Annotated in this window: 42 protein-coding genes, 1 riboswitch and 1 other annotated feature (2 of these 44 only partly in view); of the genes, 14 read left to right on the forward strand and 28 right to left on the reverse strand. The window is 36.5% G+C overall.

Annotated features, from left to right (window positions below; translation table 11 throughout):
* Nucleotides 1-769, reverse strand: the beginning of a protein-coding gene (locus tag NAG76_03770) for an S-layer homology domain-containing protein (protein URN95391.1). Its footprint begins 3,770 nt before the window's first position; 769 of the gene's 4,539 nt are visible here — the first part of the coding sequence; it begins with the start codon at nucleotides 767-769; its stop codon lies off the left edge, out of view.
* 409 nt (nucleotides 770-1,178) lie between these two features.
* Between NAG76_03770 and NAG76_03775 the strand changes: the two genes are divergently transcribed.
* Both NAG76_03775 and NAG76_03780 read left to right on the forward strand, forming a co-directional pair.
* Nucleotides 1,179-2,237, forward strand: a complete 1,059-nt coding sequence (locus NAG76_03775; protein ID URN95392.1) for a M42 family metallopeptidase — start codon at nucleotides 1,179-1,181, stop codon at nucleotides 2,235-2,237.
* A 443-nt stretch (nucleotides 2,238-2,680) separates the two neighbouring features.
* Nucleotides 2,681-3,133: a GNAT family N-acetyltransferase gene (locus NAG76_03780; GenBank protein URN96754.1), complete on the forward strand. Its 453-nt coding sequence runs from the start codon at nucleotides 2,681-2,683 to the stop codon at nucleotides 3,131-3,133.
* Nucleotides 3,134-3,417: 284 nt separating this feature from the next.
* Here NAG76_03780 and NAG76_03785 read toward each other — a convergent pair whose 3' ends face one another.
* The 4 genes from NAG76_03785 to NAG76_03800 form a co-directional block, all read right to left on the reverse strand.
* Nucleotides 3,418-5,835 carry a hypothetical protein gene (locus NAG76_03785; GenBank protein ID URN95393.1) on the reverse strand — a complete coding sequence of 806 codons (2,418 nt, stop codon included), beginning with the start codon at nucleotides 5,833-5,835 and terminating at the stop codon, nucleotides 3,418-3,420.
* Nucleotides 5,836-6,029: 194 nt separating this feature from the next.
* Nucleotides 6,030-6,899, reverse strand: coding sequence for a hypothetical protein (locus NAG76_03790; protein URN95394.1), 870 nt, complete (start codon nucleotides 6,897-6,899; stop codon nucleotides 6,030-6,032).
* Nucleotides 6,900-7,141: 242 nt separating this feature from the next.
* Nucleotides 7,142-7,345, reverse strand: a complete 204-nt coding sequence (locus NAG76_03795; protein ID URN95395.1) for a DUF378 domain-containing protein — start codon at nucleotides 7,343-7,345, stop codon at nucleotides 7,142-7,144.
* Between the two features lie 113 nt (nucleotides 7,346-7,458).
* Nucleotides 7,459-8,079, reverse strand: coding sequence for an SDR family oxidoreductase (locus NAG76_03800; protein URN95396.1), 621 nt, complete (start codon nucleotides 8,077-8,079; stop codon nucleotides 7,459-7,461).
* A gap of 229 nt (nucleotides 8,080-8,308) precedes the next feature.
* Between NAG76_03800 and NAG76_03805 the strand changes: the two genes are divergently transcribed.
* Genes NAG76_03805 through NAG76_03815 form a run of 3 tightly spaced genes read left to right on the forward strand, consistent with a single transcriptional unit; the run spans nucleotide 8,309 to nucleotide 11,843 of the window.
* Nucleotides 8,309-10,135, forward strand: a complete 1,827-nt coding sequence (locus NAG76_03805; GenBank protein ID URN95397.1) for a DegV family EDD domain-containing protein — start codon at nucleotides 8,309-8,311, stop codon at nucleotides 10,133-10,135.
* A 3-nt stretch (nucleotides 10,136-10,138) separates the two neighbouring features.
* On the forward strand, nucleotides 10,139-10,912 hold the full coding sequence (locus NAG76_03810) for a DUF1295 domain-containing protein (GenBank protein ID URN95398.1): 774 nt from the start codon (nucleotides 10,139-10,141) through the stop codon (nucleotides 10,910-10,912).
* Between the two features lie 22 nt (nucleotides 10,913-10,934).
* Nucleotides 10,935-11,843, forward strand: a complete 909-nt coding sequence (locus NAG76_03815; GenBank protein ID URN95399.1) for a MerR family transcriptional regulator — start codon at nucleotides 10,935-10,937, stop codon at nucleotides 11,841-11,843.
* A 138-nt stretch (nucleotides 11,844-11,981) separates the two neighbouring features.
* Here NAG76_03815 and NAG76_03820 read toward each other — a convergent pair whose 3' ends face one another.
* Nucleotides 11,982-12,632, reverse strand: coding sequence for an alpha/beta hydrolase-fold protein (locus NAG76_03820; GenBank protein ID URN95400.1), 651 nt, complete (start codon nucleotides 12,630-12,632; stop codon nucleotides 11,982-11,984).
* Nucleotides 12,633-12,655: 23 nt separating this feature from the next.
* Nucleotides 12,656-13,060, reverse strand: coding sequence for a DoxX family protein (locus NAG76_03825; GenBank protein URN96755.1), 405 nt, complete (start codon nucleotides 13,058-13,060; stop codon nucleotides 12,656-12,658).
* A 210-nt stretch (nucleotides 13,061-13,270) separates the two neighbouring features.
* Between NAG76_03825 and NAG76_03830 the strand changes: the two genes are divergently transcribed.
* Nucleotides 13,271-13,801, forward strand: coding sequence for an XRE family transcriptional regulator (locus tag NAG76_03830; protein ID URN95401.1), 531 nt, complete (start codon nucleotides 13,271-13,273; stop codon nucleotides 13,799-13,801).
* A 109-nt stretch (nucleotides 13,802-13,910) separates the two neighbouring features.
* On the opposite strand, the gene NAG76_03835 is transcribed toward NAG76_03830, so the two are convergent.
* Complete coding sequence (locus NAG76_03835; GenBank protein ID URN96756.1) at nucleotides 13,911-15,446, reverse strand: BCCT family transporter; 1,536 nt, start codon at nucleotides 15,444-15,446, stop codon at nucleotides 13,911-13,913.
* 264 nt (nucleotides 15,447-15,710) lie between these two features.
* Between NAG76_03835 and NAG76_03840 the strand changes: the two genes are divergently transcribed.
* Both NAG76_03840 and NAG76_03845 read left to right on the forward strand, forming a co-directional pair.
* A complete protein-coding gene (locus NAG76_03840; GenBank protein URN95402.1) occupies nucleotides 15,711-15,899 on the forward strand; it encodes a hypothetical protein in 189 nt (62 codons plus the stop codon).
* Nucleotides 15,900-16,806: 907 nt separating this feature from the next.
* Nucleotides 16,807-20,232 (forward strand): endo-1,4-beta-xylanase, encoded by a 3,426-nt coding sequence (locus NAG76_03845; protein URN96757.1) that lies wholly within the window; start codon nucleotides 16,807-16,809, stop codon nucleotides 20,230-20,232.
* 180 nt (nucleotides 20,233-20,412) lie between these two features.
* Here the strand turns inward: NAG76_03845 and NAG76_03850 are convergent, their stop codons facing one another.
* Both NAG76_03850 and tyrS read right to left on the reverse strand, forming a co-directional pair.
* Nucleotides 20,413-20,652, reverse strand: a complete 240-nt coding sequence (locus tag NAG76_03850) for a DNA-binding protein (protein ID URN95403.1) — start codon at nucleotides 20,650-20,652, stop codon at nucleotides 20,413-20,415.
* 738 nt (nucleotides 20,653-21,390) lie between these two features.
* Nucleotides 21,391-22,650, reverse strand: coding sequence for a tyrosine--tRNA ligase (gene tyrS / locus NAG76_03855; protein ID URN95404.1), 1,260 nt, complete (start codon nucleotides 22,648-22,650; stop codon nucleotides 21,391-21,393).
* Nucleotides 22,651-22,765: 115 nt separating this feature from the next.
* Nucleotides 22,766-22,989: a binding site (T-box leader), on the reverse strand.
* A 173-nt stretch (nucleotides 22,990-23,162) separates the two neighbouring features.
* On the opposite strand from tyrS, the gene NAG76_03860 reads away from it, so the two are divergent.
* The 3 genes from NAG76_03860 (at nucleotide 23,163) to NAG76_03870 (ending at nucleotide 25,839) form a co-directional block, all read left to right on the forward strand.
* On the forward strand, nucleotides 23,163-23,918 hold the full coding sequence (locus NAG76_03860) for a YheC/YheD family protein (GenBank protein URN95405.1): 756 nt from the start codon (nucleotides 23,163-23,165) through the stop codon (nucleotides 23,916-23,918).
* A 297-nt stretch (nucleotides 23,919-24,215) separates the two neighbouring features.
* Nucleotides 24,216-25,184, forward strand: coding sequence for a beta-lactamase family protein (locus tag NAG76_03865; GenBank protein ID URN95406.1), 969 nt, complete (start codon nucleotides 24,216-24,218; stop codon nucleotides 25,182-25,184).
* Between the two features lie 175 nt (nucleotides 25,185-25,359).
* A complete protein-coding gene (locus NAG76_03870) occupies nucleotides 25,360-25,839 on the forward strand; it encodes a MarR family transcriptional regulator (protein ID URN95407.1) in 480 nt (159 codons plus the stop codon).
* Nucleotides 25,840-25,905: 66 nt separating this feature from the next.
* Here NAG76_03870 and NAG76_03875 read toward each other — a convergent pair whose 3' ends face one another.
* The 4 genes from NAG76_03875 to NAG76_03890 form a co-directional block, all read right to left on the reverse strand.
* Nucleotides 25,906-26,331 carry a universal stress protein gene (locus NAG76_03875; GenBank protein URN95408.1) on the reverse strand — a complete coding sequence of 142 codons (426 nt, stop codon included), beginning with the start codon at nucleotides 26,329-26,331 and terminating at the stop codon, nucleotides 25,906-25,908.
* A gap of 199 nt (nucleotides 26,332-26,530) precedes the next feature.
* Entirely contained in the window at nucleotides 26,531-28,357 is a 1,827-nt protein-coding gene (locus NAG76_03880; protein ID URN95409.1) for an APC family permease, read from the reverse strand.
* Between the two features lie 128 nt (nucleotides 28,358-28,485).
* Nucleotides 28,486-28,661: riboswitch (cyclic di-AMP (ydaO/yuaA leader) on the reverse strand.
* 276 nt (nucleotides 28,662-28,937) lie between these two features.
* Nucleotides 28,938-29,537, reverse strand: a complete 600-nt coding sequence (locus tag NAG76_03885) for a hypothetical protein (protein ID URN95410.1) — start codon at nucleotides 29,535-29,537, stop codon at nucleotides 28,938-28,940.
* Nucleotides 29,538-29,553: 16 nt separating this feature from the next.
* Nucleotides 29,554-30,171 (reverse strand): hypothetical protein, encoded by a 618-nt coding sequence (locus NAG76_03890; GenBank protein ID URN95411.1) that lies wholly within the window; start codon nucleotides 30,169-30,171, stop codon nucleotides 29,554-29,556.
* A 275-nt stretch (nucleotides 30,172-30,446) separates the two neighbouring features.
* Between NAG76_03890 and NAG76_03895 the strand changes: the two genes are divergently transcribed.
* Nucleotides 30,447-31,082 carry an HD domain-containing protein gene (locus NAG76_03895; GenBank protein URN95412.1) on the forward strand — a complete coding sequence of 212 codons (636 nt, stop codon included), beginning with the start codon at nucleotides 30,447-30,449 and terminating at the stop codon, nucleotides 31,080-31,082.
* 78 nt (nucleotides 31,083-31,160) lie between these two features.
* Here the strand turns inward: NAG76_03895 and NAG76_03900 are convergent, their stop codons facing one another.
* The 4 genes from NAG76_03900 to NAG76_03915 form a co-directional block, all read right to left on the reverse strand.
* Nucleotides 31,161-31,745: a HAMP domain-containing histidine kinase gene (locus NAG76_03900; GenBank protein ID URN95413.1), complete on the reverse strand. Its 585-nt coding sequence runs from the start codon at nucleotides 31,743-31,745 to the stop codon at nucleotides 31,161-31,163.
* On the reverse strand, nucleotides 31,696-32,286 hold the full coding sequence (locus NAG76_03905; GenBank protein ID URN95414.1) for a hypothetical protein: 591 nt from the start codon (nucleotides 32,284-32,286) through the stop codon (nucleotides 31,696-31,698). Before NAG76_03905 ends, NAG76_03900 begins: the two co-directional genes overlap by 50 nt.
* A gap of 330 nt (nucleotides 32,287-32,616) precedes the next feature.
* Complete coding sequence (locus NAG76_03910; protein URN95415.1) at nucleotides 32,617-34,041, reverse strand: hypothetical protein; 1,425 nt, start codon at nucleotides 34,039-34,041, stop codon at nucleotides 32,617-32,619.
* 180 nt (nucleotides 34,042-34,221) lie between these two features.
* Nucleotides 34,222-41,796, reverse strand: a complete 7,575-nt coding sequence (locus NAG76_03915; protein ID URN95416.1) for an S-layer homology domain-containing protein — start codon at nucleotides 41,794-41,796, stop codon at nucleotides 34,222-34,224.
* Nucleotides 41,797-42,126: 330 nt separating this feature from the next.
* Between NAG76_03915 and NAG76_03920 the strand changes: the two genes are divergently transcribed.
* Entirely contained in the window at nucleotides 42,127-45,084 is a 2,958-nt protein-coding gene (locus NAG76_03920; GenBank protein ID URN95417.1) for a histidine kinase, read from the forward strand.
* Nucleotides 45,062-45,832 carry a response regulator gene (locus NAG76_03925; GenBank protein ID URN95418.1) on the forward strand — a complete coding sequence of 257 codons (771 nt, stop codon included), beginning with the start codon at nucleotides 45,062-45,064 and terminating at the stop codon, nucleotides 45,830-45,832. Before NAG76_03920 ends, NAG76_03925 begins: the two co-directional genes overlap by 23 nt.
* 160 nt (nucleotides 45,833-45,992) lie before the next feature.
* On the opposite strand, the gene NAG76_03930 is transcribed toward NAG76_03925, so the two are convergent.
* The 10 genes from NAG76_03930 to NAG76_03975 all read right to left on the reverse strand — a co-directional run.
* Entirely contained in the window at nucleotides 45,993-46,541 is a 549-nt protein-coding gene (locus tag NAG76_03930; GenBank protein ID URN95419.1) for a DUF1697 domain-containing protein, read from the reverse strand.
* Between the two features lie 185 nt (nucleotides 46,542-46,726).
* Nucleotides 46,727-47,650, reverse strand: coding sequence for a DUF2167 domain-containing protein (locus NAG76_03935; GenBank protein URN95420.1), 924 nt, complete (start codon nucleotides 47,648-47,650; stop codon nucleotides 46,727-46,729).
* 390 nt (nucleotides 47,651-48,040) lie between these two features.
* Nucleotides 48,041-49,057: a glycosyltransferase gene (locus NAG76_03940; GenBank protein URN95421.1), complete on the reverse strand. Its 1,017-nt coding sequence runs from the start codon at nucleotides 49,055-49,057 to the stop codon at nucleotides 48,041-48,043.
* Nucleotides 49,047-50,453 (reverse strand): undecaprenyl-phosphate glucose phosphotransferase, encoded by a 1,407-nt coding sequence (locus tag NAG76_03945; GenBank protein ID URN95422.1) that lies wholly within the window; start codon nucleotides 50,451-50,453, stop codon nucleotides 49,047-49,049. The genes NAG76_03940 and NAG76_03945 overlap by 11 nt, the downstream gene beginning before the upstream one ends.
* 81 nt (nucleotides 50,454-50,534) lie before the next feature.
* Nucleotides 50,535-51,479, reverse strand: coding sequence for a glycosyltransferase family 2 protein (locus NAG76_03950; protein ID URN95423.1), 945 nt, complete (start codon nucleotides 51,477-51,479; stop codon nucleotides 50,535-50,537).
* Nucleotides 51,480-51,512: 33 nt separating this feature from the next.
* A complete protein-coding gene (locus tag NAG76_03955) occupies nucleotides 51,513-53,051 on the reverse strand; it encodes a hypothetical protein (protein URN95424.1) in 1,539 nt (512 codons plus the stop codon).
* Nucleotides 53,052-53,062: 11 nt separating this feature from the next.
* A complete protein-coding gene (locus tag NAG76_03960) occupies nucleotides 53,063-54,478 on the reverse strand; it encodes an MBOAT family protein (protein URN95425.1) in 1,416 nt (471 codons plus the stop codon).
* A gap of 33 nt (nucleotides 54,479-54,511) precedes the next feature.
* Entirely contained in the window at nucleotides 54,512-56,398 is a 1,887-nt protein-coding gene (locus NAG76_03965) for a rhamnan synthesis F family protein (protein URN95426.1), read from the reverse strand.
* A 60-nt stretch (nucleotides 56,399-56,458) separates the two neighbouring features.
* Nucleotides 56,459-57,316 (reverse strand): NAD(P)-dependent oxidoreductase, encoded by an 858-nt coding sequence (locus NAG76_03970; GenBank protein URN95427.1) that lies wholly within the window; start codon nucleotides 57,314-57,316, stop codon nucleotides 56,459-56,461.
* 33 nt (nucleotides 57,317-57,349) lie between these two features.
* Nucleotides 57,350-57,671: the end of an ABC transporter ATP-binding protein gene (locus tag NAG76_03975; GenBank protein ID URN95428.1), read on the reverse strand. It continues 422 nt past the right edge of the window; 322 of the gene's 744 nt are visible here — the last part of the coding sequence; its start codon lies beyond the right edge, outside the window; its stop codon occupies nucleotides 57,350-57,352.

The following is a 57,671-nucleotide window of genomic DNA, read 5'->3' on the forward strand; positions in this document are numbered from 1 at the left end:
TATTGTCTGCATCATTAGGATCTGCTGTTACCACTTGAATTGGGTTTAGTCCCACATCCAATTCAACTGGCTCTGATGCCACACCACTAGTTACAGACTTGCCATTAACTAAAGCAATTGCGGAGCTTCCAGCCAGAATAGGCGTTAGTGTAATTGTTGATGTCTCATTACCCACATTGATATCAAATATCGTTTGATCAGCATTGAATCCTCCGATTATGCTAGATACGCTAGGAATAATATTATTCATCGCTTGATCCGCCGGAAGCACTCTACGCTTATGTACCTCTATCTCAAAGATACTAATAAATGTAGCTGAAGAACTAAATTCACTATTCACTAGCTTAACGTAACGGGCATTGATTGAATTAAACTTATGCTTCTTCAAGCCGTTTGACGTATTGTTTATCGTTGCAACCGTCTGCCAAGTTGCTTTGTCAGTAGAAACTTGCAAGTTATAGTTTTTCCCGTAAGCGCCTTCCCAATTAATTGTAATCTCGTTGAAATCAAACGTGCTACCAAGATCAATGGTAACTGTTCCCTTATCATTGTCCTTAGATTTCCAGCGTGTATTGGCATTGCCGTCAGTAATATTACTTGCTATTAGTGTCGGTTCATCAGTTGATGTAGTTGATACTACAACCGTCTTTCCTAGAGCAAGATTGACATCGTATTCTACCTGTTCAGCGGCAAACGAATTCATTGGTATCATGCTCAAGATCATAGCGATAATGATACCAATTGAAATAAAGCGCTTTCCTTTTTTCAAAAAAATAACCCCCCATTTTAAAATAATATACAACGAGTTGATTGCGCTTACATTATTGTCAACTGACAACAATGCACTTCAGCTACGTCGTATATTATTAGAATAAGGAAGATTAAGTTTCCCAACAATGAACTGCGTACGGTTTTTATACGAATATATTACTCATATATCTATTACTTCATTGTTATATTCACAAGGAACATTATCAACAGTAATATAATCTAATATATCGATTAATACTGTGCAATTTGTTTTGTACTCTCAAAACGTTTACTATGTCCTATGTATAGACTTACTTATAAGAATTTATTAACTTGAGCATCATAACCTGAGCATTATACAATATCGATGAAAGTATTGAACGTAGAATATATTTAGTTAATGATATATTCACATAAAGGAGAACATTATGAACACGAATACGCAGAAGCTCAACCGAGATTATATATTAAAATGGCTTGAACAATTATTGAACACACCAAGTCCTAGTGGTTACTGTATGAACATTATCAATTTAATTAAACAAGAAGTAGAGCATATGAAATTTCAGATCGAAATAACCCCTAAAGGAAACGCGATTATTACTATTCCTGGTCAAGATAACGATCATGTCCTTGCTCTATCCGGTCATGTTGATACATTAGGAGCGATGGTCAGATCAATAAAACCGAATGGGATGTTACGCTTTACTCCGATTGGTGGATATGCGATGCAAACGGTAGAAGGTGAATACTGCCATATTCATACGAGAGACGGAAGAATATATGAAGGAACTGTACTATCTACTAAGCCCTCTGTTCACGTATATTCCGATGCTCGTGATTGGAAGCGTGAAGAAGCTAATATGGAAGTACGAATTGATGAACTCGTTGAGAGCAAAGAAGATACTGAGAAATTAGGCATTAGTGTAGGAGATTTCATCTCATGGGATGCACGTGCGAGGTTACTACCTAATGGATGGGTTAAGTCACGACATCTGGATGATAAAGCTAGTGTCGCAGCTCTACTTGGCATTCTAGAATGGATCCATCGTAATCATATTACACCGACACGTACAGTTAAGATCATACTATCTACATATGAAGAGGTAGGACATGGAACTGCTCATATTCCAGCTGATATTACCGAAATGATTGCTGTTGATATGGGAGCACTTGGCGATGATCTATCTGCTACAGAACGTGATGTATCGATATGTGCGAAGGACTCATCTGGTCCATATGATTATAATATGACAACTCGTCTTATTGAACTAGCAAAACGAGAGCAACTTGCTTATGCAGTAGATATTTACCCTCATTATGGCTCAGATGCCTCTGCTGCACTTCGAGGCGGTAATAATATCCGAGCAGCACTAATCGGTCCTGGTGTGCATGCTTCACATGGTATGGAACGCACACATGCAGATGCTATTGTGAATACAGCTGCACTGTTAGTAGCTTATATGATGGAACCTTGGACAGCATAATCCAATATGTTGCGATATGGAGGGGAATTTTACCCTTCATTTGCTCTGTTTTAGCGTATAACGCCATTTGGAGGGGAGTTTTACTCTTCATTTACTCATTTTTAACATATAACGCCAACTGAAAGGGAGTTTAACCCTTCATTTGCTCTGTTTTAGCGTATAGCGTCATTTGGAGGGGAATTTTACCCTTCATTTGCTCTGTTTTAGCGTATAGCGCCATTTGGAGGGGATAATTACCCTTCATTTGCTCTGTTTTAGCGTATAGCGCCATTTGGAGGGGATAATTACCCTTCATTCCCTCATTTTCAACATATATTGTCATTTGGAGGGGGGTTTTACTCTTCATTCGCTCGTTATTAGTGTATAGCGCGATATGGAGGGGAATGAACATTAAAGTTTGGATTTGTAGCTCTGGATACTTAAAAAAATAGAGGTGAATATTAATTATTATTAGAAAATTATTAGCGACTGACCAGTCTCCGATGGAATTATTACTTCTTGCTGATCCTTCTGAAAGTCTCGTCAAAGAGTATCTCACTAGAGGTGAAAGTTATGTATTAGTCGATAATGATGATGTAATCGGCATCTATGTTCTACTCCCTACTAGACCAGACACTTGTGAACTTGTAAATGTAGCTGTTGCTGAATCTTTCCAAGGTAGAGGATACGGAAAACAATTAATTGTTCATGCCATTCAAGTGGCTAGGGAACAAGGATACACTATTATAGAAGTAGGAACAGGCAACTCCAGCATTAATCAGATTGCTCTGTATCAGAAATGCGGTTTTAGAATGTCATATATAGATCGTAATTTCTTCATAAGAAACTACGACCATCCTATATTTGAGAATGGGTTGTTGTGTATAGACATGGTGAGATTCTCATTAGATTTATAATAATAGTTAGTTCAAAAAGTGGACTTTTATAACGAAGTGACAGGAAGCTTAATCGACATCGAATATGAAGCGAAATTGGGAAGTCTAGCGTAAGCTTACGATGTATGTTTCTTAAAGAAACATTGTAGGTACGCGTGTACCAATAACGTACACTTACGTTTCCTCCTTCCACAAGTAGCGCTCCATCTTCTCGGTTCTTAAAGCCCACTTTTTGAACTTTCACTTATAATCAATTCAATCTAAACATTCAACTAAACCAATAGATAGTCGCCGTTCCGAACTACCTATTCGTTGTAACGAAATAGTTGGATAGTAGGTTGCTCTGATTGATCTGGTCGATCGGCACTTAATTCCAAGCGATCTACATATCCGCTAATTAGGAAACGTTCTGCATCATGTGAATTCAAATCTAACTGGACTAATTCGGTGTACTGGCTATACTCCATTTCTTCAAGCGTGCGCAGTGGTTGAAATTTATCTTCATAATTACTATGAAGGATGAAATATATCGTATTACCGTAGCGACTAATAGATCCTATATCACTGTAGTTTTGTTGAAATACCATACTCACTATACTAGTATTCAAATCGATACGAATGATTCTATATCCTTGTACTAGATATATTACTCCCTCAACTTGATCTAAAATATACGAATTTTCACCCTCTGGGCTGGAAACATATATACCATCAGGCTCAGTACGTGGATAATCAATAACACCTAGCCATTGTCCTTCTCGATTAAAGCGTTCTAAGCGAGTATCTAACATCACTAAAATCTCATCCCCATAAGGAATAATCTGTTCTGTCCCTCTAGCATTGATATTATTACCCATATAAAAAGTACGATACTGTTGCTTCTGTTTATTATATTGATACAGATATCCATGAAGAAAATACCACGTCAACCCACTTTCTTTGTCTTTCACATACTGACTAGGACGAAAAAATTCAACTTCCACCCAATTTTTATCTGTCGAAGACTCGTATTCAATGGCCCTCTTATCATTAAGATTAAAATCCTTATCTACAGTGTACTTCCATGTCGGTGATGTGACATGCAGTAAATCACCTTGAAGCGATAAATGATTTGGCAGATGCACAGCTAATTCTTGCTCAATTTCTAATTTATCATTTACCATAATAATTCTAGAAGCTTCCGTATCAGTGAAAATCCACTTACCATTCATCCTCAAGAAATCTTTAACTCCATATCCTTCGAACCCTTCACCAATGCGCATCTTCATCGTAATAGGCAATATCCCAATTTCCACTAATGCACCATTATTATATTGATAAAATTTATCATCTACGATGACATACCAGACGTCATCAATCTTACGATACGTTTTCACAAAGGAATAATCTACTTCCTCATATATGGCATCAATCGCTCTGTCTAGCTCTTCCGGAATTTCCTCATTCGTATTTACTACGCTTGAATCCATTTCAAGTATAGGTTGAGTTTCATATACAACATCCTTTGAAAATCTATCTACACTGTCTATCTTATAATCAGTTAACGGTGTGGTTAGTAGCGATTGAAAATCTGCATTATGCGTATGAACTAGATCATAAAGTGAAAGATATCGTGTTTCACCTTCTACTTCGTATCGAGCAAGCGATCCCTCTGAACCAATTAACGTCGCTCCTTTGGTTGAAAACTGCTTATATTGTGGTTCATTATCAATAAGATCATAACCATTATTGTACATAACGATCTCAATTTGATGATCTGTGATCAGAGCGAACGTACTATAATTAAGCGCGATCCATTCTCCAATAAACAACCGAGTTTCTACTGGAAGATTCGATGAAGAACCATCATTCAATAATGATAACAGTTCGTCTCCCGCTTCATTCCGAAAATGTCCTAATACTAATTCCGTCCCATCTACAAAACCCATTAATGTTGCATCGATCATATCATATCCAACATATCTCTTAACTAGTTCAAATGGCTGCTCTGTATATACGATGCTACCTATATCATCTATAAACACATAAGCTTTCACATCATTTCCCATGTCAATGATCTCTTCACTAATAAATGGCTGAAATTTGTTAGATAAATCCTGCCTGGTTAGAGCAACCGTATCATGTAATCCTTGATTAATGGACCTCCAAGTATACGTCGACGATTGGTAGACCATCTCACTCACATATTCTCCACCATTTCTAAACTGAATAAAAAATAGATTAGGTTGTTCGACTAAACTAATCGACAGCAGCTCCTGAGGACCAAATTGCCATTGTTCCTCTGCACTTACTATTGGTACAGAAGTAAGCCGTACCGTCATCCAACTCCCGCGATGTCCTTCTTCTGCTGAATCTGCTTCGATCAATTGTGTCCCAAAGAGAATATACTCACCATTAATCCAAGCTTGTGCTTTATATCCCTCGGCCCATGTGTAAAGTTCTTTACTAGTTAATCCACCATCTGAACTGTAATATAAGTGAAGATTTTCTACATATAGCTTCGATTGATCTTCCTCCAATATAACAACAGCTTCTTGTGCATCCGTATCAAATTCGTGGCTTTTAGACTGTGGAATTATCGGCTCATTATCTTGATCTACTATGACTGGATAGTGATATTTTACCTGATCTGTATTTCTATTGAGAAAATAAAACAAACCAATGGCAACAACAATAATGAGGCCAATCACTATTGTAATAGTTAATCTCCTACTAATTCTCATTCCAGTTATCCCCTTTTTACCGTCATAACGCTCTCCTCTATATGACGATAATAAATGGAAATTGTTGCTAGTTAAACAAAAATATTTTTTTGAGTTTTTTGTATGTCGAGTGGGAAATACGTAGGTTTTCAGGGATCAATCTACACATTTAGCTTTAGCTCAGTGGAGTATCAAATAATACAACAATTAAACACTCAATAGAGCTTTAAGTAATATAACAAATCAAATAATTCTGTTAAAAATTTAGTGTAACTAAATCTTTTGTTACGCTCACTTGCTCCTAACATTCGCTGTATAAGCTCCCACTTTTCTTGCTTAGAGGCACTTAATAATCTATTTTCATTTTCTTTAACGAGCTGTATCTGCTCCGAATGCCTAGCCATTAGCTCTTCATAGGTAATATCAACATGTTCTACAACTGGCTCTGTATTTACGATTATAGAATGTTTGCTTTTATAACGTTTATTCGATTTTTTCACGGTTTGCTTTGGTCTTGTCATCGATAACTCATATTCAAATTGCTTTTCTAATTTATTCAATTGAATATGAGAAAGCGGTAAATCTAATTCTAATTGCTCCATAATTTCTCTAGATAGATCAAGATCATAATAATCTTCAGGAAGTTTCCACCATTGTTCATACTTACTTAATATATCATCACGTTCTAGGTCAATCGTATGAAAACCATTCTTAATATCCTTAATTAGATCTGCAGAAAGCATTGTATAATTTTCTAGACATGTTTCCCCTAGGCGATATGTTTTGTTCTCTTTTCTATGATGAATGACATAGCAAAAACGAAGTGGTTTGCCGCACTCACATTGATAAGGACGATTTCCATATCCACCATCAAGTACTTCAGCTAGTTCCCAATCATCTAACTTGTCCCAAATCTCATCAGAAGACATTTCTTCGTCTAATACAATCCCCTTTTTCGTCGCTAATTGTTCCAACCATTTGCTTTTTTTACTTTGTGTTAAATATGTATTGAGAAACCAACGTTGCTTGTTATCTAATAATTCAAATAAACGATTTACTTCTTTCTCAGTTAATGGGATTGCCATAGAACTCCCTCCAACTACTCAACATTTTTACGACTAGAGTGTATCATATTTATCGCTTTCTCCATACAAATTTATGACAACACGTTAATAATTAATGAACTAAACTTTTCATATCGTAAAACAAAAAGAAGTTACACATTGTGTAACTCCTTTTTCTAACCTACTACAACATGTAGACAAAATCTAAAGAGATTATAGCTACATTTCATACATCGAGCCTTTAACTTATTGAAAATGGGCAATTATCTAGCGTGTTCTTCTCCCGTTACATTTCCGAAGAATTTAATGGAGTAAATTGCACAAAGCCCTACAATAACGTAGATCACTCGTGAAAAACCATGACCAAAGATACCCTCAACTAAGTTATAGTTAAAGAGACCAATCAATAGCCAGTTAATACCGCCAACAATCAATAGTAATAGCGCCACAACATTTAATGTTTTCATTCTTAACAGCTCCTCAATCGTAATGGTACTATTAAGAAATTCCCCTAATTTGTTATGAATTATGCATGAAAGGCTTAAACTTTTATATTTACCATCTCTTCATCTCTACATTTCTAAGAAGACAATCCAACAGATTGTTCTATGTACTGATTATCCTGAACTGCTTTTAGCATAAATGTAGCTACATCTGCCCTCGCAATATTATAGCCTTTAGGCGCTCCTCCATGAAGCACTTCACTATAAGTGCCTACCAATGGACCATTCGTTAAACTCATCGGTCGTGCTATCGTCCAGCGAAGCTTACTAGCAACTAATGACCCATACGCTTTTGTGTGATCTGCTAAAACTTTACGAAGGACGAACATAGCCAATTTGCCCATCATACCTTTTAGCTCTTTGTGAATACCTGCGGAAGCACAATAAACTATTCGTTCGATATTATGTTGCTTCATTCCTTCAATTAAATGCTGCGTAACGGTAGACATAAGTGTAGAAGCACCAAGATTTTTCCCACCTATGGTACAGATGACAGCATCATGACCTTGCATTGCAGTGATCACACTATTTTTGTCTAACCCATCACCTTGAACGATTTGTAAATGAGCATGCTCTACTGATACTTTCGATGGATCCCTTACAAATGCCGTTACCTCATATCCCGCCTCTAAAGCTTGTTTTACAACCTCCTTACCAACACCACCTGTTGCACCAATTACGAATAGTTTCATTGCCATACCTTCTTTCCCCTCTTCTTCTACCCTATAACTTATTCCGATGTTCTATCATATAACTATAAACTTTAATATGACTCAATGGAAATACCTAATAACATCAGTTCATTAATTTTGCGTATTATCACAAAAATAACTATACAAAACTTATACAAATACTATACTATATAGTTACAACATCATTTTTCTATATACAAAATGAATAAAATGACTGCATGAGAGAGGTGTTTCCATGGAACTTATTAATCACCGTACGTTTTATCATATGATCTTAACTGGAGCGCATCAGATTATAAGTAAAGAAAAAGAATTGAATAAAATTAACGTATTTCCTGTCGCTGATGGTGATACCGGTAGTAATCTCGCATACCTGATGAAGATGATTGTACGTGAGACCAAATGGATCGAACCATCCACTGAAATGTTAAATAAAATGAAAACAGCTTGCCTTCGTGGTTCTCGAGGTAATTCGGGGATGATTTTCTCTCAGTTCATTATTTCCATGTGTGATTTTCTAAGTAAACATAACGAAATAAAAACAGAGCAATTTATTGAAATGTGTGAGTATTCGGTAGCTAGATCATATTACTCCGTGAATGAGCCACAAGAAGGGACAGTACTTACTGTTATGAAAGATTGGATCAATGTCATGAAAGACAATAGTAGCCAATCCACAGGCATTCTAGACGTGATGCAAGATTCATTCTCAGAAGTGTGTGTGTCACTAGAAAATACGAAGAACCAATTACCAGTGTTACAGCAACATAACGTTGTCGATGCCGGAGCAAAAGGTTTCGTACATTTTCTACAAGGCTTAATTGACTCCATGAAAACGGGAACTCATCTTAACATAACGAAAGATGATGTAACTACGGAATTGAGTTCCCTAGAAAATCTTACGATGTATTCGATGGTTGTTGATAACCATACTTTTTCAGATACAGACACTATCGTAAATCGTTATTGTTCTGAGTTTTTATTCGATGTAACTACAAATTTAACGGAAATAAGACAGCAATTATCTTCACTCGGTGATTCTTTCATTGTCGTTGGAGATCAAAATCAAGGTAAAGTACATATTCATACAAATACTCCCGAGCGTGTGGCGGAAGTAATCAATGAGAATGGCTCTATCATTTATCAAAAGGTTGAGGATATGCAACGTCAGCATGAAACGCTCTATCAACGAAAATCATCTATTGCTATCGTTGTCGATTCCGCTTGTGATATTCCACAAGATCTGTTGGATAAGTATCAAATTCATATGTTGCCACTGCATCTACAACTTGGTAACTCAACATATTTAGATAAAGTTACATTGAAACCTGAAACATTTTATAACAAGCTTGAAAAAGTAACTGAACAACCCAAAACATCACAACCTACACAAGAATCAATTACGAATCTTTATACTCAATTATTAAATAATTATGATCACATTATCTCGATTCATCTCTCGAAAGAACTAAGTGGTACTTATGAGGCTTGTCGTTCTGCAGCTGAGCAAATTGATTCTACCAGAGTTCATGTTGTGAATTCACGTACTTTGTCGGGTGCGTATGGATTACTTGTACAAAAAACTGCTCAATCCATTGACCAAGGCCATTCTATCGATGAGATAAAAGCATCATTATCAACATGGATTCCAACTTCAGAAATTTTAGTTAGTGTTCCAACATTGAAACATATGATTCGTGGCGGTAGAGTTAGTCCGCTGCAAGGGAAAATAGCAAGATGGTTAGATATGAAGCCGATTGTATCCATAGATCGAGAAGGTAAATCGCTATTATACGGAAAAACATTTTTCAAACGTTCTAGTCTAGAAAAATTACTGCAATTCACTCAAAAGATTAATGCAATGAACAAAATTGAGAGCTACGCTATACTTCATGCAGATTCCATCCAAGATAGCTCTTTATGTGAAAGGGAAATGATCCGTATTACTGGTCAAAAGCCGAAATATGTAACTAGTGTTTCAGCTGTTATCGGATTGAATGCTGGAAAAGGCGCAGTCAGTGTTGCAATGTTACTTAGTGACGCTAATCAAAGGGGGAATTAATATATGTGGTCATTATATGGAATTAGTGGGTTAGCTATTTTTATTTTTATGGTAATATTATTTTTAGTTGCACAAGTGAAGAAGGATAATTCGATTGTCGATATTGGGTGGGGATTAGGATTCGTTATTGTGGCGTTCTCAACTTTCTTCTATCAAAAAGGGTATGATGCAAGACAATTACTTATCTTAACCTTAGTCAGTCTATGGGGTATTCGATTAGCCGTGTATTTGTTAATTCGTGCAGTTGGGCAAGGCGAAGATTTTCGTTACGTTAACTTCCGTAAAGCATGGGGCAAAAATGTAGTTATTATTGCATTTTTCCGTGTATTTATGTTACAAGGATTTATTATGTTATTATTAGCTTATCCTATTATTCGTGTAAGTGCAGTGCAGAGTAATGGTTTGGATCTTGCCGCTTATATTGGTTTAGCGATCTGGTTCGTGGGATACTTCTTCCAAGTGGTTGGAGATGCTCAACTTAAATCATTTAAGAAGAAACGTAAAAGTAAAGAAGAAGTACTTACTTCAGGATTATGGCGCTATACTCGTCATCCGAATTACTTTGGTGAAGCGACAATGTGGTGGGGAGTTGCAGTTATCTTGTTACCATTGCAATGGGGCTTTATATCTTTGATCAGCGCTTTACTAATTAATTTACTACTTCTAAAAGTTTCTGGTGTACCATTTTTAGATAAGCGATACGCTAACAATAAAGCTTATCAGCAATACAAATCAGAAACGAATAACTTCATTCCTTGGTTTCCAAAAATAAAATAAGTTTGTAATTAAGTGATCGAGGGTGTTAACAATTTATAACATTAAAATGGTTTCAAAATTATTAGGTATATCACCTATAACCATTCGTGCTTGGGAAACACGATATCAAGTCATCCAACCACAAAGAAGTGAAGGTGGACATCGTCTTTATTCCGATAAAGATGTTGAGGATCTTCGCTGGTTACTCATCCAAACAAAAGAAAAAGGACTTAGTATTAGTCACGCCTCTCAGTTGCTACTGAAACAAAAGCAAACAAACGTTACTGCTGCGACAGTGACAGATGAAGAACCTAGATCTACTTATACTAGCGTGCAAAATGACTTATATCATGCCTTATTGAATATGGACATTGAGAAATCTGAACATATTGTAGATCTTGGATTTTCAATGTATCCACTTGATGAGATGATTCATAAAGTATTAGTTCCGCTTATGATTCGAGTTGGCGACGAATGGGAACAAGGAATAATATCTGTTGCACAAGAACATATGGTTAGCGAATTTGTAAAACAACGTTATATACAGTTTTTCAGACTATTCCAACGAAATCCATCACTACCAAAAGTAATTGCACTGTGCCCCGCTGGCGAGCGTCATGAAGTTGGCTTATTATTATTTTCACTGTTTCTTCGCCGTAAAGGACTAGACGTTATCTATCTAGGGGCCGATACTCCTGTCGATGGTATTGGTGAGATGTTGATTCGTAGCGATGCGAATTGGTTATGTTTAACGTTAACAGATCCTAAACGATTAGATAATACGATTAAGTATATCGAACATATCTTGACTATTCGACCTCAAGTCAAAATTATACTGGGTGGAAAAGGCTTTACGGCGTTAGATAGCCATCATCCTTATTATGACTTTTTGATTGGAGATCACAATGACGAGTGGGAACGTTGGTATCAGCAACAACTAGTCCATATATAAGCATTGCTCCAATTCTCTTCAATAATCAATGAATAGACTTAACTGAGTGATAACGAAACCCGGCATGCAAATTAATTTTTAATTTGCATGCCGGGTTTTATAGATATACCTCTCAAAATATTTCCATGAAACTAGCTACTATATATACACTTCCGCGTCTTCTATAAGCCACTGTATAAAATCATTACGGTTTTCCTCTATTACACCGTGATCAGAAGGATAGACTGTGAAAGTAAGCTTTGAAGTTTTTTTCTGGAAATACTCCGCTGTTTCATATCCAATCTGTACAGGGAATACCCTATCGTATTCACCATGAGAAATAAACAATGCAACATCTTCTACACTTTCTAATGGATATTCTGTTTTCACAAACTGGGGAACATAACCATTCAGTGCAACGATACCCCGCAATTGATGCCCCATCTTAAGAGCAAGCGACATAGATAATATCGCACCTTGGCTAAAACCAAGTAAATATCGCTTTTTTGAATCTATTGGATACTTCTCTGTAGCATAATCAATGAACGATTCCAAATCTTGTATCGCCAAATCAAACATTTCTCGAATAGGAAAACCAAGACTTTTCAATTCATAGTATTGATAGCCCATACCCAACTTAAGGTTTCCTCTTATACCAATGATTATAAACTGCTCATTCAGCGGTTCTACTAAATGATACATATTGTTCTCATCAGAACCCTTTCCATGTAGCGTGAAAATCGTTGGATATTTCTTATTTGGATCATATTTAGTAGGAAGATGAACGTCGTAATGATAAGCAGATTTCATATGAAAGCTCCTTTACGTTTCATTTACGCGTTACGTTTTTTATATATTAAATGATCAAGCGATAATGGAGTCGTCTCAGCTACAACCAAATAGATGGAAACCAATAGAAATACTAAATCTAACTCATATCCTGCCATTCCGTCAGTACCAAGCAATCCCATTGAAAACTTCATCGTAGCAATTGCACCAAGTAACAACATTATAAATAAAACCGATACATAACGAGTAAATAATCCTACGATAAGTAATACTCCCCCAATTAACTCAAGCGGCCCAGCAATATAAGCCAAAAATCCTGGAACACCCATAGAGCTGAACCAAGCATCCACATTACCTAAACCCATTTGTAGCTTTGCAATTCCATGTGCTAAAAATAATATTCCTAACACTACACGCATTATAGTTGAAACCGTTGTTGTTCTTGTCATCATTTTATTTTCTCCACCCTATACAATTAATCTTTCATTTAATTTCGATTGATAAATTCGAAGATGAGCTCCTCTTCGCGCTAAAATATTACCAATAGAAATATAATGTTTGTATAGTTAATTTATCGCACAATAAACTAGCTTGTCAATAAAAATATTGTTATTATTAATTTATAATGCGTATTACTAATATTTTGAGGAGGAAATGAAATGGACATCGGTTCTACAATACGAGCAATCCGGAAACGTAAAAATATGACCATCACGCAAATCTGTGAAGCTACAGGATTATCACAAGGATTTATGAGCCAAGTTGAAACTAATAAAACTTCGCCGTCTATATCCACCCTAGAAAGTATTGCAAATACATTGAACGTACCATTAGCATACTTATTATTAAAAAACGAAGATCGTATGAACATTGTGAGAAAAGATAATAGAATGATTACGAGCAGTGGTAGTGATAATTTAAGAGTTGAGCATCTAAGTTCAACCAAAAAAGTGAAAATGATGATCGTTGAGTTGCCTCCAGGATCTTCTACAGGTCAAGATCCTCATGCACACGAAGGCGAAGAGGTTCATGTAATCATTAAAGGCAAGGTCTTTGCTAAGCAAGGCGAGGATGAAGCTGAATTTGCCGAGGGTGACTCATTTAGCTGGAACGCTTGTACACCTCATTTGGTGAAAAACATTGGTGATGAGACAGCAACAATACTTATTACCGTCTATTCAGAATCTTAGTCATCATTATCTTTCGAATACAGTACAAAATAATGCAAAAGCAAAAATAACCCCATCTATGGTGAGATGAGGTTTTTGCTGTCTATAGGAAGAGATTAACAATATTGAACTACTCCGATTCGCTTATTTGTTCCATTTCTTCAGCAGTATAGGGTCTTACCATCAACCCCATTTCTTTACGCTCCTTATTCAATTCTTTGTATAAGGAAATCATCATGAGTATAATGACCAATGAGAATGGAAATGCAGTAATAATTAAAGCATTTTGTAGTGCAGTCAATCCATTAGCAGACAGCAATATGATAGCTATCGCTGCTTGTGCTATACCCCATGTTAATTTCACTATATTAGGCGGATGTAATGAGCCGTAAGTCGTCTGCATTCCAAGTACAAATGTCGCTGAATCTGCTGATGTAATAAAGAAAATTGCAATTAATAAAATCGCAAATATCGATAATAACATTGGCATAGGCATTTGTCTAAAGACACCAAATAGTAGTTCTTCTGTTAGTAAATTTGTAAGATCTACACCATTACGTTGAATATTAATTGCTGTCGTGCCAAACACCGAAAACCATATGAAACTTATTAAGGTGGGCAATAATAGTACGCCGGTCAGAAACTCTCGAATCGTTCTTCCACGGGAAACTCGTGCAATAAAAATACCAACAAAGGGTGACCATGATAACCACCATGCCCAATAGAAAATCGTCCAATTATTAATCCATTGTCTATCCTCACCTTCTAAGGGCGCTGCCCTAAAACTCATACGAGGAAGATTTTGCAAATAGGAACCAATCGTATCTGTAAATGTATCCATAATCATAATGGTAGGACCCAAAAAAATGACCAAGATCAATAATACTATTGCGAGTATCATATTAGCATTCGATAAATATTTAATTCCTTTACCAATTCCCGACCATGCCGACAAAATAAAAAGAAATGTCACAACGATTATAATTATAATTTGAACCGAAATTTTAATTGGAATATCAAATATAAATGATAACCCTCCGTTGATTTGAATCGCACCAAAACCTAATGTCGTTGCAACTCCAATAACCGTCGTAAACACTGCTAGAACATTAATAACTGTTCCAATTCCCCCGTTTACTCTGTCGCCGAAAAGTGGTTTTATCGTTGCAGAAATTAAGCCAGGTTCTCCTTTGCGAAATTGAAAATAAGCAAGTGACATTGCAACTATCGCATAGATTGCCCAAGCATGAATACCCCAATGAAAAAAAGTATAACGCATCGCTTCACGAAAAGCGGCATCAGTGCCCGGTTGTTCAGTAGGCGGATTCATAGCAAAATGCGAAAGTGGTTCTGCTGCTCCCCAAAACACTAATCCGATACCCATTCCTGTAGAAAACAACATCGCAAACCAACTAATTCTCGAATACTCCGGTTGTTCATCGGGTTTTCCCAAAGTGATTTGACCCATTGGGCTTACAATAAAGAACAGACAGAACAATACGATACAGGTAACAAATAGTAAATAATACCATCCAAATGAATTAGTTATGTAATGCTTCATCGCACTCGTTATTGCTTCAAAACTTTCTGATGCTAGCGCTCCATAAAGAACTGCAGCACTTACAAAAACAAGTGTAATCCAAAAGACATTAGAAATTTTTTTCATCATATCACCATTACTTCCTAAGTAATCATATTCAATATTTTACTAAGTAATGATGTCCAATAATTAACATTGGTATGCACTAACTATCAAAGCATTTTGGGCTAGTGATTACACTGTTAACTACTTATTGCTCTGTCGTTGCAATGATATTAAAATCTTTATACCTATTATTCCGATTGATCATATTTTATTTCTCAATACATACTTTTTCCCCCTCTGTGAAACAATAATTACGTAATTACAAAAAGAAGAAGGAGGTACGATATGACACCTAATCAAAATAACAATCAACCGTCAAAAGCAGAGGTTCAAACAACGAAGCTTAACAAAGTTCCAACCCCTGAAAATAATGCAACGGATTTTTCTAATGAATTTTCTGCTGAGGTTGCTGCAGAAGTGTTCGAACAAAGCGATCGTCAGAAAAACAATAAAAGATCAAAAAATCAACAGTAGTTCTCATATTAGAGACATAACAAAACAAAAAAAGAACCTACTCTTTATGAGATAGGTTCTTTTTTTGTATTTAAGGAAATACCCAGCCCATGATTGATTTGATAATTCCATACTGTTTCCAGCTTATATTCTATTCATATTTAATTTCTTTAGTAAACTCTATATTCTGTCAGGTGTTAACGCTTTCATTGTCGCGGTACTATGAAGAATATGGGAAGACGGTAGATCCTTCTTTCCATATTCTAATAGCTTTATAAATTAAAATATTGGAAGGGGATTCAACTCAATGGGTAAACGCTTCAAAAAAATGTTGATGTTGCTACTGACAGCCGCGCTAATCATTCCACAAGTATTTCAAGCGTCAGTTACGGAAGCAGCTACAGGAACGAACGTAGTTTATGAAATGCAGGCGGATGCTGGTATAAGCGGCGCCGCTATAGGCTCTGAGTTTGCTGGGACGGACTATCTTCAAAACAGCGGTGGTACACGCTCTATAGCGGATTATAACAACGGTAAATCTATTCATTTATCCACGAGAACCAACGATTACAACGGATTGGACGTAAAATTGCAAGCGCTTTCCTTGACTGCAGGCGTTGAATATACTTTCGCGATAAGCGGGCACGTGGATAACGATGTGACTGTGCCGAGCAGTTCACAAATCGTTTTCAGCAACCCCAACGCATTCGGTCAGTTCAACAATTACCAATGGCTCGTCAATAACTTATTGACAACAGGTAATTTTGAACTTGAATACAAGGCTACCTTCTCAGCCTCCGATATCGCAGGACTGGCGAACAACTCGTATTTCCGTATTCAAACAAACGAAAATGGCAAAGAAGTTCCTTTTTTTGTAGACAACATCATTATAACTAAAGCAGCTCCAACTACAACCGAAGTTTATGAAATGCAGGCGGATACTGGTATAAGTGGAGCTGCAATAGGCTCTACGTTCAATAATACTGACAATCTTCAAAACAGTGGCGGTACCCCTACCATTGTAACGCAAGGAGATGGCAAGTCGATTTATGTGTCCGGGAGAGACGGTAATTGGCAAGGCGTAGACATCAGATTGAAATCGCTTGGCTTGATCACAGGTAAGGAGTATACGTTTACAGTAAGCGGGCATGTAGACAGCACTGAGAACGTGCCGAGCAATACGAGAATTGTTTTCAGCAATCCTAACCCTTGGGGACAATACAATCAATATCAAGATCTAGTTAGTACTTCCTTGATCGAAGGCAACTTTAACTTAGAATACAAGGTTGCCTTTACGGCTGACAACATTGCGAAGCTTGAAGCTGAACCTGCGGATCCGAATGCTCCACCATTGTTCCGCACTGCAACAAACGACGTTGCCAAAAATATTTCTTTTTATGTAGACAACATCATCATCACATCATCCGAGCAACAGACTATAGAAATACCCGAATGGGATCTTACCCTTGACTCGCTGCACGAGGCATATACTAATAACTTCTTAATAGGTAATGCCATTTCACCAAACCAGATCACGGATCCTGAATTCGCTGCTATGGTTAAGCTCCATTACAACGTTATAACAGCAGAAAACGATATGAAGCCTCAGTACATGAGCCCATCAAAGGGCGTATATAACTACACTAACGCAGATACGTTAGTTGACTGGGCATTAGACAACGACATTGCGGTTCATGGACATACGCTTGTCTGGCATTCGCAATCAGCGGACTGGCTGACTAAAGCCGCGGGCGGTGCACCACTCACTCGTACAGATGCCAAAGCAAACCTTATAGAGTATATCGAAAATGTTGCGGGACACTACGCAGGCAAGGTCATCTCCTGGGATGTTGCTAACGAAGTCTTTGCCGATGGCGGCAGCTTCAACGGCGATTGGAAAGATAACTTGCGTAAAAACTCCCCTTGGTATTTAGCTTATGCTAACGGGCAAAATACAGCAGCGGGCGAGAGCGGCGCTGACTATATTTATGACGCGTTCGTACAGACGCGCCTAATCGACTCGGACGCTACTCTTTACTATAATGACTACAATGAAGAACAACAGACTAAGCGCGAAGCGATTGCAGCAATGGTCGAGGATCTTAATGAGAAGTGGAAATCAGACGACCGAAATACTGAACCTGCCCGTCTGTTAATCGAAGGGATCGGTATGCAGTCCCATTACAACATCAATTCCCTAAATATTGAGACTGTAGAGAATGCGATTAAGCGCTTTATCGAAACAGGCGCAAAAGTTACTGTTTCCGAACTTGATATTCCGGCTAGCGATTATGATAACCGCACTACTCCGCTCACTGCGGCAGAGAAAGTCGTGCAAGCACAGCTGTATGCGCAGCTATTCCAAATTTATAACAAATACGCTGACTCTATTGAGCGTATCACCATTTGGGGCACAGCTGACCCGATAAGCTGGCGTGGCGCTGGTCACCCACTGCTCTTCGACAGACTGTATGCAGCTAAACCGGCTTACTACGCGGTCATTGACCCTGAGGGATATTTGATTGAAAACCCTCTGCCCGTACCACAAGAAATTCCTGTAGCAGATGCCGTGCCAGGCACTGCCGTAATTGACGGTGAAAAGGATCAATCCTGGGCAAACGCACCTGTGATTAACGTAAACACAATTCCGAACGGCCAGACGGAACAAGGCGCAACTGCAGAAGTCAGAACGCTGTGGGATGACCAATTCTTGTATGTATATGTTGATGTAGCTGATTCCGAGCTTAATAATTCGTCCCCGAACGAATGGGAGCAGGATTCCGTTGAAGTATTCCTGAGTGAGACCATGCATAAGGGCGCGGAATACAAAATCGGCGATGGCCAATACCGAGTAAGCTACGAGGGCAACGAGTCTTTCAAATCCAGTAGTATGAGCGAAGGATTCGAATCTTCTGCAAAAATAGTCGATAGTGGTTATGTCGTGGAAATGAAAATACCGTTCCGTGTCATCACCCCTGAGACGGATAAAGTAGTCGGATTTGACGTACAGATTAACGATGCTTCTGCTATTAATTCAAGAAAACTTACTGTCTGGAGCGATTTGAAAGCTAATGGCTACAACTCAACCGAAAACTGGGGAGAACTGACTCTCGCTAAGACGCCTACATCTACTGGGCCATCCACCCCAATCGTGAATATACCGAGTGAGCCTATTATTAAACAAGAGAATGGTATCATTACGATAAAACCGATTGTACAAGTGAAAGACGGAGTAGCGGTGGCAAGCATCTCCAATAACAGCTTGAATAAAGCTTTGGAACAAGCATCAGCAAATGTAAACAGCAAGAAGCAAGTTACTGTAGATATCTCTGCCCAATCAGGTGCTACTACTTATGAAGTGCAACTTCCAACTTCACAATTGAAAGATACCGGTACTACCGTAATCTCTATTAAGACAGAGTATGGTAAGATCGATCTTCCAGGTAACATGCTAGCCAATACGAACGTCGGAAACTCTGAGTTCGTGACTATTCGCTTGGGCAAAGCTTCAACTACTGGACTTAGCAACGAAGTTCGCGAGCAAATCGGTGGTAGACCTGTCATTAATCTAGAAATTTTGATCGGCGGCAAAGTCGTTGCTTGGAACAATCCGAACACGCCTGTAACGGTATCTCTTCCTTACACGCCTTCGGCAACAGAATTGCAAAATCCGGATCAAATCGTCGTATGGTACATCGATGCCAATGGTAATCTGTCCACGATAAAGAACGGACGTTATGATACGGCAACCAAATCAGTTGTGTTCCAAACAACACACTTTAGCACCTATGCAACAGCATACGTGAACAACACGTTCATCGATCTTCAATCTGTACCTTGGGCCAAGCAAGCAATAGAAGCAATGGCTGCACGCGATATTATTAAGGGCACTGGCAATAACAGTTTCTCTCCTACATCTTCCATTTCAAGAGCGGACTTTATCGCACTTCTTATAAGAGGATTGGAACTGCAAGGCAACGGTAGCGATGTTGCGATGTTCAGCGATGTGCCGACGAACGCATATTATTATGAAGAATTGGCGATCGCCAAGGAATTGGGAATTGCAACAGGCTTTGGCGATAACTCATTTATGCCAAGCAATAGTATATCCCGTCAAGATATGATGGTACTGACAACACGTGCGCTAGCAGCAGCTGGCAAAGGTATAACAAGTAGCTCAGTTTCCTTAAGCAACTATTCTGACGCTTCAACAATTTCCAACTACGCGAAGAATAGTGCTGCTTTACTCGTCGAGCAAGGCATCATTAATGGCAAAAACGGAATGATTGCTCCAAACGATCAGCTGACCCGCGCTGAGGCAGCTATCATATTGTATCGCATCTGGAATCTGTAATAGCAAAGGGCTATTGGATTATATCCAATAGCCCTTCCTTTAATTTAATTAATGTTGTTATATATTTATTACATCAAGTAGTAACTCAAATACCCCATCCATATTTTTGGACAGGGTTGATCAGGGTAGATGCATATGATAGCTGTGAAACTCTACATCACGCTAAGCAAACCCAAGTATTTACTTCGTTACTTTATTCGTTTGAGCAATATGTTCAATCTCACTTTTCAAGAGAAGATAGCGGTGTACGCTTCTTGAAATAGGAACTTTAGTCAAGCGGTTTTTTTCCACATAAAGCTTCATATGGTCTTTGGAAAGGCCAAGAATTTTACCTGCCTCCATAACCGTAAGTACTGCTTCCCTACTAGTTTCATTAAACGTAGTCTTTACCTTTTGATTCCAGTCCTCAAAAACCTGCATATTAGCGCCCTCTCATTCTTCTTCATGCTGAACACTCTTCATTATACCATGGAAATAGGTGTTAAACTTAAAATGCTACTATTTCATATATTTTCCGCAACATATTCGACGCCGACTAAGCTACGTTAGCACAATTATCGTGATCACGAGCGGATGTTTTGAATTACCTCTTAAAATGAAGGTTCAAAACATTCGCTTGTCAGCACCAAGAAGATGACCGACAGCGAAAACGAGTAGCACAGCGTACGTTTTGTGTACGTGAGCACACGCAGGCTTTCGCAGGGGAGGCATATTTGACGCCGACTAAGCTACGTTAGCACAATCATCGTGATCACGAGCGGATGTTTTGAATTACCTCTTAAAATGAAGGTTCAAAACATTCGCTTGTCAGCACCAAGAAGATGACCGATAGCGAAAACGAGTAGCACAGCGTACGTTTTGTGTACGTGAGCACACGCAGGCTTTCGATGGGGAGGCATATTCGACGCCGACTAAGCTACGTTAGCACAATTATCGTGATCACGAGCGGATGTTTTGAATTACCTCTTAAAATGAAGGTTCAAAACATTCGCTTGTCAGCACCAAGAAGATGACCGACAGCGAAAACGAGTAGCACAGCGTACGTTTTGTGTACGTGAGCACACGCAGGCTTTCGATGGGGAGGCATATTCGACGCCGACTAAGCTACGTTAGCACAATCATCGTGATCACGAGTGGATGTTTTGAATTACCTCTACATTAGGTTAATTTTACAAGACTGTAATTCTTCTTCCCCTTACGAATAATAATGAAGCGTCCGCCAATTGCGTGATCAGCAGTAACAGTAAATTCTACATCTGCTACTTTCTCACCATTCATCGAGATCGCACCTTTTGTAATATCTTCACGTGCTTGACGTTTAGATGGCTCAATACCGATATCAACTAACCAGTCAATAATATTTTTAGATTCTTTATCTACTGTGAATGTTGGCATCTCTTTGAAGCCTTGTTCAATTTCATCAGCAGTTAGTGAACGAATATCTCCACTGAATAATGCTGCAGTAATGCGCTTAGCTTGTTCTAGCATCTCATCACCGTGTACAAACTTCGTCATTTCTTCCGCTAATGCTTTTTGTGCTTCACGTTTATGAGGCTCAGTTTGAACTTTCTCAGCTAAAGATTCAACAGTCTCTTTATCTAAGAACGTGAAGTATTTCAAATATTTCACAACATCACGATCATCTGTATTCGCCCAGAATTGGTAGAATTCGAACGGTGTTGTTTTATTAGGATCAAGCCAAATCGCTCCACCAGCTGTTTTACCGAATTTCGTGCCATCAGCTTTCAACATTAATGGAATTGTAAGGCCAAATGCTTTCGCTTCAGATCCTTCTTTTTTACGAATTAGGTCAAGTCCACTTGTAATGTTACCCCATTGATCTGAACCACCAATTTGAAGCTGAACGTCTTCATTCTGGAATAGATGCAAGTAATCAAGTGACTGTAGAATTTGGTACGCAAATTCAGTGAATGAGATACCACTATCAAGTCTGCTTGATACAACATCTTTGGCAAGCATTGTATTAATGCTAAAGTTTTTACCGTAATCACGTAAGAAATCAATCACATTGATTTTATGTGTCCAGTCGTAGTTATTAACCATACGAACTTGGTTGTCTCCATCAGTTACAAATAGTCTTTTCATTTGTGCTGTTAGTGCCTCAACGTTAGCTTGAACTTCCTCCAATGTTTGCAAAGAACGTTCAGATTGACGACCACTTGGATCACCAATTGTACCTGTTGCACCACCAATTAGAATAACTGGACGGTGTCCTGCCAATTGGAATCTTTTCAGCATCATAAATGGAATCAAATGTCCGATATGCATACTGTCACCTGTTGGATCTACACCGCAATAAAGTGAAACTGCCTTTTCTTTAGTTAATTCACGTAAACCTTCAGCATCAGTCTGTTGGTTAATCGCTTCGCGCCATTCTAATTCGTCAATAATATTCATTCATTACATCTCCCTTGTATATGGTTTTTTTCACAACACTTTTACAATAATTCGCACTAATTAGATCATATTAGCCAATTTTAAAAACAAAAAATCGCCCCTCGTCTATTGTAGACATAGGGACGATTGAATTAACCGTGTTACCACCCAAATTGCACGATGATCATATACATCATCATTCGTGCCACTCTAAGCGAATTATCGTTCGCTTACTCCGCTTGGCATTACCCAAGATACTCCAGAGTGTAATTCACATGCCTTGTATGTGCTAAGTTCCATCACCCCTTAGCTTTCTGTAACATGGACAAGGTTGTTACTGCGCTCTTTCAACGTATAAATACTATTAGATTACAGACAGTATATCCGAAATGTAAAATCATTGTCAATATAAAGACTATAACCATAATCTTGGTCAAACATACTTTTTAATATTTACACACATAATGTGGACAAACATGGTGACAAGTCCGCTCCTCTATACATATGAATATTAGAGAGGGGAGGATTAGAAAATGACATATGTGAGTAGAACAATTAAAAGTAAATGGCTCAAGACAAAGTGGTTATTAGAACATCGAGAGTTAAGTAAATATGTACCTCATACCACGCTATTCAACAAATCAAATCTTGATATGATGTTATCTAGGTATTCTACTGTTTATTTCAAGCCAACAGAAGGTACTGGAGGATTTGGTATTATTAGAATTGATACCAATGAAAACGGCTACCATACACAATACAATTCAGAAAAAAACCAATTTTCTACAACAGAGGGTTTATTCCAACATTTATTTTTATTTGCTAATGATTACTCATTTATACTACAAAAAGGAATAGATCTAACTAAGGTCAATAATAATCCTTTCGATGTCAGAGTAATGGTTCAAAAAACAAATAAAGGTAGTTGGGTGAGTTCTGCTGTTTCAGTGAAAATTGGACAATCCGGAAAAGTAGTTACTAATTATCATCAAGGTGGGAAACTAGCCTTTTTCCATGAAACTATGTTAGGCGCTGGGTTTGATGCTTACACGACAGAAAATATCGATGGTCTATTACAAAATATTGGTGTTACCACTGGAGAGCATTTTGAGCATTATTATAATGACTTCAAAGAACTAGCACTTGATGTAGCGATAGATTCCACTGGTTACCCTTGGATTCTCGAGGTAAATACACGACCACAAATTGCCCCATTAAAAACATTGAATGATCAAACACTTTATCATAGAGCACTTTCATATGCTAAGCAATACGGAAGAACTAAGTAAATAGCTACACTTGACGTGCATGTCCCTTTGTTACTTTCTAGCAATATGGACATGCACTTTTACGAGAACTGGACTTCACAAGTTCGCTACCTATTCAATGTTGAACAACCCCCATAATATGAAAGCTAAGTAAATAGATGCATGCTGTAGGTTTCTTTAGGCACAATATGACCATAGATCAAGTAGTGCTCTATCTTCTCGGTTTTCGAATGTCTACTTTTTTGAACATGCCTATTGAAATGTTTTCTGCTATGATCATGAAAGAACTTACATAACTACATATAAGGAATGAAAAATATGAATACCAATACATTGTCACACGAAATTAAGCCATATGACGTTAGTAGCTGTATCATCCATTACGGTGGAGAAATCATATATCATTATGAAAAATCACTTCATGCATCTTCTAAACTAATGCCAATTAACTCATGCACGAAAAGTATTGTTTCTGCGCTATTCTGTATTGCTATGGATCAACAGTTAATCCCTTCACCGAACACACGCATTACTCAGTTTTTCCCGCAGTTGCAACATGATCAAGATATGCGAAAACAAACGATTACTTTAGAGCATTTACTAACTCTTACAGCAGGATTTCATTGGACTGAATTTGGAGGAACTAATTCTTTTCCAAAAATGACTAGATCCTCGGATTGGATAACGTATGTGCTCCAGCAACCGATATCTGATGAACCTGGAACCGTTATGGTCTACAATTCTGGTGTTTCACAATTACTAGCTGCAATACTCGTTCAGTCTACAGGGATGAGCATAACTCAATACGCCGATACTCATCTATTCGGCCCACTTGGCATTGAACAATACGATTGGAAAATTGACCCTCAAGGGATTCATACTGGTGGGTATGGATTGCAACTTTCTGCATACGATATGCTGAAGTTTGGACTGCTTTACTTAAATAAGGGAGTATGGAGTCATAAGAGGCTTATTTCTGAAAAGATGGTTAGTCATTCTACTCGAGCCTCTATTGCTGTAAATCCACCTGAGCGTGGTTTCTACGGTTGGCATTGGTGGTCTGATTCCGTTCCTGTAAAGAGCATAACTGGAGAGTCTATTATAAGTGACCTACACTATTATTATGCTAGAGGATTTGGTGGGCAATTTATTATTATTGTTCCAACATTAGATGCCGTCATCGTATTAACTCGTGAGCAACGTAAGAAAGGTTTATCACCGTTAGATTTCTTCCGTATACATATCGCTACTATGCTAATGTCTCATCATCATGCTTCAACATTGTAGTAGTAATAATCTATCTGTCAAAGACATTCTACTCCTTAAATTTGAACTATAACACGATAGACAGTATAATCGTATATTATAATGAGGATACTCATTATAATGCATTTTAACTAATCTACTCACTATATGAACGATAAAATTAAAGTACGAATATACCGAGGAGGTTAATTAATTTATGAGTTCAGATCATCCAGCGGCTATTGACGTTATTCATGTATTAATGAGATCAACCCACTATATTCAAAGAGAGTTCCAATATCAATTATCAGAACTTAATACTCCTTATCAACTTACAGGCCCTAGATTACGATTACTTTCTGTCGTTTCCGAACATGGCAGTATTCGTATGAATGAATTAGCCAATCAATTAGGTATTAAAGCCCGTACGGTTACAGATTTCGTTGACGCGCTTGAACAAGATAAACTTCTAGTTCGTATTCCTGATCCGACTGATCGACGAGCTACATTAATTCAACTTACGGAACTTGCACAATCTAATATTGAGCAAGTGCTTGCTTACCAAGCTAAAGTTGCAGATCATGTGCTAGAAAATCTTTCTGCGGAACAGCGTAAACAGTTATTTGACCTTATCTTACAGTTAACTAATAATAAAGATCTACCTGAAACATGTGATGAAAATTCTAGATTAACTTGAGAATACTTTAAGACAAAAAGCTCATGAGTCAATGGAACTGACTCATGAGCAAATGATTTATATTATCTATTTCACGATTAGAACAGGACAGGTACTTAATTTGGATACTTTATGACTAACGCTACCAAGCATCATTTCTTTAATATTTCCAAGCCCACGACTGCCAATGATAATGATATCGAATTGTTCTTTTGTCGCATAGCCTACAATTAGACGTGGAGCACTACCTTCTGTATAATACGTTTCTACTTCGAATCCTTGTTTAGCCAAATCCGCCTTGGCGCTATCTAGTAGATCAATACCCATCTGTCGCATTTCTCTTTTGATCGTTGTAATATCTGCTACAACAACGCCTTGCGGAAGTATAAACTCTTTCCCCACATGCATTAATGTAATCTCAGCTTGTTGGTCATTTGCAAATTGCATTGCTGTTTCTAAAACTTTCTTACTCATAGTAGAACTATCAATCGCAACTAGAATCTTGTTAAACATACCAATTCCCCCTCTTCTGAGTGAAATTAATGTAAGCTTGACACGATTACTTCATATACCTATTATAGCGCTTACAGAAGAGGTTTGTCGATGGAGCATTGCCCTAATTATGAATATCCCTTGCATGCCAAAGCGCGTAGCAATTAACAACTGATACGCGCTTTAATCATTGTAGTAGTCGGATTCCTAACAAACTTACTTACTTCTTGAAATGGTATGGAACAGTCGTTAAGATAACATTTTTATGGTGCAGTAAATGCGTTCGAATTAAGAAACTAGACTGATTATGAAGAATATTATGCCAACCTTTTTTCGGAATGAACTGTGGTATAACAACAGTAACTTGATAATTTGATTCATGAGCCTTTCGTTCTATAATGTGAATGAATTTAGATAATGGTTGAATAATACTTCGATATGGCGAATGTAACGTTACCAGTCTCACACCAGGCTGCCATTGATTCCATTTCTGCTCAAAGGCTACTTCTTCCTCTTTTTCAAAAGCAATGTATACTGCAATTATCTGCTCTGGATGCAAAGATTTTGCATAGTTCAACGAATTTTCAACGACATGCGTAATTCCCGCTACAGGTATAATCATGACATTGCCTTCAATCGGGATATTAGCTTCAGATGCCGCAACTCTCAATTGTTCACCTACTGCTTCATAATGTTTTCTCACTCGAAGAAAGAAATATAGGATGATCGGCAAGAAAACCAATACTGGCCATACTTGTGAAAACTTCGTTAAGAAAAACATCATACATACGATTAGACTAATGATTGCACCAACACTATTAATAATAAGTTTAGATACCCAGCCTTTTGGTTTACTCCTCATCCATTTTACGACCATTCCTGATTGAGAAAGGGTAAAAGGAATAAATACGCCAAGCGCATAAAGCGGAATGAGATGTTCCGTCTGTCCTTTAAATACGATAATTAGAACGATTGATAGTAGTCCTAATATGATAATGCCGTTAGAATACCCTAACCGATCGCCTCTAAGCATAAACATTCTTGGAATGAATTTATCTTTTGCCAAATTAACAGCAAGCAGCGGAAATGCAGAATATCCAGTGTTTGCCGCGAGAATTAGAATTAATGCCGTTGTCCCTTGAATGAAGAAATACATAAAGTTTCTACCAAAGGTCTGTTCTGCTATTTGAGAAACTACCGTAACGTCTCCTCTCGGAGTAACGCCATAAAAATAAGCTAATACAACAATTCCTATAAATAATACTGCTAGTAATGATCCCATCGCGACCAATGTCTTCGCCGCATTGTTTGGTGCAGGGTTTTTGAAATTAGGAATTGCATTTGATATAGCTTCCACACCCGTTAAAGCAGAGCTCCCTGAGGAAAATGCTTTAAGCAGCAGAAACAAACTAATTCCTGCAATAGGTTCTCCGAATGAAAGCTGTACATGTGGCTCAACCTTGCCTATTACAACATTAAATATACCTACACCAATTAATAGCAGTAGTGCGATAACAAATAAATAGACAGGATAAGCTAATACAGATGCAGATTCTGTAACACCTCTAAGATTCAAAAGCGTAATAAGTATGACAAATATTATAGCAATAGTAACGGTGTACTCATGCAAGCTTGGAAATGCAGATGTTATCGCATCTGTTCCTGCTGATACGCTAACTGCTACAGTTAATATATAATCTACCAATAATGAACCACCCGCGATTAAACCTGTATATGTGCCTAAGTTTTCTTTAGATACAACGTATGCTCCACCGCCATGGGGGTAGGAAAAGATAATTTGTCGATAGGATGCAATAAGCGCCAGTAGTAATATTAATACGCCGATCGCTATGGGGATTGAATACCAAAATGCGGCTGCTCCAATTGTAAATAATACAATGAGTATTTGTTCAGGGCCATAAGCGACTGATGATAATGCATCCGATGAAAGAATAGCAAGTGCTTTCCGTTTATTTAACTTTTGTTCTCCTAGTTCTGTAGTTTTTAATGGTCGACCTACTAATATTCTTTTGAGAGTGGTCAGCATTAGAGACACTTCCTTATCCTGTTTGCTTCGAATTTTTTCCCATAATTATCAACTTTACAGTCAATTTTCCGTAATTTTGGCATAACAAAAACACAGGCTATAACCTGTGTTTTTTACACAAGTTAACAACCCTCTCTTAATCAACGCTTACGAGGTTAGCTGTCGGATTCGGGCGGAAGAGTCGCCCTACCTGATTAGTAACTTATATCAGGATTCACCCCATACAACGAGTGCTTGCTGCAGCAAACAATCATTATAATTGGTTCCCCCGTTTTCCATAATGGAAACTCAGCGAATAAGAATTGTAAACCATATAATGTTAATATCTCAATTGAATACTACTCCTGCTTTAAACTTTTGTAAAACCTACATTTAGTCAAAATAAGTTCATTTCACCTCAATTTACGAATGAATAGCGCTTACATCTCTACTGCTCATGCTCACGCTATGATTATTATCGTTTCTCTTGCATTATCGTTATTTTTGAAATTTATATAAAGCTCATGTTATGAAGTGCGTACGAAAGATTCTTATAATTCACTTTAAATAAGAAAAAGCACCCTAAGGTGCTATATCTTTTTTATTGTTTAATATATTTGTCGTAAACCAACTTAAAATTATTAATGTAATACTCATCATATTCCTGAATTTCAAGAGTAGATAGCTTACCTAAGCTAGATTCATTCTCTTGGGCAATATAATTGTCAAAAGTGTATTTACCCTGATGAACACCAATAATTTCATAATACTCTTTCCCTGGTTCCTGATATAAAAATAGTACATATTCCATATTCGATTTTAATGGGATATATTGCTCACTTGAAATTATTGTGTAAGCACCTGATAAATCACGCCAATTGGCATACCATTCGACAACTTTAATTTGATCTCCTATTTTCAAAGATGTGTCATTGTTCTCGTATATTTCATCTATCTCTAAATTAGAAAAAGTTCGATAATCATAAGGTACCTTTTCATTGTCGAATACAATATCTGTAGATACTTTCTCTTTCAATGAAGCTTTTACAATAATGGTAGACGTCTTTTCCAATTCTTCCAACGTGTAAAGTTTAAGTTTACCATCTAGACGCAATTCTTGTGGAACACTATGTTTATATCCAAAAAAACTTATTACAAATACGAAACACAGAATAGATACATATAGAATTACTTTTTTCACTATACCCACACCTTTCTTAATACTTATGTTTAATCATGGCAATATCATGACTTAGCGGTACTGCTGTGTCATTAAAACCATATTGCCTCATAATTGCATTAGAATCTTCTGATGTAAGTGCATTATGCTTTAGAGCTGCAACGTGACCAAATTCGTGTGTAATCGTCTCTTGAATCTGACTATAAGTTAAATTCTTTAATCCATTACCTGTAGTTGAAGAATTAGTATTCAATCTAACAATTGAATCTTTCCATTCCGCACTCCAGTCCAAAGTATAACCGAAAATAATAGAGTACTTATAGTTTCCAGCATCCGCATAAGCGCCTGTTGCCCCTAAATCGACACCTCTTACATGAACTCTTGATACATGATTAGTTTCAGCTTCGTCAGATTTATGAGGAGCTTTAAAGACCAATGCATCTTCTATTCCATTCCATGCCGCTGCTGCATTTTCTATTCTCAAAAAATACCCTTGAGCACTTGGGGCTACAGCTACTGCCAGGTTGTTAGCTACAGTAGTCGCCCAATTTCCACTGTAAATATCCGTACTAGTATGACCTTCAGCTGTTTTGACACCTAAGTAAGAAGCAATAATCAGTGGAACAATACACAATAGAACTTTACCGTATTTCATATTATACCTCCCAGTTCAATTTACTTGTTTAATTTACTATATATACCATATAATTACAATACTTTTTTGGGAATTTTTAACTTTATTTTTTCTCACCTCCTCCTATATTAACTTTCATGAACGTTCTCCTAATCATAATATTGTTAAAATTAATATGTACTTAACAATTTCTAGAAACTTCAATTTAAAGTTAATCGTCCAATAACAATCTGAATCTATACTATGGGTAAGTCATCATTTATAACATTAATTAAACTAAGGGAGGAAATCATCCTATGGGTATTCATACGTATTTTCAGTCATTAAACGATTTAGAGCGCATTATTCGTTGTCCAGGTAAATTTAAATTTGAGGAACATAGTGTTTCTGCTCATTCATGGAAAGTTGTACAATATGCGAAAACATTAGCAGATATTGAAGAAAGTAATGGAGTTATTGTAGATTGGAAGAAGCTTTACGAGATTACGAGCAGTCATGATTATGGAGAAATTTTTATCGGAGATATTAAAACACCCGTTAAACACTATTCATTAGAGCTTCGTGCCATGCTACAGAAAGTTGAAGAAGGAATGGTTGAACATTTCATCGACGAGCATATTCCTGAGGAGTTCAAGCCTACATTCCGTAGACAATTACGTGAAGGTAAAGACGATTCAGTAGAGGGTTTAATATTAGAGGTTGCTGATAAACTCGATCAGATCTATGAGGCATTTACGGAACTACAAAGAGGCAATACGGAGAAAGAATTTATCGTAATGTATCGAAGCGCATTAATTAAAATTAAACAAATCAAATTGCATTGTGTAGCTTATTTTCTCCAGAACATATTACCTGATCTCGTTAGCGAAGGCTCACAATGTCATGTTGATATCGAGAAAATAACAAATGAAGCTTTAGCTCTGCAAGTATAATAATGACCCCCATCCTAATGAAGATGAGGGTATTTTTCGTAACAAGAAACTGTAAGATGCAATAACATTGCTTCATGTTTAAGCTGTTTGCTGATGTTCTGTCATCATCGGGAAATTAAGCTTAAATAACGCTCCACCTTCCTCGCGATTTTCAGCTGTAATCATCCCTCCGCACCGTTCAACAATAGCACGAGAGATAGCTAATCCTAACCCAGTATCGCCATTTTTTCCTTTTAAGAAACGATAAAATAGGTACGGTAATACTTCTTCCTCTATCCCGCTTCCATCATCTGAAATTGATAATTCGATACGTCCCATTACAATTGCAGCATGAATATAGATATGCTCGTTAGCATGACGAATAGCGTTTGTAGTTACATTGATAAATGCTTGAAGTAACTTATCTTGATCTGCGAATACTTTCAGTTGCTGTGCATCCTCATAAGAACAATGTAACGTCACTTCTCTTTTGACGCCCATAGGATTAACTCGTTCTATCGTCTCCGTCAATAAATCTTTCAGACAGACGGTAGTAGGCTTATAGACATCTTCTTCACTGTCTAGCTTGGCTAATAGCGTCATTTCTGTAATTATATTTTTCAGTCTTCTACTTTCACTTAAAATAATATCTAATCCCTTGCGGACACTTTCCCCTTCCTTCAAACACACAATCCCTTATCCCTTCTGTATAACCAGCTATTGACATAAGGGGGGATTTCAGTTCATGTGATGCATTTTGAAAAAACTCTTTCTGTGCACGATTGAAGCGATTCAGTTCATCAGCCATCTCATATACAGTCTGCGCTACAGCACCTATCTCTCCCCCTGCTTTTACAAGATTAACTGAGGCAACAAATTGTCTCTCCTTTACCTTAGTTAACTCTTCTTTCAATTTGATTAATGGAGTGATTAACCTCTTCGTTATAAAATGACTAAGCACCATAATCAATAATCCCCCTATACAGAAAACAATGAGTAATCGACCAAATAGATCATTAATAGTTAGCCCATCGCTACTTGAAGCCCCCGTCATCATCTCTGCCTTCAAAGTATCCGTCAACGCCATTCCAACTGACTTCATATCCGCTTGCTGTGTCACTATAAAATGATCTAGAAGGACATAATGAATCAATATGGCAGTTATGCTTAAGACGAGTACAAGCGCTATACCAAACGCAATATTAATTTGATGAACGAGCTTCATTCTCATGCACACTCCGATCTAGTCTCATCCGATAGCCACTGATAGTGTATCAACTACTGATGATGTATCCCTGATCAAAACGGAGATTATGATGGATGACGCAAACGATCCACATCTAGCTTTCTTCAATGCACAAAGAATCAAAAGACGCAACAGCTATCAAACAATTACTAAGCAAATTGTTAGAACAATACAAGACACAGATCTCAGAGCCTAAATTAAAGCAGTAATATTATAGGTATACAAGAACAATTACAATAATAGACATAAAAAGGTCCACCATCCCTCCTCGGGTAGTGGACCTTACTCCTATAACTTGTATCACCTTCTTTAACTACTATCAACCTTTGTTGATCTAACTTTAGTGACTATCCAAATAACTGCGGATGCTATCATCATATCGAAAATAACATTGAATAAGAACAGATGTTTACTTAGATCTGCTTGACCATCACCAACGATTGGTATGAGAAAGCTGAACATCCCAATAAGACCTAGTACTATGAACAATTCAACGGCAATACGATTGCGGATATGGTTACTTCGTAGCCATTCGTATGCAGCTACAACATAATACAATATATAGAATAGTGTAATAAACCACATTGTGTTTGGAATATAAGTCCTCTTGAGTTCACTCCAACGGCTAAATTCAAAATACATAGCACCAGCTGGGTTTCCTTCCGATTTTTCATAGTTGCCCAAGTAAAAAGCTCTTATATTCATACTATTTTGTGCAGCATATTCCATTTTACCAAGTAATCTTGCGGGATTCATCATATAGAATAAGAGTACATCCCCATGTGAGATTTTATTATAAAAGTCTGCTGTGAGCGAAGGATCATCTTGCTTAATTACAGTATCATCCTGAAAATAATTGGTACCCGCCAATACCGACAACTTACTTGGCAGTCCTAATTGCTGCAAATCCCCCTCCACATCAGGTGAACCATTCAAAATACCGAAAAATACTGTCTGATAAATATTAATGTACTTAAAATCTTTTGGTGCAGCTATATACATAAAGATTGAAATAAGAAACGTAACTATAGAAAGTATAATTGCAAGCCTACGCCAACGAAGATCATCCATCTTCATCCAGCCATAACGAAGTCCAAGTAATGAAAAGACAATGCCAATTGGAGCGTTCTGAGTTTTCGAGCATACGAGAAAAAGTATAGAAATAAATAAAAGCACCAGCATTTTTCTTGATGGATTCTCTTGTTTCGTCAACATAAGTGCTAAAGCCAATGTTAGTAATAGAAATACGAAGGAGACTGGCTCCCCGTAAAAAGAATTAAAATATGCTAAATATCCAATATCCGAGAAGATGAACAACATCAATAGAGCAATTACTATGGCTGTTATGAGCGACTTCCCTTTATTGTACTTAATAAATATAAATCCTGCCGTTAGCAATAGGACAACATATATAGCACCTAAATAACGAATATCGAAAGCTGTTTCATTGAAAATAAGGCTAATGAAGCGAGCAACAACGACTAGTATAATATGCGTAGATGGATAGAATAAGCGCAAAATGGTGTCATAAGCAAAGTTAATATGGGCATACGAGAAAAAACGGTCCTCATAGGATTCTAAAGCATCATAATAATTCAGCCCCGCTGTACCCATAATTCGCAGGAAATCTCCATTGTCTGCAACACCAATAAAGACCTTTGTAAAGAGTAGCCAAATGGCAATGCTTGCGGCAATAATCAAATAGGCGAATTCAACTTGTAAAAGCTTTCTCAAAGCATTCTCTCCTATTCAAAATTGTAATACGTTTCATTTTTACCTGTTATCCAGTAAATATAACCAAAATTAACTATAAGACAGAAAAAAAGCGTTAGTACAGAAATCATATCCTGTACTAACGCTTTTACTTTTCATCATTTTACATATTAATAGATAGAAATCCTTTTTCAATAACTATTAAATAAGTTGAAGCTCCTTCAATAAATTATAAATAACTGAAGCTGCCTCTCCTCTTAGTGTTGGGCTTTGAGGTGCAAACTTATTACCATCTCTACCGATCATCAGTCCTAGCTTTTTAGCTGCATACACGTCTTCAAACGCCCAAGGGCTTATGTTATCTGTATCTGCAAACTCAGCTATTTGCTTAAGATCTTCTTCGGTAATTGTTACATTCTTGTATTTCTTAAGTGTTCTAATAATAATTGCTGCCATCTCTTGTCTGGAAACAACTCGCTCAGGCTCAAAGTTAGTGTCACTTACGCCTTTAACAATTCCAAACTCTTGAGCCGTTGTGATGTAAGACTCATACCATTGACCAGTTACATCAGTAAACTGACTTGCTGATTCATTGATTGGAAGATTTAGCATTCTTACTATTAATGTAGAGAATTCAGCTCTTGTAATACCCATGTTAGGATTAAAGTTTCCTTCAGTATCACCTGTAATAATTTGTCTTGCTGCCAGGAACTCAACGATATTTTTAGCCCAATGTCCATCAAGGTCTTTAAACACTACTTTGTTTTCCATTAACACAAGTGTTGCAGGCGAATCCAAAGTAATGGTAACCGTATGGTTTAGAGGATCAATAATACCACCAACTGATACCCAACGTTTTTCAGTCGCATCGTACTGATAGACAGCAAGCTGATTAAGATTAGTAACCTTGCTTGGGTCATAGCTAAATTGTACTTCGAACTTTCCAGTAGGCTTTTCAGAGACTACTTCAACGTTGTACACTTGGCTGACAATTTGCATCTGTGGTTCTTTCGTTAACACAATTGTAATGTCTTTATTTTCTTTAATGACATACCCAGTATTTTTGTCCACAATAATTACTGGTAATGTTGGCTCTTCTACTTCATTATCTGGAGTAGGATTTTGTACAATAACTTTTCTTGTAATTTCAGATTGGTTACCATTTACATCTGTAATAAGATAACGCAGAATGTAGGTACCATTTTTAGTGGTATCAACTGAACCAATCAAAATAATTCGACCAGTAATGTCTCCATCTTGATTATCAGTAGCAATTGCACCTTGCTCAACATACGTAGTACCTCTAATTACGTACACAATACTAGGACCTGTAAGCTTAATTTCAGGTTTTTCTGTATCCGTAGTGATAGCATTATGCTTACTATTGACGCTATTGGTTACTTGATCACTAAGTGCATGGTAATCATATCCACCAATAGGTTTTTTCGTTATAATATCCTGAGCTACAGCGTCTTTATGCACATCTGTAAATACATCATATTTACTCATAGTATCACCGTTAAAGTCCATATCTGGATCTTCAAGAATACTACGTACTTCACTCACTGTAATATTTTCCTTGTTCAAAATATTAGTAAGCTCTATTTGCTTCTGTGCCTTTGTAGTCTCCATGACAGAGTAGATACTAAGATGATTTGTTAATAAGATCATCGTACCTGACTGTTCATCATAGCTGCTTCTAATATATTGCCATTCATTCAATGTTTCATTAAAGTAGAATGTCATAAAGTATAGCTGTTCATTGATGTTAGTTCCCACGAAAATTTTCAGGACAATGTCTTCTGTCGTTTGGAAGTTTTCAATATCCCTTGCACTGATAACATTACCTTGAGTGTCTTCTTCAATAATTCTCATCTTGAAATCAAAAACCTTATTATCATAAATAGCAAGGTTCGCACTCATATTTTGAATAGCTGTTACTAATGCTTGGTTTTCTGCTTTTTGAACATCCAACTGCTCAATGACTAACTCTAATCTTGAATTAGCTGTGAATTGACTCATATCAAGATCACGTATTGGCACAAGAATGGATGCATTATTTGTTTGTAGCTCGATTTTAGTTTTTTGATTATAAGCAGTTGTTAGATCATCTTTACTTATGCTAATTCGAATAGGCGCATCTTGCACTACCTCATCATCAACAACAAGAGTAATCTGACCAGTTTTTTGCTTGTTCGCTTCTTTTAATGCTTCTTTAATTTTATTATCTGTAGACTTTTGATCACCATCTACATGAATAATCGTGCTAGCTGGAATAAATGGTTTGACTACAGTAACTGTACGTACTACTTGTGTCATGTTACCTGCTTTGTCTGATACAGTATAAACTAAGGTGTATACACCTATCGTTTTTGTATCAATAAAGCCACTCATCACAACGTTTTCTGTAATGTTACCATCTTTGTTGTCAATCGCTTGAACGCCTTGCTCTACATAGACTTGACCTTGCTCTACGATGACATTACTGCTACCATTCAGCGCAATAACTGGCTTAACGGGATCAGCAATCACAAGCACAGTGAATGTTTTCTCTAATTTGAAGTCACCCTTAGTAATGGTTGCTGTTAACGTTACTTCGGTATTTACCGTTGGAGGTGTAACTTTTCCTTCTGCTGATAAAATATCCTCATGACTGCTAGTCCACTCAATTTCACTATCAAAAAATCCTAAATCACTAAGTGAAATATCTGTAGATACCCATTCAGGATGATCACCTGGAGCAAAGCCTACTTGCAACGCGGCAGTGTCCTTCTCAACAGACTCTTTATCATTGTCTACAATAAACGTGATAACCGTACTGTTACCTGCTACATCGGTTAGGATTAAGGTATAAGTGCCATTCGCTTCTATTTTTGTGTCACTTTCAAATGGCTGTCCATTTAACGTTGCTACCCCTTCATCAAAGCTGATTGTCGGGTATTCCTTGTAAATCTCGTCATCTGCAATACCGGTTACCGTTGGAGGTACATTATCGACAGTCACAGTCTTATCACTTGATAGTGAAATATTTCCTGATTTGTCAATAACATAAATTCTATACTCTCCATCTAAAGATGGTGTAACGATCTTAGTTGCATCACCAGCAGCTTTTGTCATTGTTTCACTCTCAGTGAACAAAGTTGTTCCTACAGGTGCCAACCAAATTTTATCTTCACTATCATAAGAAGGTTGAATTGTAATCAATGTATTGCCTTGAGTAATTACATTTTCCGCTAGAATTTGATCTTGATTGATAGGTGCTGTCTTGTCAATATTGATAATTTTGGTCATAGTGACCTCATTACCAGCTCTATCCCTAACCATAATATCAATTTCGGTTTGCCCTTCTTGCGTAATGTCAAATGCTCCGGTGTATTCTACATACTCATTGATTCCACTGCTAGGAATTTTGTAGTAAATAACAGAATTTTCACCCTCATCCTCATGTGATTCATCATATGACTTCGAAATTGTAACTGTTACATTCTCATTACTGTACGCAATATCTGGAGAAATACTTACAGTTGGAAATACAGTAAGCTCTCGATTAATAACAATTGTACGCACGATAACATCGCTAACATTTCCTACATTATCGACTGTTCTCGTTTCTATTGTATACTTACCCTCTTCACTGATTACAATCGGTTCCTCGTATTGCGTCCAATCTTCCTCAGAAGCACCTGTTATACGATATTCTGTATACGCTACTCCTGATGATGAGTCTTGACCAGGTGTAATTGAAATCGTGTAATCTCCATTATAGAAGTCTCTATTAGGCTCAAGTTGTATACTTGGCGCAGTTGGCTTTTGCTTATCAATATTGGAAATTTGAATAAACTGAACACTTTCATTGCCTGCAAAATCACGAACATATACGGTGTAAATACCATTTGTATCGACTTCAAACATGTAACCATTAGCTAGAATTCCATTAGTAATAAAGTAATTAGGAATTTGAAGTCCATATGCATACTTCACTACCTCAATACCGCTTCCGTTAGTATCAGAAGCATTAATGGATACTAGAACCGAATCTTTTACCCAATCCGATGTATTTGGAGTTAAGGAATTGATAGTTGGTACTATATTATCTACAATAATCGTGGCAGTACTAGGCTCTGATACATTACCTGCTGTATCCATAATATAAATATGATAGATACCGTCATTTAATGGTGCGTGAATGGATGAATAATCTCCTGCAACACTAGTAATTGTATTACCATTAGCGACTAAATCTTCTGCTAAAGTTCCAAGCGGTGCAACAAAGATTGTAATACCCTCACCTGCTGCCGCATCGAGTGTAATAATTGTATTGCCTTTTACAGATTGATTACTAAAAAGTACATCATTCTGATTAATAGGCGTAACGGTATCTTTGTAAATTGTTTGCTCTATCTCTACGCTTTCATTACCCGCTGCATCAATTACTTTCACACTCACAGTAATTGTTCCATCAGCTAACGAACTAATATCGCTAGGATCAATGCTCCAATCTCCATTCTCGTCCGCAAACGTTGTTACGACTACAGTTTTCGAATCTTGATCGATAAACATTACCTCAACTTTTGCATTTTCTTCAGAAGTACCTGAAATCGTTGTTTTTTCTGCCTCATATCCATTAATAACGTTATCCTTAGCTATTGGTAATGAAATAACAGCAATATTTGGATTTGTGTTATCAACGATAACTGCATTTTCAGAGGCAACGGATATATTGCCATTAGCATCAATTACATATAAATAGTATGTTCCTTCTGCTAAAGGCGCTTTAATAATATCACTAGATCCATTACCAACTAATTTCGTCATTGTTGTGCCTTCTTGGAATCTAGTCGTACCACTTGGTGCTAACCATGCTATTTCTCCTACAGCTGGTGCATCAGATGTAATCTCAATGCTTGTGCTAGGCTTAACAAATTGAGCTTCAATGCTCGGTCTATTTGGAGCTACCGTATCAACGATAAGAGTGTCCCATACAAAATCTTCTAGCAAAGTCAAATTGGCGTTATTATTGTTGCCATCCTGAATACTTCCACCCGCTAGTTGTAGTGCCTGCTCAGCTGCGATACGAATTTCATTTGTATCGTCGCCAGCTTGTATCGTATATTCAAAGGTTAATTCTTTCGTAGAGCTACCGCCTGTATATTGTGCTTGACGAGTAGGTTCGCTACCAAAATTAAGTGCTAACTCAGGCACTCCGTTAACTAGCACATCCTCATCAAAGATTACCTTAATAACGATAGTGTCTCCTGACTTGTATCGTTCATCTGGATTTACAACTTGAACATTAACTATGTTAGGTGGCATCAAATCACTTACTGTAACTTTGAAAATTTGAACTGATTTTTTGCCACTTGGGTCAGTTGCCTCAATCGTAATATCAGCAGTTCCTGAAGCACCCGCTACTGGAGTAAAGCTAACTGTACGATTTTCATCTGTTCCCCCAAGTACAATACTGGAATCAGCAATTAGCTCCTGATTAGAAGAAGTAGCAACTACGCTAATTAAGTTAGCTGCAAAAAACTCGTCACCTATTGTAAATTCGATTTCTTCAGAAGAATCGCTAATATTTATACTTTGATCTTCAATACTGCTTATTGTTGGTGCACTCTTTTCTACTACTGTAATCGTAAAGGTTTGCTGAACCGACATATCACCGTCAGTAGCTTGTAAAGTAATCGTCACAACTCCTGCTTGTCCAAAAGCTGGTGTTATAGACACAACTCTATCTTTACCATTACCTGTTACAACAATATTTTCATTAGGAATAATGGCTGTATTCGACGAAGATCCTGCTACTGTTACGCTATAAGCACTTGTCTCTTCATCATTTACCTGGAATGAAATCTCTTTAGTTACGCCTTCAGTAACCGATTGATTACCAATGCTAGAAATCGTAGGTTCACTATTCGGAAGGATTTTCAAAAAGCGACTAAATGTTTCTGACCAAATACCACTTTGATTTTTAGATTTAAGTGAAATTTTATACGTGCCTACACCTTCGTTTGTGAAATTAAGTTTTGGTGCGTTGCCAGTATAAATAACTTCATTATTTTTATATACTGTCCATTGTTGTTCTGTTATGTCTGCACTTCGAGGGTCATAGCTTGTATTCTCAATTTCTATTGTACTTTCCGGCCATATTAGCTGATTCGCACTTAGCTCGAAATCAGAGATTGGCTTTCCTGCTCCAGACTGTGTCGACTGGTAAAGTGAACGTGCTGTACTCCATGTTCCTTGGTAATCTTTAACCATAAGTTGAATAATATAATCCTCATTAGGCACAAAGCTACTAGGCTTTCCACTCGTCCAGCTTTCATCCGTCGTGCGCTTCCACATCCATTTCGCTTCTTCAATTCCATTTTGTTGACTTGGAGTATCGCGATCATACGATAAATTAGTTAACGTAACTTCATTGCTACTATTTACCTCTACGTCAAAGCGACTTACTGGTTTTCTATGTACATATAGCGTCTTCACAAGTACGTCAGCATAATAAATATCGTACTGTCCAACTTTATTGAAAGTAGGAAGGAAATCATCTAAGTACTGACCGCTGTATGGAACAATACCTGTGTTATTTTCATAAATACTTGGGTCATGTTCTATTCTCCATTTACCATTTGGCCAATTCTCATCTTTCGTATTGGAAAGCTCAGATGATGGAGTAACGATTAGATCATAATTTTGATCCAACTCTAAATATTCATTATTAGCTTCATTACGAGATTGACTAGCAATATAATCTGCTGTTTGATTGATTTGCTCCTGATAGCTTGAACCTGTTCGATTAACAAAGGTACCTAAACCATTATTTTTTCTAATAAAAGATTCTGCTTGATTTTGTGTTAAATCATTAGTTCCTGCATTATCAGTATCCTCGCCCCAACCAATGTAATGGATTTGATCATTTCCCATTCTAGAAACAATTTCGCCTAATTCAATGGAATCATCAAAATCTGGCACAGTCTGGTCATTCAGGTTAACGAGATACTTTCTAGCTGAAGATCTCCAATCTGGTTCACGAAGAACCTCCATAAAGTCCTTAGAAATAATCTCTACTTCTTTACCAGCAAAAACTGTTCCATTGTTAAAATGGAAATCCCATGAATCTTGATTACGCTTAAAGCTACCAAAATAATATACATTTGGTTTAGTTACATAAGCGGAGCTTTTAATAATTTCTTGCTTAACTCCATTAACTGTTTTGTACAGGTACATAGTGGTGTTATCACTGCCTGTGTAAGGATTAATTTTCACTTTAAGCTCCACAATATCACTTGGAATAGTGTCTAAGCTTAACGAAATGATCTCACCAACTCCACCACTTTGATCATCATAGTCCAATACGCTTTCATGCACTTCTTTCTGACCATAGAATAATTGTGTTTTCATTTGCGTTGCATTCCAGAACTCAACATGAGCATCCATATCTATCCCTGGGCCAGGCCATCTTAGGTTAAGTTCAAACTTACCTTCTAAAATATTTGTTTCATTAACTTCTACTGATTGAATGTTAAGATTACTAGCATTTACTCCTCTGCTTTCTAATGCAGTTTGTAAATCTTCCTTATAGGTGTCTATGTTTTGCGTGGAATTATCCAACGCCAATACGACATCTACATCGTAGGCTTTCTGCACATCAATTCCAATATCAACTGCTTCAGTTGCCGCGCTAACACTGATTGGTATTGCTACTGTAACTAACGATACTATTAATGTGAAGATAAGCATGGAAATTCCAAGCTTTTTAAACCATCGTTTACTCACTAATGTAACCTCCTGAAATTTTAGTAATGATCTAGTAGTAATTTAGAACTATGTAGTACAAGACTAAAATACTAGTTAGAATTGGACTAAAGTATTAGAAAACTATTGTAAGGATTTGGTGCGCTTCTTGTCAATAAGTAAAGTCATCCACCTTTCTATACGTTATTTTTCTAAAACTATTAATCTACTTTTTACAAACTTTTCTAATTATAAATTTAACATAACAGAGATAACTCTCAAAAATCTCTCACATTGAACTATCTATTATTTTTGGTAGTTTTTTGAGAGTTATTTCACGTATGATAGTAATTAAAGGGATGTGACTACACTATGAAGAAATTAATCGGTTATTTGGCTATTGTTTGTGCCTTAATCGCTATTTTTTATATGATTTTTAGCGACCAGAAAACGGGTTCAATAAATATTAAAGCTATTGAGGGTAAACTCGATTTACGAGAGATAACTGATTCATCTTTTGTGCCGTTAGCTGGGGACTGGAAATTCATAGACAACTCTTTCATATCTCCTACACAATTTCTAAGTCAAGCCAATAACCAGTATGTGCCTGGTCCTTGGTCATCCAATGCGCATTGGGGAACGTATCAATTAATCGTTCAGTTGCCTGATCAATGGAATGAAATAGGTCTGCGTGTGCGCAATATTTGGTCTGCTCATACAATTTACGTTAACGGTTCTCCAATCTCTCTTGGTGGTACAGTTGCAGATTCCAAACAAGAGATGGTTCCTGACAACAGATCATACGAAGTATATTTTACACCTGAGAATCGTCAGCTATTAATAACGATTCATGTATCAGACTTCTATAATGCTAGAAGCGGTATCGTGTTCCCTATTGATATCGGGGATGCTAAGTTAATGAAAGAGGATGTTACTCGCGATCTGACGCTAGAGTGGACAGCTGCCTTCTGTTTGCTTATGTTCTGTATTCTTCATGTAGCTATCTATATACTACGAACTAAAGATGAAGCTTTTCTTTTCAGTGGGTTGTACTTTCTCATCTTAACGGTCATTGTAGTAACACGCGGGGAGCGTCTGCTCATTCGCGAATTCCCATCAATCCCATTTGAGGTCTACTTTCGAATACAAGACTCCATTACATTTTTGAGCTCCTTTATACTAATCTTGTTCGTTATTAAAATGATACCTTCTATTATGAAACTAAGAACACTAGTGTTACTTTTTCTGCCTATTCTTGTCTATACCGTGTTAATCGTCTTTCTTCCAGCTAGAACATTGTCCGCTGCACAATATTTGTTCTTTTTCTATAGCGAAGCCATATTTTCGTCTATTGTCATATACATAGTATATTTAACAATAAGAAATCGAATATCTATACGAAGAAATGAAGCGATCATTCTAGCAATCATGTTATTATTTCTAGTAATATTCGCAACTAGTGGTTCATTTGATAACTTATTTTTCTCAGGACGTAACATCCTCAACAGAATTGGATTTGTTGGGTTTACATTGGCGATGAATGTTTTTCTCAGTATGCGACTAATGAATCGTGCAGAGGAATCCGAATCATTAACGACCAAGTTACAGAAGGCTAATGATGCGAAAGATGATTTTCTGAAAGTAACTACGCAAGACATGCAACAACCTTTACACGATGCCGTTCATTTAATTAAATCAATTACGCGAGAGAACGATCAAGAAAAAAAAAGTGAACAACTATATTTAGCTGAACAATTAATGGAGAACATGGTTTATTTACTGAGAGATCTTCACGATTATACTCGTATACGATTTGATGATTATGCCATTCAACTTGGATCTACTAATCTTCGTATGGTCATACTCCATGTTATTCAATTAATGCAGCTTACATTTGCAAAGAAGAATATTAATATCAATGAACAAATTTCAGATCAATTATTTGTATGGGCAGATGAACAAAGATTGACTCAAGTACTTATTCGTATTATGGCAGAAATATCTCACGATGCCTCAGGAGATAGTCTAACGATAGAATCCGAGCAAATTGAAGGTAATGTCATACTGCAATTGACCACAAACCGTAAGTCTATGACATCTAGCACATATAGACAACACTCCCCTGGGCTCATTATGACGGAGGAACTTATTGGGCAGATGAACGGAAAGATATCGATTGAACATTTGGATGATGGTATTTGCTTTAGGCTCTCTTTTGCTTTAAGTGAAGTCAAAAAAACAGTTCCAGCAATTGAAGATCCGCATATTATAAAATCTGACATGCTCGTAGAAGATAGAGAACAACAGACAATTCTAATTGTCGAAGACGATGTCATGCACGCTGAAGTTATAAAAGGAATGTTAAACGATAGCTATAAAATAAGAATCGCTTATACTGCACAAGAGGCACTTAGCTACTATAATAATCATCCCTATATAGCTATGGTTATTATCGATGACGTTATTCCTGGCAAAATGAATAGTTTAGACTTACTTCAACATTTTCGTAAGCAGACATCATTAATGGAATTGCCTATTTTAATGATGACATCATCAGAGTATCCAAGTCATATTGAGATGATCTTTACCAGTGGTGCTAATGATTATCTAATAAAACCTTTCTCGAAAGAGACATTAATGGCTCGGCTTAATGCCGTTGAACAAACAAAGCAATCTATGTTAAAAGCTGTTGAATATGAGATGGCATTTCTGCAAACTCAAATTAAACCACATTTTCTATATAACGCGCTTAGTAGCATTATTTCCTTCTGTTACACAGATGGTGAACGTGCTGCCCATCTATTGTCAATGCTAAGTTCCTTTCTTCGTTACATTTTTGAGACTAGCCGTGATGGACAATTCTCAACTCTGCAGAAGGAACTGGAAATTATTGAAGCATACGTAGAAGTAGAAAAAGCAAGATTTGGTGAACGACTAACTTTCTCTTATGAAATAGATCCATTCATTGTAACGGAGAACATTCAAATACCGAATCTGCTATTACAGCCATTAGTAGAAAATTCAATTCGTCATGGTCTCTTTGAGAAGGAAGGTCCAGGACATGTACAAGTAACTATAGCCATTCACGAATCTAACCTAAGTATTCAAGTTGCGGATAATGGGATAGGAATGTCAGCCATGCAATGCGCACAGTTAATGGGAGAAGTAAACACTAATATTGGCATCGGATTTACAAATGTGCGCCGACGCGTGCACGATCTAACGCAAGGGCAACTGGAAATTAGCTCTTTACTTGGTGAAGGAACAACGATTCATATAACGATTCCTATTAAGGAGGGACGAAAAGATGTGGAGAGTAATTATAGTTGAAGATGAGAAGCCAATTTTGGATCTGCATACAAGATTATTAGAAACTTACGGTCCCTTTCAAATCGTCGGTCGCTTTGAATCACCGTTTGAAGCACTACAGGAAATTCCAAACCTGAAATTGGATGCACTCCTGCTTGATATAGAAATGCCCAGAATGACAGGTCTTCAACTCGCACAACAATTAGTAGAGAGCGGAATTGACTTACCCGTAATTTTCTCAACTGCTCATCAACAGTACGCTATTGAAGCTTTTCGAGTACAAGCACTGGATTATATATTAAAGCCAATGACTCCGAGTATGGTCAAACAATTAGATAGTCGCCTACAAAAGTATTATGGGCTAAAACAACAACATACCATTAAGAATCAATTACATGTCCAGCTGTATGGTCAAGCTTTCGTTAAGAAAGATGAGAATCATGTGAAATGGCCTACACGTATTACTGAAGAATTGTTTTACTATTTTCTGCTTCACGAAGGAAAGCTATGCCAAAAGTGGAGAATCATCGATGATCTGTGGACGAATGCTGACGACAAACGAGCGTTGTCTAATCTATACAATACAATTTACCGTATGAGACAGCTGTTTATGGAACTTGAAATACCAATCGTCTTCGAGCGAATGAACGATGGTTATATTATGAATACAAACAACAGTATTCAACTGGTCCCCAAAGATCATCCAGATGCAACGTTACTTGAGTCGAAAGGGTATCTATGGGCTCATAGTTGGAACACCCTTCCTTAAATTAGTTCAAAACAGTCACTTGTGATTACGATGATTAGCTACGTAACTTAGTCTACGTCGAAATGGTATTCATCAGTCGTTAAGGAACCTTAATTGGAATAATCAAAAACAAGCAGGAGCTATTTCACTGATGTTCTAATGAAATAGCTCCTTTACATCATTAATTCAATAGCTCAATCAGCTTATTCATCGTTTTCCAATTACGAGTTGTAATTGGCCCCCCCAACTTCTCTACGTGGACGGCTAACTTAGAATTACGAATACTTTGGCCGAACAGTAGAAATACATCTCTACCTGCGATACTATATTGATCATCACCAAAATCGAAGCTATGTAGTTTTTCAATTCGTTCAATTTTAGGCTCATCGCGTAACATCGCAACATAGAGACTCTCCGTCTCTGAGTTGGCTGCTACCTCAGCTATTTGCTCATCCGAAAAAGGACAGTTTTTAACAATTTTCTTGAATTGTTCTGATGTTCTTATTACAGTTTTAATCGAGAGTGCGAATTCCTTTTCGATCGTATGTTCAATGATAGTGCGCACAGTTGCCTCGTCTTCGTTAGACTCCAATATTATATTTCCACTTTGAATATAAGTTTGTACTTTTGCTAAGCCAACATTAGTTAGTGCTTCTCTTAAATCCGCCATTTTAATCTTGTTTTTCCCACCTACATTAATACCACGAAGTAAAGCAATATATTGAGTCATCTTAACACCGCTTCCTACACTCGATTTGCAGATCATACCAATATTACATTATCAGTCTAAATAAAAAAAGATGCCGCCTGCACAGTACAGACAGCATCTTATTCAAGTTACCTAGCTTTTTTTGAATTATCTTTGACAAAGGGTACAGTTTATATGATGTAACTCTTTCTTATCATGATTCTAAACTATCTCGAATCATGATCTATTGTTTTATCAGCTGTTGATGGATCTACTTGAGGCTGCTCAATTGATGTATCAGTCTCTTTATTTTTACGTTTTCTCACCCAATTCCAGATCGCAATTGGAATTGCAAATAATATGAACCAAAACTTTTTAAGTAATAACCCTGCTGCAATTAGTAAGCCTGCTTTTTTCGCAGCTACTAGACCCGCGCCACCAAGAATAAGTCCAGTTAGTCCATACTCTGCAATTTTGTCTGTAGAAGGATCATGATCTTCATAACGAAAACCTTCATTGATTGTATATTCTGGTAGGATCAGTGTATTTAGAATTTCAATGTCATGATCTAGTGTAGATTCATCTGTAACAAGTAGTACTGAAACATAACCTTCTCTAGTTAAAATTCGTACATTGTAGTTGATGATAGAATTTCCGTAAAAGTCCTCAGCAAGTAATGCCCATTTCAATGTACTATCGGCTTCATCATAATAAGGTTCAGTATGCCAACCTTTTACGAATAAGTGCTCCTCTTCTGGAAGGCCCTCATTGCCCTCTTCCGTACCTTGTTGATAGCTCTTTAATAGCTCTTTTGCATCGATTTTACCTTTTTCCTTATCTGATATATATCCCGACTCTTCATAATCAAATAATACGTACCAGCTTTCCTCTTCACTAGTAGGAAACACGCTTCCTATTTCCGTACCATACAGCGTATTACCGATATATTGTTGGATAATAGGCGTATTAGCTTGATCGAGATATTGAAGTGATTCATCCAAATTAAGAGAAGAAAGTTCTCCAACCGGTACAGTTACACCACCATCTATCCAATTTACACTCGGCATACCCTGTTCTTCCGTTGCAAAAACCGGGCTTGCAAATAACGTAAAACATAATAACAAACTGAAACTAAATTTAATAAACTTCATAATATCCTCCTAAATTATCTTTATTACACAAATATGTATAATCCAATAAAAATCACATCCGTTTATATTATATTTTTTCCCATTTATTTAACAGGGCAATAAGTACTAATTATATAATATATTACAATTTTGGATATTAATTTTTAGTTTTTTCAGTTATCATAACCTTGTATTTCATTGTTCTATCGCTACTTCTTTGGGATTTTTCTATGAAGGGAAATAAAATAAATTCACTCAAATTTAAACATCATTAATTTTGTGAACTATAAACTTATTCATTAGAAATCATTCTAAAGTCCCATATATTTTTTCATCTATCTAACAAAAATAAACCGTATCTTGTTCACGATTGAACAAGGTACGGTCTATAAAATGATACTATCTAATTCATTAGCTTGATTTGGAATGAGCGTGATCAGTTACATTTCCCGGAGTTTGCACATGTAAATCCCCTCGCTCTATCTGATCCCAGATTAAGCGATGCATACTCATCCTGCGACATAATTTACTAGGTAATTTATCATAGTTCATACCAAGCTTATAACCAATCAACTTTGCAGCAGATTCAGCAACAAGCTTCGGTAAGAGATACAATTGTCGTGCATCCCTCAGCCCTTTAATTTGCTTCCTAACAAGCTTTGATCCAGCCTTAGTTGCTGATGCATAAGGTAGAATCCAGCTATTACAGCGCATCGATACACCATTATCGAAGAAACGCTTAAATTGCTGCTTAATTGTATAATTATGAGTATGATACACCTGTGCCTCTGCACAATAGCCAATCTTCATACTACTTAGTATACATCGTGCAGCCATAAACATATCCTCGTTAAATATGACTGGCGATTGAAAGCCACCCATCTGCTCGAACACATCTCGACGTATTGCAGAACATGCATTGGAACAGAAAAACGTCTTAATTCCTAGTCTTTCAATATCTTCATAACTTTGGACTGAAGATTCCGATGGATAATTATTCGCTCTAGCAAGTTGTTCTAATCGATTGCCATCCGCTGCGGCAATCTGTCTAGCATAAGTGTACACTACTTCATTATGCGTACTATCGCCAACTAATGGCTTAATAAGGTTCTCAATCATTCGCTCGTTCACTGGAACAACATCCTGCGTCATAAACAATAATATGTTACCAGAAGCAGCTTCTGCAGCTACATTGCGAGTACCACCATGATCAAAGTTTTTGCGCTGTACCGTTAATACTTTCGCTCCGGCTGCTTGAGCCAACTGTACTGTATCATCGTCTGAACATGAATCAATAATAATTAGTTCATAAGGTTGAATCGTTTGTTCTTTAAGTAAGTTAAGTAATATGCTAAAAGCATTTCCGGCATTCAAGGTTGGTATAATGACAGATACATTAGCGTGTTGTCTTTCATTGTTAGTAAGCATTGTGATTAACCTTTCCTTTAAATGCTGTCATCACGATAATTTTCACATCAAAGAAGAAAGTCCAGTTTTCTATGTAGAAAATGTCATGTATAATACGATCTTCAATTGAAGTATCTCCTCGTAATCCATTCGTTTGTGCCCAACCTGTAATACCAGGACGGATCTGATGCTTAATCATATATTTAGGGACATCTTCACGAAACTGATTTACGAAATATGGACGCTCCGGACGTGGCCCAACAACACTCATCTGACCTAGCAATACATTAAAGAACTGCGGTAGCTCATCAATACTGGTACGACGTAAGAAACTTCCGAACTTAGTTCGTCGTGGATCATTCTCAACTGTCCACTGTGTATCTGACACCGTTTCCGTAGATACGCGCATAGAGCGGAATTTATACATTTGAAATGATTTGCGGTCAAGTCCCATTCGCTCTTGCTTGAAAATAATTGGACCAGGTGCAGTTAGCTTAAGCCCTATAATAGCGAACAACATAATCGGAGATGTTACTATAATAGCGAAGATGGAAAATGCAATGTCGAAAGCTCGTTTTAACACACGATTACTTAGCTCATCTAGTGGAACATCTCGCACATTAATTAAAGGAATGCCAGCGAAATTATCAAAGAACGGGCGTGCTGGAAGTAAATCGAAGTAATCAGGAATAATAAGTGTTTTGACTCCTGCTTGCTCACATACTTCAATAACCTTTGGTAGCTTAAGATGAGCATCTAGTGGAAGAGCAATAATTACTTCATCTATCGGATGCTTTTTGAGCATATATTCCAAGTCATCGATCTTACCGAGAATAGGCTTAATATAACTAGATTCGTCCTCATGCTTACTATGAAAATCATCTAAAAAACCGACAGCTTCATATCCTATTTCAGGATAATTTTGTAGGTTTCTATAGAAACGTCTACCAACTTTTCCTGCACCAAGAATAAGTACGTAACGCTTGTTAAATCCTTTGCGACGAAGCGAGAATAAAACCTTCTTAACGATATAACGATAAATGACCGAAAAAATCACATTTAAACTATAGAAGATAATAATAAATTCTCGAGAAATATTAGGCTCATTAACAAAATAAAGTAAACCTAGTAAACCTAATAAACTAATCGTTTGAATTTGAAATATCTTCAACAGGTCATAGGAATAATTTTTACGTCGTTTAGGAGAATAGAATTGTAGATAGAATCCAGTAACTACAACGGCAAATGAATAAACCGTTCCCCAGATCAAATAAGTTGAAAAGGGAAGTGAATGGTTGTAATCCGTCCAGCCCGATTTAAACCTAACCCAATACGCTAGCAAAAACACGACTAGCGCGCATAATAAATCAGCTAAAATATACAATTGTGTGAGAAACCGTTGATTTTGTCGTAACATATCAAAAAACCACCTGTAATATACTATTTTCGCTTAATATCTACATTCTAGCATATGTCACAATCGCATAATACCATATGTTTACAATATAGTTTTCTTTTTGGTTATCTTATTCAATAGTAACTTACGTTTTCTCATCATACTTGGAAAACCTTTTACAATTAGTTTCCAACTACTTAATAACTCTCTCTCTCGAATGAGCATATAGATTATCTTAGTAACCTCTCGTACGATCACAATTGGTAGCACTTTAACCCAATGCCAACCACGCTGTTCATTCTTCAATATCATAAATAGCTGATTGACGTATGAATGTTGTCTTACAAATAGAGAAATAGATCGACGTCCACCTGTTTGCCAGCCACGTGCATGAACAGCTGTTGCCGCAGGAATATAATAGGAAGACCATCCTAGCAATCTAGCACGCCATGCTACATCAACATCCTCTTTATAAGCAAAAAAGTGCTCATCAAAAAATTCGCCTTCGAGACATATATCGTTAATCATTCGTCTTGCATATAGAGCAGCTGCACCCGAAACTCCGAATACCTCTCCCGGCTCAAGCCATTTGTCTACAGGTTGTCCAGCTCCACGGTCAATGGCATGACGATTTAATCCCATCTGCAGTCCAGTACTATCTACAATAGAAGGATCAGCCTTAAGCTTTAATAACCCCGTTGCACTTCCAGCGTGAGGAGCAAGCTCTAATCTATCGACTAAGATCTTAATATAATCTGGGTACAATACGACATCAGGATTAAGTACTAGAACATAATCGGTATCAGTTGCTGCTATCGCTTGATTTTGTCCACCAGCGAAGCCATTATTAATCTTATTTTCCAGTAATACAATTGGAGTCGCTTCGTTCATTCTTGCTTTAACAAGCTCTACTGAACGATCAGCAGAAGCATTATCTACTATGATGATAGATTGTACTGGCTGCGACTGCAGCATAACAGCATCTAGACATGAAGAAATATCCTTAGCGCTGTTATAAGTAACAATGCAGACGCTAACTGTAATCATCACTATCATCCTTTCAATGTAAACACTCACTAATTATTTTGTTTCAACCTTATACTCAACAGGAGAGTACTGATATGATTTGTCTTGCGAAATAATAATAAAGCTGAATTCTCCTGCTTCAATTAAATCTTGCGCATTTACAGTAAAACTAAAACCCGAGTTAAGTAGCTCTGAGTTTTGGAAATATGTAGATACCCCCTCATGAGGAGTACCATAAATGGCAGGGTAATACTTATCACCTACGTGTAAGTACATGCTATCTGCAGTGCTATTATTAATACCATCAAGTGCCCATCCATTTAAGCTAACAACTTCTTTTGTTTTATCTATTTGGAGTACACCTTGCTCTTGTACAGATTCATTACTAAAATGATCTAAATACATTGAAGACTCGCCCTTACTCGGTAAGTTAGAATAAACTTCATAATCTGTGTATTTTTCTTTAGAATTCATATGAATATTCATTGTATGATCAAACATACGTTCAACGTTTTCAAATATAACAATATCAGGATTTGTTAATGAGACAAGACCTTCAAGTTTATCAATGTTATCAGAATGAATAAATGTAAATTCTGAGAACGATTCAGCTAGTTCCGGAATTAATAATCCGTAAATATAACTATCACCAATTACAAGTGCTTTTGGCAGTTCTTTGTTATTATTATCAAATCTATAAGAAACATTATTATTAATTAAGCTGATATCATTAAATAACCCTACTGACTGTACAGAGTTACTTTCATTTTTCATATTGAACCCATAATCTGTTTCTTTAAAGGAAATAGCATTGTATACTTTTATCTCATTTTCATAAGTTGAGATATTGTAATCCTCAAATGATAATATATTTACATTTGGGAAATATTTTTGAACATGCTTCATTAGTTCTAAGTAACCAATAAAGGCGCCGTATTTATTCCAATGTGCATTATCAACTCTTGGAGAATATACCGTTACTTCTGACTTTGCTTGTAGTAATGCTTCCTTTGGTGTAAAAAAGTCGATATCTGTTTGATTAATTATATGGTTAATCAACATGTCCGTCTTTGATGTATCACCAACTTTTAATATGGTATCAGGGTAATTCTCCGGATAAATCGTTTTCTTATCTAAATTCAACATCATTATAAAAGGGATACCTTTATTCTCTAAGAATTTATCAATTTTCTCTAAAGAGTTTCCCCACTCTATCAGTTGAGTTTCTGAAGGAAGATTTAACTGTTGATAGTCTTTTATAATATCCTCATTAACATAATACAACCACTCGTTCTTTCCTATAATTGTATCTTTTTTAGTTAATTGACCGAACACTTCATACTGTAACTTTGTGTTTGCCACAACCAATTTTTCCCTAAATCCCATATTGTCATTGAGCCAAATTTCAAATTCCTTTGGAAATTGAAGATTCAGTTTCCCTTCTACTGTCATTAGACTAGGGAAACTAGCCAAAATTCTATTTTCTGAAACAGAAATCATCCCATTTTTCATATTTGCGGTGATCATAGGAAATGATATAGCGATGACAAAAAATATAATCAACAATATATTAAATAATCTCGAAGATTTCATCATATTTCTCCTTAAAATCTAAAATAAATAAAGGGATTATAGGTAGATGTAACCAAGAACATGATACACATAATAAATAGTAATACTATATACACATTTTGAATAATTAAACTAAACAAATTATGATCTTCATATTTTCCAATATTGTTCTCAATGTACTTTGTTATAGGTAGCGAAGCAATACAAGCAATTAATATTATCGTAATAATCATCGGATCCAAGAAATACCATACAGTAAATCCAGCAGCAGAATCACTTAATCCAAACATTACTTTTAGATACGTCATTGCTGAAGATAGATCTGGAGACCTGAATAAGACCCAGCCAATAATAACAATTGTCATTGTGTAAGCCCACGTTAATACTTGAGGAACATTCCATTTAACACCAGACTTTTTAATAACTCTTTCTAATATTAAGAATAAACCATGCCATAATCCCCATATAATGAAATTCCATGCAGCACCGTGCCATAGTCCTGTTACAATAAAAACAACTAATAGATTAAAATAAACATTACCTCTACGATTACCACCCAATGGAATATATAAATAATCTCTAAACCAAGAAGAAAGCGAAATATGCCATCTTCTCCAAAACTCCGTTATCGTCCTAGATACATAAGGAAAATCAAAATTCTCTTTAAATCTAAATCCAAACATTCTTGCAAGTCCAATTGCCATATCAGAATATCCAGAGAAATCAAAATAGATCTGGAACGTATAGCATATGGCACCTACCCAAGCAATCATCATAGTATTCTGATCTTGTGGTAGAGAAAATATATTATCTGCCACTTGCCCAAGTGTATTGGCAATAATAACCTTCTTTGCAAGTCCCATAATAAATCTTCTTATACCATAAGCAAAATCATCTGCAGTAACACTTCTATTATCTATTTGATCATGTACATCAACGTATCTTACAATGGGTCCTGCAATGATTTGCGGGAAGAATGATTCGAATAATGCAAATTTGATTATGCTTTTTTGCGGCAGAACACGCTTGTAATAGACATCAATTACATAGGAAAGTCCTTGAAAAGTAAAGAATGACAGTCCAATCGGAAGAATAATATTTCTTATTAAATAATCGGAACCTGTCATATCATTGACTGAAGTTATAAAGAAATCAAAGTACTTGTAGTAAAACAATAAACCTACATTTGCAACGATTCCAATTATAAGAAGTAGCTTAGCTAATAGTTGTCTATCTTTTTCTTGCGTAAAACTTATTACCCATCCAAAAATATAATTGATTAATATTGATGAAATAATAATCAGAACAAATTTCGGCTCTCCCCAAGCATAAAATAGTAAACTAGCAACTAGTAAAAATAAATTTCTATACTCAACTTTCAACAGATAGTTAATGAGTAGAACTATGGGCAGAAAACAAAATATGAATATGATTGAACTAAACAACATTAGTATTCCTCTTTCTACACCGAAGTAATATACTTACCTTCTTTTAATTAATCTTTTCAAAAGGTTGAATAACCATACGGGTAAAATCTTTTTTATTAACATTTTCAATTTATATTTAAACGGTATCTTATACGTCATATTATATTTTAAGACTGATACCATTGATAAATGAATTGCTGGACCACTATTCATCATATATGCAGTATTTATTTCTCTCAGCATAAAATATAAATTTGTAACTTCAATCTTTGCGAAGGAATCCGAAAGCAATAATGCAGGATAATATCCCTCATGTTGAGAAACAAACGGATAGATCCGTTCAATTGCATGAAGCAATGTACCATCAGTATCGTTTGGTTCTGGGGGAAAGTCTTTGTACTCCCAATCGTAATCAAATAATGCTTTTAATGCTTTGGGCCTAAACCAAAACATGGTACCTAATGGTGCAATAGGTTCTTTATTTTTATCCATTTCTACAGATAGCTTTAATTTATCCGCAAGTGCCTTCGTATTATCAAAGTTAATAGTCCATTCTAGCCCTATTGTTGGATAAAAATCTGCGTGATTTGGTGGAGGTGGAGATAGCATTCCTAATCTTGGATTAGTCTCAAATAGATTAATTACGTTGTTTACAAAATGTTGATTAGTTAATGTATTTTCAAAGCATTTATAAGCAAACGATTCTCCCTTAATATGAGGTTCAAGTTGCTTGGTTTTTTTATCATGTGCAAAACATACATAGTCATAATCCATAATAAATTTCTTACTGCCTACTAATAATGCACTAATATCTCTTCCTCTATTTTCAATAATAATTATTTCTAATTTGGCAAAGTTTCTTTTTTCGAAGATAGTTCTAATCAGATCTGCCTTATGTTCCGTATCAGTTGTAATATATACATCTGTTCCTTCAGGTACTGAAGTTGCGTATTCTAAACAATATTCAATTAAATCATCAAAATAAATATGCATGACAAGTGCAATTTTTCTATTCAGCTTTGTATTCATCTGAACCGAACTTGTTGTTGATAATATGTAACTTAGGTTTAATGCATTTTTTATATCTGCTTGATGACATGTGCGTAATATATTGTCCCATATTAAATTAATGTCATAGTCTAAGTTTTTCCTAATATACTCGTAAACTTCAGATGTTTGCTCACCTGTTGTATTATTAAGATAATCAATTTTAGTATGAAAGAAAGAACGCCTCTTTATAATGGGACATTTTCTATTTTTAACTAGCTCAAGCGGCATCATAAGCACAGGATGGTATGTATGTTTCTCCAAGTCATCTGTATTTACATACACATCCCACTTAAACCCTTTATCATTAAATTCTTTAGTGAAAACCGCTTCGTAATAGCCAATCGAATCTTCATAAGATTCAATTTCAGGCATGTTATCCCAAAAATTTTTATATTCGTAACTAGTTAGCAAACTATTTCTTACTACTATAAAATGTGATTGGATATGTTCCGGTAAATAACCATATTTTATTCTATTAAATGGATCGTGTGGTACTTCATGGTGTTTTGTAATACCCCAAAAATCAAGGTCTTGTGAATTCATTCCTTCAAACATTTCACTGAATGAATATAATGGTCCAAACATAGTCGAATTAAATAATACAACTTCATCGAATTTGCTAATCTTGTCCCATCCATAATACTCCATACCTTCTTTATATGCCCACACATCAAATCCTTTATTTTCTCTAACTAGAATATTGGGTGTTAATTCACTTATTTTCTCTCTTCCTTCGACGGTTAACTTCCCGTTACATACAACTAATAAATCACTTAAATTTTGTGTCATATCCTTTAGCATGAATGTAATATAATCATCAACTATTCCATCTTTATCATAAAAAAAGAATATACCTAATCTATTTAATTTCTCTTTATTTGCAAGTATCAACGTTTAATCTCCTCTGTAATTAATTAATTCTACCAAGATAAATTGTAAGTTCTGATTTATTTAGTTTAAACTTTGATATGCGCATTCAGAATTACTCATAATATGTTTTATCTTATCCGCATTCCCCCAAACAGCAGGAGAATCATAAGGTCGATCAGGAAATACTCCATAGTTAAGTTTTATTCGAAACTCATTATCAATCAAAAATCTTTCAACTCTATCACGCAATGATATAGGAGATCCAGAGCAACAATTAATAATTCCTGTAATGTCCGTTTGCAAAACAGATAGCGCAATTTGCTTGCCAAGCTCTTCTACCGAAATAAAGTCATACATATTTTCACCTGTTGTAAAGGGGAACAATTCTTTCCCTTCCTGTTCTGCTTGAATCAACTTAGAGAATATAGACTTACTATTAGTATCATCACCTGTGATGTAGTAAGCACGAAGCCATTGGAAAGTAACTTCCTTATCTTTAAGCAATGTATCCAGTGATTGTCTCAAACTATTTTTAGCTACACCATACAATGAATGAGGATTAGCTGGAGTTTCTTCAGTGATTTCTCCAACATGATATCCAATTTCATGCATTGTACCAAGAACCGCAACTTGTTGTAGACCACCCTGAACCATATTTTCAATAAATTTATAGTGTGAATATAATTTTTTTAAATGATTATCCGAATTATGTATGAATCCATCTGTCCACGCTAAATGTAAACAAACATCTGGTTTTCCAACAATCTCAAAAATATTATTGTAATTTCCAAAAATATCACAATCATATACCGTTACTCTAGGATCTATACTTCTATTTTTATAGTTAATTGTACTTACATTCACTTTCATGTCCAATAATGCGTTAACTACATGCTTCCCGATATATCCACTAGCACCAGTTACAAATACCGTTTTCACAATATAATTCTCCTTTTCTACATATGTTACAGATTATTTGGAATATGAAACATTTAGATAAGCATTACTTACCTCTTCCACTGATCCCGATATCATTACTTCTCCTTTATTAATCCAAACAGCATTTTTACATATCTTCTTTACTTGCTCGATAGAATGTGATACTAAGATAAGTGTAGTTCCACCAGATGTCATCTCATCCATCTTCTTTTCGCATTTCTCTTGAAATGCGTGGTCTCCTACAGACAATATTTCATCAACTATTAGAATATCAGGCTTTACTAACGTCGCTATAGAAAAGCCTAACCTAGCTGTCATTCCTGAAGAGAAGTTCTTCAGTGGGACATCTTCAAAT

It is taken from the genome of Candidatus Pristimantibacillus lignocellulolyticus (assembly GCA_023639215.1).
Lineage (GTDB): Bacteria > Bacillota > Bacilli > Paenibacillales > Paenibacillaceae > Pristimantibacillus > Pristimantibacillus lignocellulolyticus.

Excerpts from the sequence above, each read along its gene's own strand:
- NAG76_03825 (URN96755.1), bottom strand. The coding sequence starts at position 13,060 with ATGACAAGAACAACAACGGTTTCAACTATAATGCGTGTAGTGTTAGGA.
- NAG76_03925 (URN95418.1), top strand. The coding sequence starts at position 45,062 with ATGTGGAGAGTAATTATAGTTGAAGATGAGAAGCCAATTTTGGATCTG.
- NAG76_03850 (URN95403.1), bottom strand. The coding sequence starts at position 20,652 with ATGCAGGTTTTTGAGGACTGGAATCAAAAGGTAAAGACTACGTTTAAT.
- NAG76_03795 (URN95395.1), bottom strand. The coding sequence starts at position 7,345 with ATGAAAACATTAAATGTTGTGGCGCTATTACTATTGATTGTTGGCGGT.
- NAG76_03845 (URN96757.1), top strand. The coding sequence starts at position 16,807 with ATGCAGGCGGATACTGGTATAAGTGGAGCTGCAATAGGCTCTACGTTC.
- NAG76_03840 (URN95402.1), top strand. The coding sequence starts at position 15,711 with ATGACACCTAATCAAAATAACAATCAACCGTCAAAAGCAGAGGTTCAA.
- NAG76_03820 (URN95400.1), bottom strand. The coding sequence starts at position 12,632 with ATGAAATCTGCTTATCATTACGACGTTCATCTTCCTACTAAATATGAT.
- NAG76_03810 (URN95398.1), top strand. The coding sequence starts at position 10,139 with ATGTGGTCATTATATGGAATTAGTGGGTTAGCTATTTTTATTTTTATG.
- NAG76_03930 (URN95419.1), bottom strand. The coding sequence starts at position 46,541 with ATGACTCAATATATTGCTTTACTTCGTGGTATTAATGTAGGTGGGAAA.
- NAG76_03890 (URN95411.1), bottom strand. The coding sequence starts at position 30,171 with ATGAAATACGGTAAAGTTCTATTGTGTATTGTTCCACTGATTATTGCT.
- NAG76_03875 (URN95408.1), bottom strand. The coding sequence starts at position 26,331 with ATGTTTAACAAGATTCTAGTTGCGATTGATAGTTCTACTATGAGTAAG.
- NAG76_03950 (URN95423.1), bottom strand. The coding sequence starts at position 51,479 with ATGATTACAGTTAGCGTCTGCATTGTTACTTATAACAGCGCTAAGGAT.
- NAG76_03955 (URN95424.1), bottom strand. The coding sequence starts at position 53,051 with ATGAAATCTTCGAGATTATTTAATATATTGTTGATTATATTTTTTGTC.
- NAG76_03880 (URN95409.1), bottom strand. The coding sequence starts at position 28,357 with ATGCTGACCACTCTCAAAAGAATATTAGTAGGTCGACCATTAAAAACT.
- NAG76_03835 (URN96756.1), bottom strand. The coding sequence starts at position 15,446 with ATGAAAAAAATTTCTAATGTCTTTTGGATTACACTTGTTTTTGTAAGT.
- NAG76_03895 (URN95412.1), top strand. The coding sequence starts at position 30,447 with ATGGGTATTCATACGTATTTTCAGTCATTAAACGATTTAGAGCGCATT.
- NAG76_03865 (URN95406.1), top strand. The coding sequence starts at position 24,216 with ATGAATACCAATACATTGTCACACGAAATTAAGCCATATGACGTTAGT.
- NAG76_03785 (URN95393.1), bottom strand. The coding sequence starts at position 5,835 with ATGAGAATTAGTAGGAGATTAACTATTACAATAGTGATTGGCCTCATT.
- NAG76_03800 (URN95396.1), bottom strand. The coding sequence starts at position 8,079 with ATGGCAATGAAACTATTCGTAATTGGTGCAACAGGTGGTGTTGGTAAG.
- tyrS (URN95404.1), bottom strand. The coding sequence starts at position 22,650 with ATGAATATTATTGACGAATTAGAATGGCGCGAAGCGATTAACCAACAG.
- NAG76_03920 (URN95417.1), top strand. The coding sequence starts at position 42,127 with ATGAAGAAATTAATCGGTTATTTGGCTATTGTTTGTGCCTTAATCGCT.
- NAG76_03960 (URN95425.1), bottom strand. The coding sequence starts at position 54,478 with ATGTTGTTTAGTTCAATCATATTCATATTTTGTTTTCTGCCCATAGTT.
- NAG76_03775 (URN95392.1), top strand. The coding sequence starts at position 1,179 with ATGAACACGAATACGCAGAAGCTCAACCGAGATTATATATTAAAATGG.
- NAG76_03940 (URN95421.1), bottom strand. The coding sequence starts at position 49,057 with ATGCTTACTAACAATGAAAGACAACACGCTAATGTATCTGTCATTATA.
- NAG76_03935 (URN95420.1), bottom strand. The coding sequence starts at position 47,650 with ATGAAGTTTATTAAATTTAGTTTCAGTTTGTTATTATGTTTTACGTTA.
- NAG76_03830 (URN95401.1), top strand. The coding sequence starts at position 13,271 with ATGGACATCGGTTCTACAATACGAGCAATCCGGAAACGTAAAAATATG.
- NAG76_03805 (URN95397.1), top strand. The coding sequence starts at position 8,309 with ATGGAACTTATTAATCACCGTACGTTTTATCATATGATCTTAACTGGA.
- NAG76_03790 (URN95394.1), bottom strand. The coding sequence starts at position 6,899 with ATGGCAATCCCATTAACTGAGAAAGAAGTAAATCGTTTATTTGAATTA.
- NAG76_03860 (URN95405.1), top strand. The coding sequence starts at position 23,163 with ATGACATATGTGAGTAGAACAATTAAAAGTAAATGGCTCAAGACAAAG.
- NAG76_03870 (URN95407.1), top strand. The coding sequence starts at position 25,360 with ATGAGTTCAGATCATCCAGCGGCTATTGACGTTATTCATGTATTAATG.
- NAG76_03945 (URN95422.1), bottom strand. The coding sequence starts at position 50,453 with ATGTTACGACAAAATCAACGGTTTCTCACACAATTGTATATTTTAGCT.
- NAG76_03905 (URN95414.1), bottom strand. The coding sequence starts at position 32,286 with ATGAAGCTCGTTCATCAAATTAATATTGCGTTTGGTATAGCGCTTGTA.